General features: G+C 63.4%; 44 protein-coding genes. 19 read left to right on the plus strand and 25 right to left on the minus strand.

The features are described 5' to 3' along the window. Window positions 1-50 precede the first annotated feature (50 nt). Complete coding sequence (locus MF4836_RS31340) at window positions 51-1,889, plus strand: sigma-54-dependent Fis family transcriptional regulator (RefSeq protein ID WP_078473598.1); 1,839 nt, start codon at window positions 51-53, stop codon at window positions 1,887-1,889. 73 nt (window positions 1,890-1,962) lie between these two features. On the opposite strand, the gene cysS is transcribed toward MF4836_RS31340, so the two are convergent. Next, window positions 1,963-3,345, minus strand: coding sequence for a cysteine--tRNA ligase (gene cysS, locus MF4836_RS31345; RefSeq protein WP_078473599.1), 1,383 nt, complete (start codon window positions 3,343-3,345; stop codon window positions 1,963-1,965). An 18-nt stretch (window positions 3,346-3,363) separates the two neighbouring features. Further along, window positions 3,364-5,064, minus strand: coding sequence for a glutamine--tRNA ligase/YqeY domain fusion protein (locus tag MF4836_RS31350; RefSeq protein WP_078473600.1), 1,701 nt, complete (start codon window positions 5,062-5,064; stop codon window positions 3,364-3,366). 277 nt (window positions 5,065-5,341) lie between these two features. Here MF4836_RS31350 and MF4836_RS31355 point away from each other — a divergent pair, with 277 nt between their 5' ends. Together MF4836_RS31355 and lpxH are read left to right on the plus strand one after the other, a co-directional pair. Then, complete coding sequence (locus MF4836_RS31355; RefSeq protein WP_020296764.1) at window positions 5,342-5,845, plus strand: peptidylprolyl isomerase; 504 nt, start codon at window positions 5,342-5,344, stop codon at window positions 5,843-5,845. Next, on the plus strand, window positions 5,842-6,591 hold the full coding sequence (gene lpxH / locus MF4836_RS31360) for a UDP-2,3-diacylglucosamine diphosphatase (RefSeq protein WP_078473601.1): 750 nt from the start codon (window positions 5,842-5,844) through the stop codon (window positions 6,589-6,591). Before MF4836_RS31355 ends, lpxH begins: the two co-directional genes overlap by 4 nt. Window positions 6,592-6,636: 45 nt before the next feature. Here lpxH and MF4836_RS31365 read toward each other — a convergent pair whose 3' ends face one another. From MF4836_RS31365 to MF4836_RS31395, 7 genes are all read right to left on the minus strand, one after another. After that, window positions 6,637-8,166 (minus strand): DHA2 family efflux MFS transporter permease subunit, encoded by a 1,530-nt coding sequence (locus tag MF4836_RS31365; RefSeq protein ID WP_078473602.1) that lies wholly within the window; start codon window positions 8,164-8,166, stop codon window positions 6,637-6,639. Window positions 8,167-8,231: 65 nt separating this feature from the next. Beyond that, window positions 8,232-9,434: an HlyD family efflux transporter periplasmic adaptor subunit gene (locus tag MF4836_RS31370; RefSeq protein ID WP_078473603.1), complete on the minus strand. Its 1,203-nt coding sequence runs from the start codon at window positions 9,432-9,434 to the stop codon at window positions 8,232-8,234. 14 nt (window positions 9,435-9,448) lie between these two features. Continuing rightward, a complete protein-coding gene (locus MF4836_RS31375) occupies window positions 9,449-10,918 on the minus strand; it encodes an efflux transporter outer membrane subunit (protein WP_078473604.1) in 1,470 nt (489 codons plus the stop codon). Further along, complete coding sequence (locus tag MF4836_RS31380; RefSeq protein ID WP_020296769.1) at window positions 10,915-11,388, minus strand: MarR family winged helix-turn-helix transcriptional regulator; 474 nt, start codon at window positions 11,386-11,388, stop codon at window positions 10,915-10,917. Before MF4836_RS31380 ends, MF4836_RS31375 begins: the two co-directional genes overlap by 4 nt. A gap of 358 nt (window positions 11,389-11,746) precedes the next feature. Further along, a complete protein-coding gene (locus tag MF4836_RS31385; protein WP_078473605.1) occupies window positions 11,747-15,418 on the minus strand; it encodes a translocation/assembly module TamB domain-containing protein in 3,672 nt (1,223 codons plus the stop codon). Beyond that, window positions 15,415-17,142 (minus strand): autotransporter assembly complex protein TamA, encoded by a 1,728-nt coding sequence (locus MF4836_RS31390; protein WP_078473606.1) that lies wholly within the window; start codon window positions 17,140-17,142, stop codon window positions 15,415-15,417. Before MF4836_RS31390 ends, MF4836_RS31385 begins: the two co-directional genes overlap by 4 nt. A 65-nt stretch (window positions 17,143-17,207) precedes the next feature. Next, window positions 17,208-17,858: a GNAT family N-acetyltransferase gene (locus tag MF4836_RS31395; RefSeq protein ID WP_020296772.1), complete on the minus strand. Its 651-nt coding sequence runs from the start codon at window positions 17,856-17,858 to the stop codon at window positions 17,208-17,210. Window positions 17,859-18,032: 174 nt separating this feature from the next. Between MF4836_RS31395 and xthA the strand changes: the two genes are divergently transcribed. Beyond that, the gene (gene xthA, locus MF4836_RS31400) at window positions 18,033-18,845 is read left to right on the plus strand and encodes an exodeoxyribonuclease III (protein ID WP_020296773.1); all 813 of its coding nucleotides are present in this window, start codon (window positions 18,033-18,035) and stop codon (window positions 18,843-18,845) included. Between the two features lie 59 nt (window positions 18,846-18,904). Here xthA and MF4836_RS31405 read toward each other — a convergent pair whose 3' ends face one another. Further along, window positions 18,905-19,231 (minus strand): YegP family protein, encoded by a 327-nt coding sequence (locus MF4836_RS31405; protein ID WP_020296774.1) that lies wholly within the window; start codon window positions 19,229-19,231, stop codon window positions 18,905-18,907. Between the two features lie 253 nt (window positions 19,232-19,484). Here MF4836_RS31405 and MF4836_RS31410 point away from each other — a divergent pair, with 253 nt between their 5' ends. Beyond that, window positions 19,485-20,867: a substrate-binding domain-containing protein gene (locus tag MF4836_RS31410; RefSeq protein WP_078473607.1), complete on the plus strand. Its 1,383-nt coding sequence runs from the start codon at window positions 19,485-19,487 to the stop codon at window positions 20,865-20,867. Between the two features lie 52 nt (window positions 20,868-20,919). Here MF4836_RS31410 and MF4836_RS31415 read toward each other — a convergent pair whose 3' ends face one another. Next, complete coding sequence (locus tag MF4836_RS31415; protein ID WP_020296776.1) at window positions 20,920-22,149, minus strand: acyl-CoA dehydrogenase; 1,230 nt, start codon at window positions 22,147-22,149, stop codon at window positions 20,920-20,922. 179 nt (window positions 22,150-22,328) lie between these two features. Between MF4836_RS31415 and MF4836_RS31420 the strand changes: the two genes are divergently transcribed. From MF4836_RS31420 to MF4836_RS31430, 3 genes are all read left to right on the plus strand, one after another. Beyond that, window positions 22,329-23,264: a LysR family transcriptional regulator gene (locus tag MF4836_RS31420; RefSeq protein ID WP_020296777.1), complete on the plus strand. Its 936-nt coding sequence runs from the start codon at window positions 22,329-22,331 to the stop codon at window positions 23,262-23,264. Window positions 23,265-23,379: 115 nt separating this feature from the next. Next, entirely contained in the window at window positions 23,380-23,784 is a 405-nt protein-coding gene (locus MF4836_RS31425) for a MerR family transcriptional regulator (protein WP_020296778.1), read from the plus strand. Window positions 23,785-23,857: 73 nt separating this feature from the next. Then, window positions 23,858-24,757 carry a hydroxymethylglutaryl-CoA lyase gene (locus MF4836_RS31430; RefSeq protein ID WP_078473608.1) on the plus strand — a complete coding sequence of 300 codons (900 nt, stop codon included), beginning with the start codon at window positions 23,858-23,860 and terminating at the stop codon, window positions 24,755-24,757. 638 nt (window positions 24,758-25,395) lie between these two features. Here the strand turns inward: MF4836_RS31430 and MF4836_RS31435 are convergent. After that, on the minus strand, window positions 25,396-27,090 hold the full coding sequence (locus MF4836_RS31435; protein WP_078473609.1) for an AMP-binding protein: 1,695 nt from the start codon (window positions 27,088-27,090) through the stop codon (window positions 25,396-25,398). A 258-nt stretch (window positions 27,091-27,348) separates the two neighbouring features. On the opposite strand from MF4836_RS31435, the gene MF4836_RS31440 reads away from it, so the two are divergent. From MF4836_RS31440 to MF4836_RS31455, 4 genes are all read left to right on the plus strand, one after another. After that, complete coding sequence (locus MF4836_RS31440) at window positions 27,349-28,512, plus strand: isovaleryl-CoA dehydrogenase (protein WP_078473610.1); 1,164 nt, start codon at window positions 27,349-27,351, stop codon at window positions 28,510-28,512. A 106-nt stretch (window positions 28,513-28,618) separates the two neighbouring features. Beyond that, on the plus strand, window positions 28,619-30,223 hold the full coding sequence (locus MF4836_RS31445; RefSeq protein WP_078473611.1) for a carboxyl transferase domain-containing protein: 1,605 nt from the start codon (window positions 28,619-28,621) through the stop codon (window positions 30,221-30,223). Window positions 30,224-30,240: 17 nt separating this feature from the next. Then, window positions 30,241-31,056: a gamma-carboxygeranoyl-CoA hydratase gene (locus MF4836_RS31450; RefSeq protein ID WP_020296783.1), complete on the plus strand. Its 816-nt coding sequence runs from the start codon at window positions 30,241-30,243 to the stop codon at window positions 31,054-31,056. Continuing rightward, window positions 31,056-33,011, plus strand: coding sequence for an acetyl/propionyl/methylcrotonyl-CoA carboxylase subunit alpha (locus MF4836_RS31455; protein WP_078473612.1), 1,956 nt, complete (start codon window positions 31,056-31,058; stop codon window positions 33,009-33,011). Before MF4836_RS31450 ends, MF4836_RS31455 begins: the two co-directional genes overlap by 1 nt. 51 nt (window positions 33,012-33,062) lie before the next feature. On the opposite strand, the gene MF4836_RS31460 is transcribed toward MF4836_RS31455, so the two are convergent. After that, a complete protein-coding gene (locus MF4836_RS31460) occupies window positions 33,063-33,728 on the minus strand; it encodes a LexA family protein (RefSeq protein ID WP_078473613.1) in 666 nt (221 codons plus the stop codon). 130 nt (window positions 33,729-33,858) lie between these two features. On the opposite strand from MF4836_RS31460, the gene MF4836_RS31465 reads away from it, so the two are divergent. Then, complete coding sequence (locus tag MF4836_RS31465) at window positions 33,859-34,200, plus strand: DUF6124 family protein (protein ID WP_078473614.1); 342 nt, start codon at window positions 33,859-33,861, stop codon at window positions 34,198-34,200. A 490-nt stretch (window positions 34,201-34,690) separates the two neighbouring features. Beyond that, window positions 34,691-35,842, plus strand: a complete 1,152-nt coding sequence (locus MF4836_RS31475; protein ID WP_078473615.1) for a M14 family metallopeptidase — start codon at window positions 34,691-34,693, stop codon at window positions 35,840-35,842. Between the two features lie 42 nt (window positions 35,843-35,884). Here the strand turns inward: MF4836_RS31475 and MF4836_RS31480 are convergent, their stop codons facing one another. Further along, window positions 35,885-36,331, minus strand: a complete 447-nt coding sequence (locus tag MF4836_RS31480; RefSeq protein ID WP_078473616.1) for a winged helix-turn-helix transcriptional regulator — start codon at window positions 36,329-36,331, stop codon at window positions 35,885-35,887. A 104-nt stretch (window positions 36,332-36,435) separates the two neighbouring features. On the opposite strand from MF4836_RS31480, the gene MF4836_RS31485 reads away from it, so the two are divergent. Beyond that, complete coding sequence (locus MF4836_RS31485) at window positions 36,436-37,662, plus strand: MFS transporter (protein WP_443217482.1); 1,227 nt, start codon at window positions 36,436-36,438, stop codon at window positions 37,660-37,662. A gap of 18 nt (window positions 37,663-37,680) precedes the next feature. On the opposite strand, the gene MF4836_RS31490 is transcribed toward MF4836_RS31485, so the two are convergent. After that, window positions 37,681-38,220 (minus strand): cytochrome b, encoded by a 540-nt coding sequence (locus MF4836_RS31490; RefSeq protein WP_078473617.1) that lies wholly within the window; start codon window positions 38,218-38,220, stop codon window positions 37,681-37,683. Further along, the gene (locus MF4836_RS31495) at window positions 38,217-39,305 is read right to left on the minus strand and encodes a catalase family peroxidase (protein ID WP_078473618.1); all 1,089 of its coding nucleotides are present in this window, start codon (window positions 39,303-39,305) and stop codon (window positions 38,217-38,219) included. The genes MF4836_RS31490 and MF4836_RS31495 overlap by 4 nt, the downstream gene beginning before the upstream one ends. A 168-nt stretch (window positions 39,306-39,473) precedes the next feature. On the opposite strand from MF4836_RS31495, the gene MF4836_RS31500 reads away from it, so the two are divergent. Together MF4836_RS31500 and MF4836_RS31505 are read left to right on the plus strand one after the other, a co-directional pair. Continuing rightward, entirely contained in the window at window positions 39,474-39,980 is a 507-nt protein-coding gene (locus tag MF4836_RS31500; protein WP_078473619.1) for an RNA polymerase sigma factor, read from the plus strand. After that, a complete protein-coding gene (locus MF4836_RS31505) occupies window positions 39,977-40,729 on the plus strand; it encodes an anti-sigma factor family protein (RefSeq protein WP_078473620.1) in 753 nt (250 codons plus the stop codon). Before MF4836_RS31500 ends, MF4836_RS31505 begins: the two co-directional genes overlap by 4 nt. Window positions 40,730-40,744: 15 nt before the next feature. Here the strand turns inward: MF4836_RS31505 and MF4836_RS31510 are convergent, their stop codons facing one another. The 7 genes from MF4836_RS31510 to MF4836_RS31540 all read right to left on the minus strand — a co-directional run bounded on the left by MF4836_RS31510 (window position 40,745) and on the right by MF4836_RS31540 (window position 47,411). Beyond that, window positions 40,745-41,734, minus strand: a complete 990-nt coding sequence (locus MF4836_RS31510) for a Csu type fimbrial protein (protein ID WP_078473621.1) — start codon at window positions 41,732-41,734, stop codon at window positions 40,745-40,747. 28 nt (window positions 41,735-41,762) lie between these two features. Continuing rightward, window positions 41,763-44,120, minus strand: coding sequence for a fimbria/pilus outer membrane usher protein (locus MF4836_RS31515; RefSeq protein WP_078473622.1), 2,358 nt, complete (start codon window positions 44,118-44,120; stop codon window positions 41,763-41,765). A 196-nt stretch (window positions 44,121-44,316) separates the two neighbouring features. Continuing rightward, window positions 44,317-45,138: a fimbrial biogenesis chaperone gene (locus MF4836_RS31520; RefSeq protein ID WP_238596240.1), complete on the minus strand. Its 822-nt coding sequence runs from the start codon at window positions 45,136-45,138 to the stop codon at window positions 44,317-44,319. 43 nt (window positions 45,139-45,181) lie between these two features. Then, a complete protein-coding gene (locus tag MF4836_RS31525; protein ID WP_078473623.1) occupies window positions 45,182-45,682 on the minus strand; it encodes a Csu type fimbrial protein in 501 nt (166 codons plus the stop codon). A gap of 4 nt (window positions 45,683-45,686) precedes the next feature. Further along, the gene (locus MF4836_RS31530) at window positions 45,687-46,223 is read right to left on the minus strand and encodes a Csu type fimbrial protein (protein WP_078473624.1); all 537 of its coding nucleotides are present in this window, start codon (window positions 46,221-46,223) and stop codon (window positions 45,687-45,689) included. A gap of 20 nt (window positions 46,224-46,243) precedes the next feature. Beyond that, window positions 46,244-46,783, minus strand: a complete 540-nt coding sequence (locus tag MF4836_RS31535; protein ID WP_078473625.1) for a spore coat protein U domain-containing protein — start codon at window positions 46,781-46,783, stop codon at window positions 46,244-46,246. 100 nt (window positions 46,784-46,883) lie between these two features. Then, window positions 46,884-47,411 (minus strand): Csu type fimbrial protein, encoded by a 528-nt coding sequence (locus MF4836_RS31540; protein WP_078473626.1) that lies wholly within the window; start codon window positions 47,409-47,411, stop codon window positions 46,884-46,886. A gap of 280 nt (window positions 47,412-47,691) precedes the next feature. Here MF4836_RS31540 and zapE point away from each other — a divergent pair, with 280 nt between their 5' ends. Both zapE and MF4836_RS31550 read left to right on the plus strand, forming a co-directional pair. Beyond that, window positions 47,692-48,831 (plus strand): cell division protein ZapE, encoded by a 1,140-nt coding sequence (gene zapE, locus MF4836_RS31545; protein ID WP_078473627.1) that lies wholly within the window; start codon window positions 47,692-47,694, stop codon window positions 48,829-48,831. Window positions 48,832-48,923: 92 nt separating this feature from the next. Beyond that, window positions 48,924-50,237 (plus strand): leucine-rich repeat-containing protein kinase family protein, encoded by a 1,314-nt coding sequence (locus MF4836_RS31550; protein WP_078473628.1) that lies wholly within the window; start codon window positions 48,924-48,926, stop codon window positions 50,235-50,237. Window positions 50,238-50,288: 51 nt separating this feature from the next. On the opposite strand, the gene MF4836_RS31555 is transcribed toward MF4836_RS31550, so the two are convergent. Further along, window positions 50,289-50,993, minus strand: coding sequence for a YebC/PmpR family DNA-binding transcriptional regulator (locus MF4836_RS31555; RefSeq protein WP_020296803.1), 705 nt, complete (start codon window positions 50,991-50,993; stop codon window positions 50,289-50,291). Between the two features lie 121 nt (window positions 50,994-51,114). Continuing rightward, the gene (locus MF4836_RS31560) at window positions 51,115-51,975 is read right to left on the minus strand and encodes a LysR substrate-binding domain-containing protein (RefSeq protein ID WP_078473629.1); all 861 of its coding nucleotides are present in this window, start codon (window positions 51,973-51,975) and stop codon (window positions 51,115-51,117) included. Between the last annotated feature and the right edge of the window lie 142 nt (window positions 51,976-52,117).

Consider the following 52,117-nt stretch of genomic DNA (forward strand, 5'->3'; position numbering starts at 1 on the left):
AAGCCCGACACGCTGTCTTCAATAAGAAAAATAATAAGAGACCCACGGCCATGAGCGCTCCTGCCCCGCTGTTGCCCCATGACACCATCATCAAGGACTCCTGGCGGCGCTGCCGCGCGTTCGGCCTCGATCACCAAAGCCCCCCAGTGTTCGATCAACTGCCCGCCGAGCGCATCGCGCAACTGCTCGAAAGCCAGCATTCCCTGGTGCAGACCACGCACCAGGAAGTGCTGCCCTATTACGAGAATATCCTCAGCAACTCCAATTGCCTGATCATGCTCGCCGACAATCAGGGCCAGGTCCTCACCTCCTGGGGCACCCAGCGCTTTATCGAGCCACGCCTGGCCCACGGCTTCAATACCGGCGTCAGTTGGCGGGAAGACCGCACCGGCACCAACGCCATTGGCACTGCCCTGGCCTGCGAGCAGGCGGTGCACATCGAACACGACGAGCATTTCCTCAAGGCCAACCGCTTCATGACCGGCTCCGCCGCACCGATCTTCGACACCGAGCGCCGGGTGATCGCGGTGCTGGACGTGTCCAGTGACAGCTACCTGCCGCCCTCCCACACCTTGGGCATGGTCAAGATGATGAGCCAGACGGTGGAGAACCGGCTGATCCTCAATCTGTTCCACGGCCGGCACTTCCAGCTGACCTTCAACACCGGGCTGAACAACCTCGACAGCCAATGGGCCGGGCTGCTGATCTTCGACGACAGCGGCCAGGTACTCTCGGCCAACCGGCGCGCCGACAACCTGCTGGGGATCAGCCTGTCGCGTGTGGCCATCGACAGCCTGTTCCAGGTGTCGTTGCTGGAACTGCTCAACCAGCCCGAAGGCCAGCCCTTCGCCCTGCAAGCCGCCGGGCGCAATCGCTTCCATTGCCTGCTGAAACGGCCCCAGCACAGGCCGGTCCAGGCCCGGGTATTTGCCCAACCCAGCGCCGCCCCCACCCCTGCCCCGAGGTCGGCCCTCAGCCTCAACTCCCTGCACTTTGGCGACAGCCGGGTTGAAAAAGCCGTGCGCCAGGCCGAGCGCCTGCTGGAAAAAGACATCCCGCTGCTGATCCACGGTGAAACCGGGGTCGGCAAGGAAGTGTTTGTCAAAGCCCTGCACCAGGCCAGCTCACGCAGCAAACAGGCATTGATTGCGGTGAACTGCGCGGCGATCCCCGCCGAACTGGTGGAGTCCGAGCTGTTCGGCTATGAAAAAGGTGCGTTCACCGGGGCCAGCCTCAAAGGCAGCATCGGGCTGATTCGCAAGGCCGACAGAGGCACGCTGTTTCTCGATGAGATCGGCGATATGCCGCTGCCGACCCAGGCGCGCCTGCTGCGGGTGCTGCAGGAGCGCTGCGTGCAGCCGGTGGGCAGCAGCGAGCTGTTCGCGGTGGATATCCGGATCATCTCCGCCACCAACCGCTCCCTGCGCGAACAAGTGCAGCTCGGCCGCTTCAGGGAAGACCTGTATTACCGCATCGGCGGCCTGACCCTGGAACTGCCGCCCCTGCGCGAACGCAGCGACAAAGCGGCGCTGTTCCAGAAAATCTGGGAACAGCAGCGTGAACCCAGCCAATGGGCCGGGCTCAGCCGCGAGGTACAAGCCCTGTTCGAACGCCACCCCTGGCCCGGCAACTTGCGCCAGGTCAGCAGCGTGATGCAGGTGGCCCTGGCCATGGCCGAGGAACAACCGGTGCGCTCAGAGCATTTGCCGGATGACTTCTTTGTCGACCTGGAGATGGAAGCGGTCGAGACGCCGACGGTGGATGGGCATGACGCCGAGGACTTGAACCAGATGCTCCAGGCCGTGGGCGGTAACATCTCCCACCTGGCCCGGCGCCTGGGGGTAAGCCGCAACACCCTCTACAAGCGGCTGCGCCAGCTACAGGGCTGAGCGCGGCGATGACAAGACCGCAGGCAAACAAAAACCCGCACCAGGCGGGTTTTGTTTGTAGCCGTTACTGCAATCAGTCAGCCAGACGCCAGGTGGTCCCGCCCTTGCCGTCTTCCAGCACCACGCCCATGGCGGTGATCTGGTCGCGGATACGGTCGGATTCCGCCCAGTTCTTGTCGGCACGGGCCTGCAGGCGAGCCTGGATCAGCGCTTCGACCTCAGCCGCATCGACCCGACCTTCGGCGCCGGCCTGCAGGAAGTCATCGGCTTCCAGTTGCAGCACGCCGAGCACACTGGCCAGCTCTTGCAAACGCGCCGCCAGACCCGCCGCGGCATTGAGATCGCTCTCACGCAGACGATTGATCTCGCGCACCATCTCGAACAACACGGCGCAGGCTTCGGGGGTACCGAAGTCGTCGTTCATCACCTGGGTGAAGCGTTCGACAAAAGCTTCGCCACCGGCCGGGGCCACTTTCGGCAGGCCTTTGAGCGCGTGGTAGAAACGCTCCAGGGCACCTTTGGCGTCCTTGAGGTTGTCTTCCGAGTAGTTGATCGCGCTGCGGTAATGGCTCGACACCAGCAGGTAACGCACGACTTCCGGGTGGTACTTGGCCAGCACGTCACGAATGGTGAAGAAGTTGTTCAAGGACTTGGACATCTTCTCGCCATTGATGCGAATCATCCCGCAATGCATCCACGCGTTGGCGTAGGTCTTGCCGGTGGCCGCTTCGCTCTGGGCGATTTCGTTTTCATGGTGCGGGAACTCAAGATCGCTGCCGCCGCCATGAATGTCGAAAGTCTCGCCCAGGCAGCAGGTCGACATCACCGAGCATTCGATGTGCCAGCCCGGACGGCCGTCGCCCCACGGCGATGGCCAGCTTGGCTCGCCCGGCTTGGTGCCTTTCCACAGCACGAAGTCCAGCGGGTCCTGTTTCGACTCGTCGACTTCAATCCGCGCGCCGATGCGCAGGTCTTCGATCTTCTTGCGCGACAGCTTGCCGTAGCCCATGAACTTGGCGACGCGGTAGTACACGTCGCCATTGCCCGGAGCGTAGGCGTAGCCCTTGTCGATCAGGGTCTGGATCATGCTCAGCATGCCCGGAATGTGATCCGTGGCACGGGGCTCCAGGTCCGGCTTGAGGATATTGAGGCGCGCCTCGTCCTCGTGCATCGCGGTGATCATGCGCTCGGTCAGCGCGTCGAACGGCTCGCCGTTCTCCCGCGCGCGATTGATGATCTTGTCTTCGATGTCGGTGATGTTGCGCACATAGGTCAGGTCATAACCGCTGAAACGCAACCAGCGGGTCACCAGGTCAAAGGCAACCATGCTGCGGCCGTGGCCGATGTGGCAGTAGTCGTACACGGTCATGCCGCACACGTACATGCGCACTTTGTTGCCATCCAGCGGCTTGAAGACTTCTTTGCTCTTGGTGAGCGTGTTGTAGATCGTTAGCACTTTAATTCCTTGACTGAATCACTGGCCCCAGGAGTCGCGCAGGGTCACGGTACGGTTGAATACCGGCTGACCAGGTTTCGAGTCCTTGATATCCGCGCAGAAGTAACCTTCGCGCTCGAACTGGAAACGGTCTTCCGGCTGTGCGTTGCCCAGCGAGGGTTCGGCACGACAACCAGTGAGCACTTGCAGGGAGTCAGGGTTGATGTTGTCCAGGAAACTGGCGCTGTCCTCGGCCTTCTCCGGGTTCGGAGAACGGAACAGGCGATCGTACAGGCGCACTTCGCACTCGACGCTGGCGGCCGCCGGCACCCAGTGCACCACGCCCTTGACCTTGCGGCCTTCAGGGTTCTTGCCCAGGGTTTCAGGATCGTAGGAGCAGCGCAGTTCGACGATGTTGCCCTCGGCGTCCTTGATCGCTTCATCGGCACGGATCACGTAGCTGCCGCGCAGGCGCACTTCGCCGTTGGGCTCCAGGCGCTTGTAGCCTTTTGGCGGCTCTTCCATGAAGTCGTCACGGTCGATATAGATCTCACGCGCGAATGGCAGCTTGCGCACGCCCAGCTCTTCTTTCTGTGGGTGACGCGGCAGTTCGAGGTCTTCGACCTGGCCTTCCGGGTAGTTGGTGATCACGACTTTCAACGGACGCAGCACGCACATGGCGCGCGGGGCGTTGGCGTCGAGGTCCTGACGGATGCTGAACTCGAGCATGCCGTAATCGACCACACCGTCGGAGCGGTTGGTGCCGACCATCTCGCAGAAATTGCGAATCGACGCCGGGGTATAACCGCGGCGACGGAAGCCCGACAGGGTCGACATGCGCGGGTCGTCCCAACCATGGACGTGCTTCTCGTCCACCAGTTGCTTGAGCTTGCGCTTGCTGGTGATGGTGTAGTTCAGGTTCAGGCGGCTGAACTCGTACTGGCGCGGGTTGGCCGGCACCGGCAGGTTCTCCAGGAACCACTCGTACAGCGGACGATGGCTTTCGAACTCCAGGGTGCAGATCGAGTGGGTGATGCCTTCGATGGCGTCCGACTGACCGTGGGTGAAGTCGTAGTTGGGGTAGATGCACCACTTGTCACCGGTCTGGTGGTGATGGGCGTGGCGGATGCGGTACATGATCGGGTCGCGCAGGTTCATGTTCGGCGAGGCCATGTCGATCTTGGCCCGCAGCACCCGTGCACCGTCCGGGAACTCGCCGGCGCGCATGCGGTTGAACCAGTCGAGGTTTTCTTCGACGCTGCGCTCGCGGAACGGGCTGTTCTTGCCCGGCTCGGTCAGGCTGCCACGGTATTCCTTGGCTTGATCCGGGCTCAGGTCGTCGACATAGGCCTTGCCGGCCTTGATCAGCTCCACCGCCCAGTCGAACAACTGGTCGAAGTACTTCGAGGCATAGCGCACTTCACCGGACCATTGGAAACCCAGCCACTTGATGTCGCTTTCAATGGCGTCGATGTATTCCTGGTCTTCCTTGGCCGGGTTGGTGTCGTCGAAGCGCAGGTGAGTCACGCCGCCGAATTCCTGGGCCAGGCCGAAGTTCACACAGATCGACTTGGCGTGGCCGATGTGCAGGTAACCGTTGGGCTCAGGCGGGAAGCGGGTCACGATCTGCGTGTGCTTACCCGAGTCCAGGTCCGCCTGGATGATCGGGCGCAGGAAGTTGACCGGTACGGCCGGTCCAGTCTTGGAATTCGAGGTAGGGTCGACAGTGGGCTTGCTCATAGGATCCTTGAACGTACAAGTGCGCGGCCGGGTGCGGCCTGATCAATCAAAAACGGACACTATAGCCGATGCGGCCAAGCGCCTGACAGCGCCGCTTGGAAAACTGCGGCTATTAATGCAACTCAAATGAAAAAACAGCCTCGAATTTCGTGCGCCTCACGCTAAACTGCGCACCGTGGCTGATTTCAGCCCGTACGGTTCGGGGCCCGCAGGCCCTATCAGCGCCCCGAAACCCACGAATTCCTTGAACCACGCACTACTTGAAAGAGTACCGATCATGACCCAAGTCAAACTGACCACCAACCACGGCGACATCGTGCTGGAACTGAACGCCGAGAAAGCCCCGGTCACCGTGGCCAACTTCATCGAATACGTTAAGGCCGGCCACTACGAAAACACCGTGTTCCACCGTGTCATCGGCAACTTCATGATCCAGGGCGGCGGTTTCGAGCCAGGCATGAAAGAAAAGAAAGACAAGCGCGCCAGCATCCAGAACGAAGCCGACAACGGCCTTTCCAACGACAAGTACACCGTGGCCATGGCTCGCACCATGGAGCCGCATTCGGCCTCCGCACAGTTCTTCATCAACGTCGCCGACAACAGCTTCCTCAACCACAGCGGCAAGACCACCCAGGGCTGGGGCTACGCAGTCTTCGGCAAAGTGGTTGAAGGCAGCGACGTGGTCGACAAGATCAAGGGCGTCTCCACCACCATGAAAGGCGGCCACCAGGACGTACCAGCAGACGACGTGATCATCGAGAAAGCCGAGATCATTGAGTGATATTGCTGATTTCAGATTTGCATCTGGAACAGGAGCGCCCGGACATCACCCGGGCGTTTCTGGATTTACTCGGCGGACGTGCCCGCGAGGCACAGGCGCTGTACATCCTCGGTGACTTCTTCGAGGTGTGGGTCGGCGACGACGCCATGAGCCCCTACCAGCTTTCCATTTGCCAGGCGCTGCGGGAATTGAGCGACAGCGGTACGCAGATTTTCCTGATGCATGGCAATCGCGACTTCATGCTCGGCAAGGCCTTCTGCAAGGCGGCCGGCGCCACCCTGCTCAAGGACCCGAGCGTGGTCGACTTCTACGGTGAGCCGGTGCTGTTGATGCACGGTGACAGCCTCTGCACCCGCGACGAAGCCTACATGCGCATGCGCCGCGACCTGCGCAACCCGCTCACCCTGTGGATTCTGCGGCACTTGCCGTTGCGCACCCGGCACAAGCTGGCGCGCAAGCTGCGCAACGAAAGCCGCGCGCAAACCCGGATGAAAGCCAACGACATCGTCGATGTGACACCCGAAGAAGTACCGCGGGTGATGCAGGCGTTTGGCGTCCACACCCTGGTCCACGGCCATACCCACCGCCCTGCCATCCACAAGCTGCAACTGGGCGAGCAGGCGGCCAAGCGTATCGTGCTGGGGGATTGGGATCGTCAGGGTTGGGCCTTGCAGGTCGACGAGCAGGGTTTCCAACTGGCTGCGTTCGATTTCGTACCGACTCAGCTGGCCCTTCCCAGCCAGTAAGCCCCCTGTGGTGAAAGAGCGTGCTCCATCACCACAGGTTGCGCCTCAGTGGCCGCCTGAAGCCGGACCGGCCTTGGCCGCAAACGGCGGTTTGGCCAGCCAGACCAGCAGAATCAACCCCATGAACACCCAGCCCAACAGGGTGAAATAGTCGACGGTCGACAGCATGTAGGCCTGGCTGGTCAGCACCTGGTCCAATTGCGCATAGGCCTTGGTGCCGGCCCCGCCGAGGTTGTTCAGGGCCTCGCGGGTTGCAGGATCGAAGGTGCTGATGCTCTCGCTCATATAGGCGTGGTGCTGGTCGGCCCGGCGGATCCAGATCCAGGTGGTGAGCGACGCCGCGAAGCTGCCGCCCAGGGTCCGCAGGAAGGTCGCCAAGCCCGCGCCGTCGGCAATCTGGTGCGGTGGCAGGTCCGACATCAGGATGCTCAGGGTCGGCATGAAGAACAGCGCCACCCCAATCCCCATAAACAGCTGCACCAGGGCGATGTGCTGGAAGTCCACCTCACTGGTGAACCCGGCGCGCATGAAGCAGCTCAGGCCAATCGCCAGGAACGCCAGCCCGGCCAGCAGCCGCAGGTCGAACTTGTGGGCGTACTTGCCGACAAAAGGCGACATCAGCACCGGCAGGATACCGATCGGCGCCACCGCCAGCCCGGCCCAGGTGGCGGTGTAGCCCATCTGGGTCTGCAACCACTGCGGCAGGATCAGGTTGATGCCGAAGAACCCGGCATAACCGCCCACCAGCACAATGGTGCCGATGCGAAAGTTGCGATAGGCGAACAGCCGCAGGTTGACCACCGGGTGGCGGTCGGTCATTTCCCAGATCACGAACACCGCCAGGGCAATCACCGAAATCAGCGTGCCGATGATGATGAAGTTGGACTCGAACCAATCCAGGTCGTTGCCCTTGTCCAGCACCACCTGCAGCGCGCCGACGCCGACGATCAGGCTCAGCAGGCCGATGTAGTCCATCGGCTGGCGACTGGTAACCACCGGTCGCGCCTTCAGTTGCTGCTTGACCACCCAGGCGGCAAACAGGCCGATCGGCACGTTGATAAAGAAGATCCACGGCCAACTGTAACTGTCGGTGATCCAGCCGCCGAGGATCGGCCCGGCAATCGGCGCGACCACCGTGACCATCGCCAACAGTGCCAGGGCCATCCCCCTTTTGGCCGGCGGATAGACCGCGATCAACAGGGTCTGGGTCATCGGGTACAACGGCCCCGCCACCACCCCCTGCAACACGCGAAAGCCCACCAGCTCGGGCATCGAGGTGGAAATACCGCACAGAAACGAGGCCAGCACAAACAGAATGGTGGCCCAGATAAACAGCTTCACCTCGCCGAAACGCCGGCTCAACCAGCCGGTCAGCGGCAAGGCAATGGCGTTGCTCACGGCAAACGAGGTGATGACCCAGGTGCCCTGCTCGGAACTCACCCCCAGGTTGCCGGAAATGGTCGGCAAGGCCACGTTGGCGATGGTGGTGTCGAGCACCTGCATGAAAGTCGCCAGGGACAGGCCGATGGTGCTGAGCAGCAGGCTGGGCGGCGTGAAAGACGCGTTATTGCTCATCGCGAATCCTTTGGAACGAGGCTGGCGCCGCGACCCTCAAGGGCCGCGACTGGCGGATTGGCGGATCAGCGCTGCGCGGTCTTGCCGATGGCAGCGCTGTTGTCGTGGATCAGGCGCGCGATCATGGCGTCGGCTTCGCCCAACTGGCGGTCGTAGACGTTGGTGCTGAACGAGGCTTTTTGCGGGGGTTGCTGGGCCAGTACCGGGCCGCTCTGGTCATGCAGATTGACGTTGACCAGGGTCGACAGGCCGACCCGCAGTGGGTGCTGCGCCAGCTCTTCGGCATTGATGTGGATGCGCACAGGCACTCGCTGCACGATCTTGATCCAGTTACCGGTGGCGTTCTGCGCCGGGAGCAAGGCAAAGGCACTGCCGGTGCCGGCCCCCAGGCTGTCGATGGTGCCGCTGTATTTGACGTCGCTGCCGTAGAGGTCGGCTTCGATATCCACCGGCTGGCCAATGCGCATGTCACGCAGCTGGGTTTCCTTGAAGTTGGCGTCGATCCACAGCTGATTCAGCGGGATGACCGCCATCAACGCGGTGCCGGGCTGGACCCGCTGCCCCAGCTGCACAGTGCGCTTGGCCACATAACCGGTGACCGGTGCAATCAGCGTGCTGCGGGCGTTGGTCAGGTAGGCCTGGCGCAACTGGGCGGCGGCGGACTGCACGTCCGGGTGCGACGAAACCACGGTGTCGTCCACCAGGGCATTGGTGGTGTTGAGTTGTTGCTGGGCGTTGGCCAGGGCGTTTTGCGCCGAGGTCAGGTCATCCCGGGCGTGGGACAGCTCTTCCTGGGAAATCGCCCCGCTGGCGGCCAGGTTTTTCCGGCGATTGAAGTTGTCCTGGGCTTTTTGCACCTCGGCTTTCTGCGCCGCCACCTGGGCTTTCATGCCGTCGACATTGCTGTACAAGCCGCGCACCTGACGCACAGTGCGAGCCAGGTTGGCCTGGGCGCTTTGCAGCCCGACCTGGGCATCGTTGGGGTCGAAGTTGATCAGCACCTGGCCTTCATGCACCAGGTCGCCATCGTCGGCACCGATGCTGACCACGGTGCCGGTCACCAGCGGCGTGATTTCCACCACGTTGCCGTTGACGTAGGCGTCGTCGGTGCTTTCATTCCAGCGCCCGTACAGCTCGTGCCAGGCGAAAACGCCGATGCCGCCGAGGATCACAATCAGCGCCAGGATCAGCAGCATGATTTTGCGCTTGCGCGGATTGCTCGTGTCCGGGGTGTTTTCGGATGTTTGGTTAGTCTCGGCAGTGGCCATGACAAGTCCTCGAATTATTTAGTCTGCGTGGCGGGGGTCGGGGTGGCCGAAGCCAGGTTGCCGGCCTCGAAGCCGCCCCCCAACGCCTGCATCAATTGAATCGACAGGTCGATCTGCTCGGCATTCAGGGTCGCCAGCTGACGCTGGGCCTGCAGCAATTGCTGCTCGATGCTGAGCACGTCCAGGTAGTTACCGATGCCGGAACCGAAACGCTGGACCACGGTGTTGTAGGACTCCTGGGCAATATCGGTGGCATGCTGCTGCGCGGCGATCTGCCGGCCGATATCGCGCAACTGGGAAATGCTGTCGCTGACATCCCCCAGGGCAGTCACCAGGCTTTTGTTGTACTGGGCCACCGCCAGGTCGTAGTCGGCATCCCGCGCGTCGAGGTCGGCGCGCAAGCGGCCGCCGTCGAAAATCGGCAGCGAAATCGTCGGCGCAATGTTGAAGAAACGGCTGGCGGAACCGAACATCGCATCCCCCAGCAAGGCCTGGGTACCGGCGGCGGCACTGAGGTTGAGGTTGGGGTAGAAGCGGGTCTTGCCGGCGTCGATGCTCCTGCCTGCGGCCTCTACCCGCCAGCGGGCGGCGATCAGGTCCGGGCGACGGCCCAGCAGCTCGGCGGGCAAGGTGGAGGGCAAGGCCACGGCGCTGGCCTGCAAGACCTTGGGCCGGGCGATTTCATTGCCCCGGTCCGGGCCTTTGCCGAGCAGCACGGCCAGGGCGATCTTAGCGCTTTGCAGTTTTTTCTCGGCATCGATCAGGGTGGCCTGGGAGCTGGCCTCGAGGCTTTCGGTCTGCTGGTACTGATACTGGCTGTCGATGCCGGAGCTGAGGCGCTTCTGGCTCAGGTCGAGCATCTGTCGGGTGCGCTTGAGGTCGTCATTGGCCAGGTCGTGGACAATGTGCGCCTGGCCCAGGTCGCTGTAGGCCCGTGCCACGTCGGCGGCCAAGGTCAGTTGCGCAGCCTGGCGATCGACTTCTGCAGCGCGGGCCTGACCCAGCGCAGCTTCCCAGGTGGCACGCTGGCCACCCCAGAGGTCGAAGTTGTAATTGAAATTCAGCCCCAGGCTGCGCACCGTGCTGTAGGTCCCGCCCTGCCCGCTCGGGTCCTGGTCGCGGGCCAGGCGCGAACGGCTGACACTGCCGCTGGCATCCAGGGTCGGCATGCGCGAAGCATCGGCGGCATAGGCCGCGGCGCTGGCCTGATGGGCCCGGGCGCTGGCGATCTGCATATCCGGGCTGTCATGCAGGGCTTCCTGGATCAGGCCGTCGAGCTGTGGGTCGCCCAGGCTTTTCCACCAGTCATTCTTTGGCCAGGCCGCTGGCGACAGGGTCACGCCCGTGAGGGACTGCCCGGCCTTGAGGCTCTTGGCATCAAGGCTCACGCCTTCGGTATCGAGGCCGCTGTAGCTGGCACAGCCGGCCATGCTCATGGCCAGCAGCACCAGGCTGACGCGGTTACGCAAGGTTTTACTGCTCATTTATCACCTACCCGCAACACGGTGATCGGGTCACCGGCTGCCAGCAAAATTTTCTTGAGGATCTGTTCCAGGGTTTCCAGCTCTTGCGGGCTGATGGCGCCCGCCAGTTGATTCATGGCCTGCGCGCCGATGTGGGGCAAACGGTCCGCGAGTTTCTGGCCTTCTTCGGTGAGCACCAGTTGCACCTGGCGCCGATCGCCTTCGGAACGCCGACGGGCGAGGAAATCCTTCTGCTCCAGGCGGTCGAGCATGCGCGTCATCGATCCGCTGTCCAGGGACAGGTGGCGGCACAGCTCGGCCGGGGTGTCGACGCCGAACTGGGCCATGATGATCAGCACCTTGAACTGCGCCGCCGTGATGCCGTGGGGCTCCATATGGGTGTCGATGATCCGGTCCTTGAGCAACGCAGCGCGCCCGAGCAGAAGGCCCAGGTGGCAGTTTTGGAAGTTGTCCGGCGTGTAATGTTTCATCTGACCACCCATTAGCTGCCTAGGCAGGGAAAGTATGTCGAGATGTTACTGCCTAGGCAGCGAATGTCAAAGCAATAATTAGCATGCTTTGTATTTGGCTGGATAAACGGCATCGGGCGCGGCGTTGGCCGCGGCGAGGGGTCAGGTGTTCAGGAGATGTTCGTGAGGCCGGTAGCTGCTGCCGAGCCTGCGAGGCTGCGCTGGCCCGATCAGGCGCCGTGGGGGTGTCAGGTGTTCGGACGGTGTCCGTAAGGGACAGCGTCCGAACGCGGCCAGAGCCTGCGGCAGCGGCTACAAACCTTTACCGCGAGGCTGCGCTGGCCCCTCAGGCACCACGGAGGCAGCAGCTACCGCTGCCTCAAAAATCGCGCTTATAGAAAATATCCAGGGAACTGGCCACGCCACTGGCCGCTTCCAGGTACACCTTTTTGCTCAACTTGTAGCGCAAGGCGATGGTGTTGGCCGGTTCGAACACGCCGACGCCGTAGCGCAGGCTGAGTTTCTCCGAGATATTGCCGCTGGCGACCACCGCCGTGTTGGTGCCGCTGCCCTGAGTGTCGAGCTGGAAGTCCTGGATCCCGAGGTTTTTCGCCAGGCTGCCGGTGAAGTTGGAACTGCCCATCAACCCCAGCCCCAGCGCCGCCTGGGCCAGCATGTTGTTGTCCTCGCCGGTGGAACTCAGCGGCCGCCCCAGCACCAGGTAGGACAGCGCCTGCTCCTGGCTCATGGCCGGTTCGGAGAAGATCTGCGTCACCGGCTGTTCGGCGCTGCCGCTCAGGCGGATCCCGGCGATCACGTCGTCGGTCTGGCGGATCGCTTCAATGTCCAGGTACGGCTGATCGATGGGCCCGGCGAACAACAGCCGCGCGCGACGCACGGTCAGGCGCTGGCCATAGGCCCGGTAGCGCCCGTCGTTGAGCCACAGCTCACCACGGGTGTCCATGTTGTCACCGATATGCACATGCCCCTGCAGGTTGGCGGTCAGGCCGAAACCGGCAAAGCTGAGCTTGTCTTCGCCCACCACCACATCGACGTCCATCGCCATGGCCATCGGCGGTTTACCCTCGGCGGTCTGCTGCCCGATGATCACCGTGTCGTCCGAAACCTTGACCGTCGACGGCGGCAACTCGCGCACCTTGATCTCGCCCTTGGGCACATGGACCTTGCCGGCAATCGCCAGTTTGTCGCCCTGCATGGAGATTTTCAGGTCCGGCGCCACTTCCAGCACCGCGTAGGGCTCGACGGTTACCGGCAACTGCGAGCCCTTGAGATTCAGGTCCACCGCCAGCGCCTGACCCCAGGCGACTGTGCCAGTGAGGCTGCCCTGCCCGGCCTTGCCGCTTTTCCAGGCGCCATTGAGTTGCACGCTCTCACCGGCGATCTGCGCCTGCAGTTGCAAATCCTCAAGACTGATCGGCAGCTCGGAACCGGAAACCTCGCCACCACTGAGCGTCAGGTTGCCATTGACCTGAGGCGCCAACAGCCCGCCCGACAGGCGTCCGCTGCCATTGAGGTTGCCCGCCAGCTTCTCGACCATCGGCACAAACGGCCGCACCACCGCCAGGTCCAGGCCGCTCAAGCGGAAGTCCCCGGACAGCGCCTTGTTTTTCGCCAGGGGATTGATCTGCGCCTGCACCAGCAACTCGCCAAGCTTGCCACCGGCGAACTCGAGACGGGTGTCGATGCGCTTGGGGTTGAGCGTGGTGTTGAGTTTCAGGGCCTGGTACGGGAAGTCCAGCCACTGATCCTTTTCCTTGATGCGCAAGGTGCCACCGCTGGCGTCCACCAGTATCTGGCCTTTGGGCCCGCTGGCGGGCACGTCCAGTTGCAGGTCGGCATTGAGCTGGCCCTTCCAGGCAAAATCCTTGGGCAGCCACTGCGCGAGGCTGTCGAGGGGGAATTGCTTGAGGTGATAGCGCAGCTTGGGCTCAGGCATCAGGCGTTGATCCTCGCCGCACAGGCTGGCCGCGCCGGAAGCCCAGCAATGGGCGCCGAAGTTGAGCTTGCCGTCGGCCAGGTACTCCAGTTTCGCCGGGGCTTGCAGCTTCCAGTCCTGGCCACCGCTCTGGATCTCGCCGCTGGCCAGGCGTCCGCGCCAGTTGCCTTGATTAAGGACGCCATCCAGACCCAGGGCCAGTTTCAGCAGCGGGCCTTGCAGGTCCAGTTGCAGCTTCTGGTTTTTGATATCGCCCTGGCCGGCCAGGGCCAGGGTGCCCAGCTGGGTATCTCCGACCTGGATCCCGCTGCCCTTGAGGTCGAGGCGGGCCTTTTGCGCGCTGTCGAGATTCGCGGCAACCACCAGGTTTTGCAGGCGGTTATCGACAAACGCCAACTGCTGGCCTTGCAGGTCGAGCTTGCCCTGGGGCGCATTCAAGGTCCCGGCCAGGTCGAGGCGACCATTGGCCTGGCCGCGCAACTGCGGCCACAGCTGGCCCAGGCGCGGCAGCTTGATATCCAATTGCCCGGCAAGTTTCTGCTGCAGGCTGCCGGAGCCATTGATGCGGTTATCCCCCAGGCGGATATCGAGGGTGCTCAGGGTCCACTGCTGCCCCTGGCCATCGGCCTTGGCCTGCAACACCGCAGGTTGGCCACGCAGCTTGCCCTTGAGGTCGAGGTCGGCATTGAGCTTGAGCTGTTCGTTCTTCAATTGCCCCTGGCTGCGCAACGGACCCGCGAGCGTGCCCGGCAGCTCCGCCAGCCAGTACGCCGGGTTGATCGCCGACAACTGCAGCGCCGTGTCCCAGGCGATGCCGTCGGCAAATTGCAGTTTCAGGTGGCCCTCGGCCTTGCCCTGCCCGGCCGCCAGCTTGAATTCAGGGAGAAAGATCTGGGTCAGGTCACCACTGAACGGGCTGCCGAGGCTGAAGGCACCGGCCGGCCCATCGAGGTCGCCCTGGAAGTTGCCCAGGTAATGGCCGTCGCGGTACGACACTTCGGCATTGAAGGTGCGCACCGCCACCGCGGGCTCGTCGATCACCGGGTACAGGCGATGCCAGGGGAAATCCAGCCAGGCGACCTTGCCCTCGGCGCTGAAGCCTTCACTCCAATCCAGTGCGCCGGTCAACTTGAGGCTTTGCTTGTCGTTGGCGGTCAGGTCCAGGGCGGCGATCTGCGCACCGTTGGCGTCAACCTTGCCGGTCAGCGCCAGGGCCACCGGGCCCTGCTCGGCCGGCAGGCTGGCGCTGCCCTGCAATTGATAGCCGTGTTTCAGGTCGCCCTGGCCGGTCAGCAGCAACTGATTGAGCATCAGGGTATCCGGCAGCTCGGCGCTGGCCTTGAAAGCATCGGCAGTAATACGGACCTGGGCCGGCAGGTTCTCCACCAGCGGTTGCAGTTCGCCGCTGAGCTGGCCCTGCAAATAACCGCTGCTGTCGGCGTGCAAGGTCAGGGTCTTGAGCAGGTCGCCTTCGACCTTCAGCGCCAACGCCCAGGGCTCATTGCCCGGCGCCGGCAGGGTCAGGTTGCCGCTGGCCTGCAGGGGCCAGTTGCCGCTGGGGTGCAGCAGCCCGGCCAGGTTCAGGCTCAGGTCGTCGCGCTGCAGCTGCAGTGAGTCGATCTGCAAGCCCTGGGCGGTCCATTGCGCAGCCAGTTGCAGGCCTTTGAGTTGCTCGCTGCCGTTAAACAGCAGGTTGCCGACCCGCACCTGACCCAGCTCGATCGCCAGCGGCAATTGCAGGTCCGGCAGGCTGATGGGGCCGCTGTTGTCGTCGCTGCCCGGGGGGAATTGCAGACTGACCTGCTCCACATCCAACTGCTCGATGCACAGGGTCATGCGCAGCAGGCACGATGGCGACCAGGCAAACTTCGGCGCCACCAGCTCGACCCGGCTGCTGCCTTGCTCCCACAGCAGGTGATCGGCGCTCCACTGGCCAGCCAACTGCCCGGCAAAATTTTCCACGCTCAAGCCCGGTACCCGGCCCAGGGCCCAGCGGCTGCCGGCCTGAGTACCTACTAGCAAGGCCACACTCACCACCAGCAGCAACAGCAGCGCCACCATTGCCAGCAGCGCTATTTTCAAACCACGCTTCACAGCTCCGGCCCCATGGAAAAGTGCAATCGAATACCACCGTCATCATTCAGCGCGTGGGCCAGGTCGAGGCGAATCGGCCCCACCGGTGACACCCAGCGCACGCCAAGGCCGACCCCGGTCTTGAGGTTCGGCAGTTCGAGCTTATTGAAGGAGTTGCCCTGGTCGACGAAGGTCGCGATGCGCCACTTCTCGGCAATCGAATACTGATACTCGACACTGCCGGCCACCATGTAGCGACCACCGATACGGTCGCCGTCGGAGTTTTCCGGGGACAGGCTCTGATAGTCATAACCGCGAACACTTTGATCGCCACCGGCGAAGAAGCGCAGGGACGGCGGGATCGATTTATAACCGTTGGTGGCACTGCCACCGAACTGCACCCGCCCCAGGAAGCGGTGGTTATCCCAGACCGTGGTCAGCCCCTTGAGCAGCACCGTGCCGTACAGCAGGTTGGTGTCGGAGGCCAGGCCTTCCTTGGCCAGCTTGGTGTCGAATTGCAGGCGATAGCCGTTGTGCGGATCGATGCGGTTGTCACTGCGCAGGTAGGAATACGTCAGGCCGGGCATCAGCAGGTTGCTCAGGCCCGAGTCATCGCCCAGGCGATATTCTTCGCGCTGCCATTTCAACGACACCACGCGCTGCCAACCACTGGGCAGCTTGCTGTGCCATTCAGGGCCGATGGTCAGCAGTTTGCTGAGGGTGTCGGTGTTGGCGATTTCTTCATTCTGATAGCCACCGGCAAAACGCAGTTTGTCGGTGAGCGGTGGATCCAGCGGGATGTCGTACCACAGCCCGACGTTCTGCCGGGGCGCCGAAACCTCGGCCTCCCAGCCATAGCTGTGGCCCTGCGGATTGACCCAGTGCCGGGTCCAGTTGGCCTTGGCCCGAGGCCCGACGTCGGTGGAGAAACCCAGGCCCAGGCCCATGGTCCGGGGCTTGCGGGTTTCCAGCTGGACCGCCACCGGGATCACGTCGTTGGCCGCTGCCGTGGGCGCCGCGTCGACCCGCACGCCCTCGAAATAGCCACTCGATTGCAGCGCCTGGTTGAGTTCGGCAATCAGCTCGGAGTCATAGGGTGCACCGGCCTTGAACGGCACCATGCGCTGCAGCAGCTCTTCATCGAACGGCGCATCGCCGGCGAAGCTGACCTTGCCCAACGCATAGCGCGGGCCGCTGTCGTACACCAGTTCGATATCCGCGACCCCAGCCTGGGGATCGACCGCCAGCCGCTGCCGGGTGAAACGCCCACTGAAAAAGCCATAGCGCGAGGCCTGATTCTGAATCAGGTGCTTGGCATCTTCGTAGTGACCGTGGTTGAGCACGGCCCCGGTTTTGAGCTGGTCGCTCTTGGGCACTCGGAAAGCCTTGAGGCTGGCAGCCGGGCCTTCGATACGCACGATGACGTCGCGCAGGTGCACGGGTTCGCCGGGGTCGATATTCAATACCAGACGTGGCTTTTCGCCACCTTTGACGTCGCTGCTGATCTGCGGCTGATAGTAGCCAAGGGCCTGGGCGGCCTTGCGCGCCTGCTCCTCGGCGCCGCGACTGAAGCGCAGCAAGGCTTCTTCGTCACGGTCTCCGACACCGCCAATGTAGCCCTCCACATTGGCCTTCAACTCGTCATTGGCCGGTTTGACCCTGACATCCAGTTCGCTTTGCGCCAGCGCCGCACAGCTTGTAAACAGCAGCAACAGGCTGCTGGTGATTCTTCCAGGAAACTTCATAGGCGCGGATGCTATCACGAGCTTGGGAGCGTGATAGAACCCACAGCCCCCGGAAAAGTTCTATCTCAAGCTGTTGCGCTGTGTAACACCTGGGGATTGGCGTGAAAAAAAACGTGCTCGCGAATCGGCCCCACAGCGATTTCGCCGATCTCTTCATAACCCTGGCGCTTGTAGAATTCCAGGTAGCGTGGGTTGCCGGTATCGAGCACCACGCCCTGGGAGTTTTCGTCCACCGCGCACCAGTTGTGCACGGCGGTCAGCAGTTGCTCGCCAAAGTGCTGGCCCTGGAATTGCGGGTGAATCCCCAGCAGCGGCAACACGTGCACCGCGTCGCTGGGCAAACAGGCGCTGACTGCTGCGTGGTAGTCCAGGTAACGCCGGGTGCAGCGAAAGCCGGTGCTCAGCACCATGCGCAGGCGCCAGGCCCAGCTTTCGGTGATCCCCAGCCGGCGCTGGGGCGGTGCGATCAGGGCAATGCCGATCAAGCGGTCGTTGACCAGCAGGCCGATGGCTGGCAGATCCTGCAGAAAATGCTGTTTGACCAGTTCCCGTACCGTGGCCCGCACGCGCTGCTCATACCCCGGGCGCTCGGACTCGAACAGAAAACCGAAGGTCGGTTCATGCCGGTAGGCCTGGTACAACAGCGAACGCGCCTCCCGCGAGTAGCCGCTGTCGAGCATGTGGATATCGGCGATGGCAGTGGATGTTTCAGGCATTGCGGTTGACTCCCCTGGACCCGGCTCAAATGGCCGCGCTCTTGTTGTTACGAGCCTTTTCGTCCGGTGATCGTTCCCCGGTCCAAGGACATTAGCAGCGCATCCGGGCTGCCGCCACGCTGGTGGCGCTGCGACTTGTCGGCTAGCATCGCTGTTTTGCCAGGACCGCCGACCATGAAAATCGTCTCGTTCAACATCAACGGGCTACGTGCCCGCCCTCATCAGCTGGCGGCGCTGATCGAGAAACACCAGCCGGATGTCATTGGCCTGCAGGAAACCAAAGTCTCGGACGAGCAGTTCCCCCTGGCTGATGTCCAGGCCCTGGGTTACCACGTGCATTATCACGGGCAGAAAGGCCATTACGGTGTGGCCCTGCTCTCGCGCCAGGCGCCCCTGAGCCTGCACAAGGGGTTCGAAGGCGATGACGAAGAGGCCCAGCGGCGTTTTATCTGGGGCACCTTCGCCGACGCCGATGGCACCCCGGTGACCATCATGAACGGCTACTTCCCCCAGGGCGAAAGCCGCGACCATCCGACCAAATTCCCGGCCAAGCAGCGTTTCTACAACGACTTGCAACAGCTGCTGGAAAGCCGCTTCAGCAACGACCAGCCCTTGATCGTCATGGGCGATGTGAACATATCGCCGGAAGACTGCGACATCGGCATCGGCCCGGAGAACATGAAGCGCTGGTTGAAAACCGGCAAGTGCAGCTTCCTGCCGGAAGAGCGCGAGTGGATGGCGCGCCTGAAGAACTGGGGCCTGGTGGACAGCTTCCGCCACCTCAACCCGGAGGTCAGCGACCGCTTCAGCTGGTTCGACTACCGCAGCCGCGGCTTTGAGGATGATCCCAAGCGCGGCCTGCGCATCGACCTGATCATGGCGTCCAACGGACTGCTGCCACGGGTCAAGGATGCTGGGGTCGACTACGAACTGCGCGGCATGGAAAAACCCTCCGACCATGCGCCGATCTGGCTCGAACTGAGCTGATTCACCGGATTTCGCCCAGGCACAAAAAAGCCCATCGCAAGATGGGCTTTTTCATGAGGTCAGCGCAGCTCGATATGCGGGGTGGTGCCAGCGGCCATGATGGCTTCGATGGCGATCTCGCGGGTCGGCTCCGAATCATAGAGGTGGCTGGCGATGATCACCTCCTGGCCGGCCTTGAGCTTGAAGTACGACTTGCCGCCTTGGGAAATCTTGCGCACATAGCGCTCGGCAGATGCGCAATGACGACGAAACAACGCAATGGCTGCTTCGGCAGTGTCTCGACACGGGTAGCGGTTGCTTTGCAGCAGGGTCTTGGCTTCCTTGGACTTCAACAGGAATCTGCATTCGCCACTGTCATACTGCTTCAGCTCGAACCAGGCACTCATTTCCAACTCCTTTGAACAACGAAATAGCAGCAACATGCTGCTGGGGAGCCTGTCGGGGATGCAGGCTTCGCAGCGCTTCCAATCCCCGCCAGACAAAGTTTTCGACTCTATCCATCCCCCCAAGGAAGGTCTTTAGGACATATCTGAAAGTCCGTCGGATCCTTCCCGAAACATCAGCCGCCGGCTGTCACATCCGCGTCACCTCCCTGACTTAATCTCGCCGCAACTCCCCTCCATAGAAGGCCGGTAGCGCATGCCCCGCGTGTTGACAGTCAGTGAACGAGATATCTGGTGCCGGACCCTCAGCATGTTGCTGATCGGTTTTGCCTGCTACGCCCTGCCCTGGTCGGTGTTCGCCGCCCTGCCGCTGGGCAGCGACAACAGCAGCGTGCTGCGTATCCAGGGCTCCAACACCATTGGCGCCAAACTCGGCCCGGCCCTGGTCAAGGGCTTGCTGGAGGAACAAGGGCTGCACAAGGTGCGGATCGAAGCCACGGGCAAGGACAACGAGCAGCGGGTGGTGGGCCAGACCAGCCAGGGCCGGCCCGTGCGGGTTGACGTCGCCGCCCACGGTTCCAGTACCGGGTTTGCCGCCCTGAAAAATGCCAGCGCCGACCTCGCCGCCGCCTCGCGCGCCATCAAGGACAGCGAACTGGTGGAGCTGGAAACCCTGGGCGACTTGAAAAGCCCGGGCGCCGAACAGGTGATCGCCATCGACGGCCTGGCAATCATCCTCAACCCCCACAACCCGCTGACCCAATTGAACACCGAGCAACTGGCGCGCGTGTTCAGTGGCGAGGTCAAGACCTGGGAAGAATTGGGGGGCGTCGGCGGCGCCATTCATTTATATGCCCGCGATGATCAATCCGGGACCTACGACACCTTCAAGGAGCTGGTACTCAGCCGGCGCGGCAAGGCCCTGGGCAGCGCCGCCAAACGCTTCGAGTCCAGCGAGCAATTGTCCGATGCGGTCAGCCAGGATCCCCAGGGCATCGGCTTTATCGGCCTGCCCTACGTGCGCCAGGCCAAGGCCGTGGCCATCGTCGACGGCGAGTCGCAAGCCATGCAGCCGCTCAACAGCCTGATCGCCACCGAAGACTACCCACTGTCGCGGCGCCTGTATTTTTACCTGCCGCCCAATGGCCACAACCCCTGGGCCACGGCGCTGGTGGACTTCGCTCAAAGCGCCAGGGGCCAGGCCATCGTCGCCGCCAATGGTTTTGTCGCGCAGACGGTGCAAGCCATGAGCGTGACGGCCAGCCCGCAGATGCCCGAGGGCTACCAGGCCATCGCGCGCCAGGCGCAACGACTGACGGTCAACTTTCGCTTCGAGGAAGGCAGCGCCAGCCTGGACAACAAGGCACGCCAGGACCTGAACCGGGTGCTGGACTTTCTCAAGCAGCACGCCAAGCTCGATCGGCAGGTGACACTGGTGGGGTTTGGCGATGCCAAGAGCGATACCGCCCGCGCCGCGCTGCTGTCCAAGCTGCGGGCCATGGCAGTGCGCCGGGAACTGGTGAAAAGCGGAGTGGTACTGCGCGAGATCCAGGGATATGGCGCGCAGATGCCGGTGGCCGCCAACACGGCGGACGAGGGCCGGATCAAGAATCGCCGGGTTGAAGTCTGGGTCTACTGAGGGCGGCAACCCGGCAGCGCGAGGCCAAACCAGCCCCGCGATGCCTGAGCGGTCAGTGGCTGCTGCGCAGCATCTCCTTGGGCACGTATTTGCCGATTTCAAACTTGCCGATCGCGGCGCGGTGCACTTCGTCCGGGCCGTCGGCCAGGCGCAGAGTGCGCTGCATGGCATACATATAGGCCAGCGGGAAATCATTGGAGACCCCGGCCCCGCCGTGGATCTGGATCGCCCGGTCGATCACCTTCAACGCCACGTTCGGCGCCACCACCTTGATTTGGGCGATTTCGCTTTTCGCCACCTTGTTGCCGACGGTGTCCATCATGTACGCCGCCTTGAGGGTCAGCAGGCGCGCCATGTCGATCTCCATCCGCGAATCGGCGATCTTGTCGATATTGCCCCCCAGGCGTGCCAGGGGTTTGCCGAACGCGGTGCGGCTTACCGCACGCTTGCACATCAGTTCCAGGGCGCGCTCGGCCATACCGATCGAACGCATGCAGTGGTGGATGCGCCCCGGGCCCAGGCGACCCTGGGCGATCTCGAAGCCCCGGCCTTCACCCAGCAACACGTTCTCGTAAGGCACCCGCACATTGTCGAACAGCACTTCGGCGTGGCCGTGGGGCGCATCGTCGTAGCCGAACACCGGCAGCGGCCGCACGATCTTCACCCCCGGGGCATCCACCGGCACCAGGATCATCGAGTGCTGCTGGTGACGCGGCGCGTCCGGGTTGCTCAGGCCCATGAAGATCAGGATCTTGCAGCGCGGGTCGCAGGCACCCGAGGTCCACCACTTCTTGCCGTTGATCACCCACTCGTCGCCATCACGCACAGCACGGGCGGCCATATTGGTGGCGTCGGATGAGGCCACATCCGGCTCGGTCATGGCAAAGGCCGAACGAATCTCGCCGCGCAGCAGTGGCTCAAGCCAGCGTTGCTTCTGTTCTTCGTTGGCGTAGCGCACCAGCACTTCCATGTTGCCGGTGTCCGGCGCCGAGCAGTTGAAGGGCTCGGGGCCCAGCAGCGAGCGGCCCATGATTTCCGCCAGGGGCGCGTACTCAAGGTTGGTCAGGCCGGCGCCGAGTTCCGACTCGGGCAGAAACAGGTTCCACAAGCCCTCGGCCTTGGCCTTGCGCTTGAGCTCTTCCATGATCGCGGTCGGCTGCCAGCGGTCACCTTCGGCGACCTGGCGTTCGAACACCGCTTCAGCCGGGTAGACGTAAGCGTCCATGAACGCGGTGACGCGCTCACGCAGTTCCTGAACCTTGGGGGAGTAAGCGAAATCCATGGGCAGCTACCTTCTTGAGGGAGGTGGTTGAGGGCATGGAATCGATGCTAGAACAGCTTACGAAAATTTACCTAGCCTATTCTCGGCGTGTATTAACATTCATCACCGATATATGATCGGCTGATCGGCAAGGCCCACCGGCCCTATCAGGACGCCCCCAACAATAAGAGTGCAGCGCCATGAATCTGAGCAAGGTCGACCTCAACCTCTTTATCGTTTTCGACGCGATCTACACCGAAGCCAACCTCACCCGCGCCGGGCAAATCGTCGGCATCACCCAACCGGCGGTGTCCAACGCCCTGGCCCGCCTGCGCGAGACCTTCAACGACCCGTTGTTCGTGCGTACCGCCCAGGGCATGGTGCCGACGCCGATGGCGCAGAACATCATCGGCCCGGTGCGCAACGCCCTGTCGCTGCTGCGGGTGTCGGTCCAGGAAAGCCGCATCTTCAACCCGTTGCAGGCGGTCAAGACCTACCGCATCAGCATGACCGACCTCACCGAGGCGGTGATCCTGCCCCCGCTGTTCCAACGCCTGCGGCGCCTGGCGCCGACGGTGATCATCGAAAGCTTCCTGTCCAAGCGCCGGGAAACCACCAAGGAACTGGCCGCCGGCCGCCTGGATTTCGCGGTCGACGCCCCGCTCAACACCGACCCCCAGGTGCGCCACGTCAAGCTGATGGAAGACCGCTACGTATGCGCCATGCGCAAGGGCCACCCCATGGCCGGCAAGGAAAAACTCAGCCTCGATGACTACCTGTCACTGACCCACATTCATATTTCCAGCCGTCGCAGTGGCCTGGGTCATGTCGACCTGGCACTGGGCAAGATGGGGATCCAGCGCAAGATCGCCCTGCGCTCCCAGCATTACCTGATGGCCTCCCAGGTGCTGCAGCAGACCGACATGGTCATGACCGTGCCGGAACGCTTTGCCCGGCGCCATGAACTGCACGCCTTCAATCTGCCGGTCAATGACGTGCCACCGGTGGAAACCCACCTCTACTGGCACGAAAGCACCGACCAGGACCCGGCCAACCGCTGGATGCGCGAGCAGATGATCGAGCTGTGCCAGCAGGTCACCGCCCACGAGAAGAAGCTGGACAAGCAGGCGGTCTGAGGGACGCAGCGGCTTTTTCGGCGGCAGGCCTGGCACGCCTGCCGGCGAGAAGTCTGCTTGACGTATACGTCAACCAGGAATTAGCTTAGCGCCAAGACTTTTCTTGAGCGCCTCCATGAGCAGCCAGACCTACAGCATCTCCGACCTCGCCCGCGAGCTCGACATCACCACCCGGGCGATCCGTTTCTATGAAGAACAAGGCCTGCTGGCCCCCGAGCGTCGGGGCCAGGAACGCATCTATTCGCCCCGGGACAAAGTCAGCCTGAAGCTGATCTTGCGCGGCAAGCGCATCGGCTTTTCCCTGGCCGAATGCCGCGAGTTGATCGAACTCTACGACCCCAGCAGCGGCAATCAGAAACAACTGCACAGCATGCTGGCGAAAATCGCCGAACGCCGCGACCAGCTGGAACAGCAACTGCTGGATATCGAACAGATGAAACTGGAGCTCGATACCGCCGAGGAGCGTTGCATCCAGGCCCTGGAGCAAACCATCGAGAACCAGAAGAACGCCGTCCAGTAACAGGCCCTTCGACCTGCCCCCGTGCAACGGGCCCGCGCGGCCCTACGCCATCCCTTATAAAAGGTGCACCTGAATGTCACTCCCAAGCCATGTACGCCTGATTGAAGTCGGCCCTCGCGACGGCCTGCAAAACGAAGCCCAGCCCATCAGCGTCGCGGCCAAGGTGCAGTTGGTGGACGCCCTGACCGCCGCCGGCGTCGGCTATATAGAAGTCGGCAGTTTCGTCTCGCCCAAATGGGTGCCGCAGATGGCCGGCTCGGCCGAAGTCTTTGCCCAGATCCAGCGCAAGCCGGGCGTGATCTACGGGGCCCTGGCGCCCAACCTGCGCGGATTTGAAGACGCCCTGGCGGCGGGGGTCAAAGAGGTGGCGGTGTTCGCGGCGGCCTCTGAAGCGTTTTCCCAACGCAATATCAATTGCTCCATCAGCGAGAGCCTGGAACGCTTCGTGCCCATCATGGACGCCGCCAAACAGCACGGCGTGAGCGTGCGCGGTTACGTGTCCTGCGTGCTCGGCTGCCCTTATGAAGGCGATGTGGCACCCGAGCAAGTGGCCCTGGTGGCCCGCGAGCTGTACGCCATGGGCTGCTACGAAGTGTCCTTGGGGGACACCATCGGCACCGGTACCGCTGGGGCTACCCGCCGGATGTTCGACGTGGTTGGCGCCGATGTACCGCGCGACAAGCTCGCAGGACACTTCCACGACACCTACGGCCAGGCCATGGCCAACATCTACGCCAGCCTGCTTGAAGGCATCGCGGTGTTCGACAGCTCGATCGCCGGCCTCGGCGGCTGCCCCTACGCCAAGGGCGCCAGCGGCAACGTCGCCAGCGAAGACGTGCTGTACCTGCTCAATGGCCTGGGCATCGAGACCGGCATCGACATGGAGCGCCTGATCCTGGCGGGTGAGCAGATCTGCACCGTGCTCGGTCGCGCCAGTGGCTCCCGCGTGGCCCGGGCGCGTAACGCCGGTTGAGGGGCACGGTGTTACCGGCACCGATGGAGTGGGGCCGAAACGAGTAACACGGAAACAGTTTGTCGAATTTCCAGCGGCACAGTTCGCGCAACAAAATCTCAACCAATTGATTTTAAAGGGATTTAAAAAGTTGGCACAGCTTCTGCTATCTCTATTGCATAACAAGAATAAAAAGCAGCAAACCTAATAAAAATAAGACGTAACGACTCTGACATAACAAAAACAACACGGCAGAGACGCAGCTAACAGATTTTTTTGGAGAAGGTGTGCTTTTCAGGGTGCTCTCAGGAGTAACCCGCAACCGGGCAGAGAACAATAAAACTACCTTCAGGTAGCTCCCGAACTGGTTGGATCGCTTGGCGAGAAAGTAGATCAGCGCTCAAAAAAATACGTTTGCTCTTGACCCCGGATGGGGGTCGCCAAAAACAGCAGTACGGGTAACGGTTACCAAAAACAACAACAGACCGCCCCGCAATAATAAAAAAAGAGCACGCAACGACAAATTAAAGGGGAGCTTCGGCTCCCCTTTGTGCTTTCCGCCATTGCGCTTTTTGCACCCTTCCCCCTTGGCATACCTGACTCCCCCCCGCTGCGCGCCGGCACCCGCGATAAAACCCTGCAGATGCCGGCCCCCGCCCTCATGGCCGCTCGCGCAACTCCTCGATGCTGATTTCACGCATGCGAAACTTCTGGATCTTGCCGGTCACGGTCATGGGGAACTCTTCGACGAACTTGAAGTAACGCGGCGTCTTGAAGTGCGCAATGCGCTCCTTGCACCAGGTTTGCAACTCCAGCTCATTGGCAGTATGGCCAGGGTGGAATTTGATCCAGGCCACAATCTCTTCGCCGTATCTGTCGCACGGAATGCCGATCACCTGCACATCGGCCACCGCCGGGTGGGTGAAGAAGAACTCTTCCAGCTCCCGCGGGTAAATATTCTCGCCGCCGCGAATGATCATGTCCTTGTTGCGCCCGGCAATGCACACATAACCCTGCTCGCTCATGGTCGCCAGGTCGCCGGTGTGCATCCAGCCTGCCGGGTCGATGGCTTCCGCGGTGCCCTGGGGGTTGTTCCAGTAGCCGAGCATCACGCTGTAGCCACGGGTGCACAGTTCGCCGATGGTGCCACGAGGCACGAGGTTCCCGGCCTCGTCGATGATTTTGCTTTCCAGTTGCGGCTGGGTGCGCCCGACCGTGGTCACCCGCAGTTCCAGCTCATCGGCCGGGCCGGTCTGCAACGACACCGGGCTGGTTTCGGTCATGCCATAGGCGATCTGCACCTCACTCATGTGCATTTCACTGATCACCCGGCGCATCACTTCAATCGGACAAGTGGCCCCGGCCATGATCCCGGTACGCAGGCTCGACAGGTCGAATTCGGCGCGGCGCGGCTGATCGAGCATGGCGATAAACATGGTCGGCACTCCATACAACCCGGTGGCGCGCTCTTCGGCCACGGTGGCCAGGGTCAGCAACGGGTCGAAGGCATCGTTGGGATAGATCATGGTGGTGCCATGGGTGATGCAACCGAGGTTGCCCATGACCATGCCGAAGCAGTGGTACAGCGGCACCGGGATGACCAGGCGATCCTCATGGGTCAGCCCCAGGCTTTCACCGACCATGTAACCGTTATTGAGGATGTTGTAGTGGCTCAGGGTCGCCCCCTTGGGGAAACCGGTGGTGCCGGAGGTGTACTGGATGTTCACCGCCTGGTCGAAATCCAGGCTGCGTTGCCGCTCCTGCAATTGCTCGGTACTCACGCCCGCGCCCAGCGCCTCCAGTTGCGACCAGGGCAGAAAGCCCGAAGGCGGCTGCGCATCGAGGCTGATGACCCCACGCAGGTCCGGCAGCCGCTCACTCTGCAGGCGGCCGATGGACTGCTCGGCCAACTCCGGCACCAGCCCCTGAAGCATGGCGTGGTAGTCGGAGCTTTTGAACGCCCCCGCGCACACCAGCCACTGGCAGCCGGATTGCTTGAGCACGTACTCCAGTTCGGAACTGCGGTAGGCCGGGTTGATGTTGACCAGGATCGCACCGATCTTGGCGCTGGCGAATTGGCTGATGCACCACTGCGCGCAGTTGGGGGCCCAGATGCCGAGGCGGTCCCCGGTCTTCAGGCCCAGCGCCAGCAACGCCCGAGCATGCAGGTCGACGGCAGTGGCCAGTTGTTGCCAGGTGTAGCGCAGTTGCTGATGTCGCACGACCAACGCTTCTCCCTGGGGATAGCGCGCTACGGTGTTATCGAACGCCTGACCGATGGTCAGCGCCAGCAAGGCCTTGTCTTGCGATCCACGGCTGTAGCTATGGCTCGGTTGGGAACCTGGTTGATCCATGATGACCCCTATTGTCTTTATTAGTGGGTATACCGGAGCGAAACATCGGTGTGAGAACCTGCCCACGATTTGCGGGTGAACAGGTTCTCAAGGAGGCTGGCTCCAATTGAAAACGCTGCTACTCTGGCTCAAGTTGACGTTTACGTAAAGGGTGATTGACAGCCACTGATCGCAAGTTTACGTTAACGTAAAGGTGAGAGCACATCCGCCCCGCTCTCTCACGCCCATCCTCAATAAAAACAAGCTTGAAGGTGCCCCATGAGCTATCCGACCCTGAACTTTGCCCTTGGCGAAACCATCGACATGCTTCGCCACCAGGTCCAGGCCTTCGTCAAGGCCGAGCTGGCGCCACGAGCGGCACAGATCGACGTCGATAACCTGTTCCCTGCCGACATGTGGCGCAAATTCGGCGACATGGGCCTGCTGGGTATCACCGTCGCCGAAGAATACGGTGGCGCCGGCCTGGGGTACCTGGCCCACGTGGTGGCCATGGAAGAAATCAGCCGGGGATCGGCCTCCGTGGCCCTGTCCTACGGCGCCCACTCCAACCTCTGCGTGAACCAGATCAATCGCAACGGCAACCACGAACAGAAAACCAAGTACCTGCCCAAACTGATCAGCGGCGAACACGTCGGCGCCCTGGCCATGAGCGAGCCCAACGCCGGGTCCGACGTGGTCTCGATGAAGCTGCGCGCCGACAAGCGCGGCGACCGCTACGTGCTCAACGGCAGCAAGACCTGGATCACCAATGGTCCCGACGCCAACACCTATGTGATCTACGCCAAGACCGACCTGGAAAAGGGTGCCCACGGCATCACCGCATTCATTGTCGAGCGTGACTGGAAAGGCTTCAGCCGCAGCAACAAGTTCGACAAGCTCGGCATGCGCGGGTCCAACACCTGCGAACTGTTTTTCGATGATGTCGAAGTGCCGGAAGAAAACATCCTCGGCGCCCTCAACGGTGGCGTCAAAGTGCTGATGAGCGGCCTGGACTACGAGCGCGTGGTGCTCTCCGGCGGCCCGACCGGGATCATGCAGGCCTGCATGGACCTGGTGGTGCCCTACATCCACGACCGCAAGCAATTCGGCAAAAGCATCGGCGAGTTCCAGCTGATCCAGGGCAAGGTCGCCGACATGTACACCCAACTCAACGCCAGCCGTGCCTACCTGTACGCGGTTGCCCAGGCCTGCGAGCGCGGCGAAACCACGCGCAAGGATGCCGCCGGGGTGATTCTCTACAGCGCCGAGCGCGCGACCCAGATGGCCCTCGACGCGATCCAGATCCTGGGCGGCAACGGCTACATCAACGAATTCCCGGCGGGCCGTCTGCTGCGTGACGCCAAGCTCTATGAAATCGGCGCCGGCACCAGCGAAATCCGTCGCATGCTGATCGGCCGCGAGCTGTTCAACGAAACGAAGTAGGAGCAGCGGCGAGCGACACGCCTCAAGCGGCAAGCGAGAGCTGCCTTAACATCGACTTACTCATGCAGCTTGAAGCCTGTCGCTTGAAGCTGCCGTAGGCCCTCCTATGATTCTGAAGTCTCAGCTCCACCCAAAATCCCCCGAGTTCGCGCAGAACGCCGCCAGCATGCTGGCCCAGGTCGACGCGCTGCACACCCTGCTCGCCCAGGTCCAGCAAGGCGGCGGCGCCAAGGCCCAGGAACGTCACACCTCACGCGGCAAGTTGCTGCCCCGCGAGCGGATCAACCGCCTGCTCGACCCCGGCTCGCCATTTCTGGAAATCAGCCCGCTGGCGGCCTACGAGGTGTACGGCGAAGACGTGCCGGCTGCCGGAGTCATCGCCGGCATCGGGCGGGTGGAAGGAGTCGAATGCATGATCGTGGCCAACGATGCCACGGTAAAAGGCGGCTCCTACTACCCCCTGACCGTGAAAAAGCACTTGCGGGCGCAGACCATCGCCCAGCAGAACCGCCTGCCCTGCATCTACCTGGTGGACTCCGGCGGCGCCAACCTGCCACGTCAGGACGAGGTGTTTCCGGACCGCGAGCACTTCGGGCGGATCTTCTTCAACCAGGCCAACATGAGTGCCCAGGGCATCGCCCAGATCGCCGTGGTCATGGGTTCCTGCACCGCCGGCGGGGCCTACGTGCCGGCCATGGCGGACGAAGCCATCATGGTCCGCGAACAGGCGACCATCTTCCTCGCCGGCCCACCCCTGGTCAAAGCCGCTACCGGAGAAGTGGTGAGTGCCGAGGACCTGGGCGGGGCCGATGTGCACTGCAAGATCTCCGGGGTCGCCGACCATTACGCCGACAGCGATGAACACGCCCTGGCCCTGGCCCGACGCAGCGTGGCCAACCTCAACTGGCGCAAACTGGGCGAGGTGCAGCAACGTACCCCCATCGCCCCGCTGTTTGCCAGCGACGAGCTGTACGGGGTAATCCCGGCGGACGCCAAGCAACCCTTCGATGTGCGCGAAGTGATCGCGCGCCTGGTGGACGGCTCGGTGTTCGATGAGTTCAAGGCGCTGTTTGGCACCACCCTGGTCTGCGGTTTCGCGCACCTGCATGGCTACCCGATCGCGATCCTGGCCAATAACGGGATCCTGTTCGCCGAAGCCGCGCAAAAAGGCGCGCACTTTATCGAACTGGCCTGCCAGCGCGGCATTCCCCTGCTGTTTCTGCAGAACATCACCGGTTTCATGGTCGGCCAGAAGTACGAAGCCGGCGGCATTGCCAAACACGGCGCCAAGCTGGTGACCGCCGTGGCGTGCGCCAAGGTGCCGAAGTTCACGGTGATCATCGGCGGCAGTTTCGGCGCGGGTAACTACGGCATGTGCGGCCGCGCCTACGACCCGCGCTTTTTGTGGATGTGGCCCAACGCCCGCATCGGCGTAATGGGCGCCGAGCAGGCAGCCGGGGTCCTGGTGCAGGTCAAGCGCGAGCAGGCCGAACGCAGCGGCCAGGCGTTCAGCTCCGCCCAGGAAGCCGAGATCAAGCAACCGATCCTCGATCAGTACGAGCACCAGGGCCACCCCTACTACTCCAGCGCACGGCTGTGGGACGACGGCGTCATCGACCCGGCGCAGACCCGCGACGTGCTGGCCCTGGCGCTGTCCGCCTCCCTCAACGCCCCCATCGAACAGAGCCGCTTCGGCGTGTTCCGCATGTGACCCGGAGCGAGACCAAAATGACCGACTTCAACACCCTGGAACTGCTGACCGACCCGCGTGGCTTTGCCACCCTGTGGCTCAGCCGTGAACAGAAGAACAACGCCTTCAACGCAGAAATGATCCGCGAGTTGATCATCGCCCTCGACCAGGTGCAGAGCGATGCCAGCCTGCGCTTTCTGCTGCTGCGCGGACGGGGCAAACACTTCAGCGCCGGGGCTGACCTGGCCTGGATGCAGCAATCGGCGGAACTGGACTACCACACCAACCTCGACGACGCCCGGGAACTGGCGGAGTTGATGTACAACCTGGCCAAACTGAAGATCCCGACCCTGGCCGTGGTCCAGGGTGCGGCCTTTGGCGGAGCCTTGGGCCTGATCAGTTGCTGCGACATGGCGATCGGCACCGACGAGGCGCAGTTCTGCCTCTCGGAAGTGCGCATCGGCCTGGCGCCGGCCGTGATCAGCCCATTTGTGGTCCAGGCCATCGGTGAACGCGCTGCGCGCCGCTACGCCCTGACCGCCGAGCGCTTTGGCGGCCAGCGGGCCCGTGAAATAGGCCTGCTGGCGGAAAGCTACCCGGCCACCGAACTGGCGCAACAGGTCGAACTGTGGATCGACAACCTGCTGCTCAACAGCCCGGCCGCGATGCGTGCCAGCAAGGACCTGCTGCGTGAAGTGGGCAACGGCGCCCTGACCCCGGCCCTGCGTCGCTACTGTGAAAACGCCATTGCCCGGATTCGGGTCAGCGCCGAAGGCCAGGAAGGCCTGCGCGCCTTCCTGCAAAAACGCCCGCCCAGCTGGCAGGCCGAGACGACCACCAAGGAGCCACGTTGATGAGCGCCCCTGTTCTTACCACCCTGCTGGTGGCCAACCGCGGTGAAATCGCCTGCCGCGTGATGCGGACCGCCAAAGCCCTGGGCCTCACCACCGTGGCCGTGCACAGCGCCACTGACCGCGATGCCCGGCACAGCCGCGAAGCGGATATCCGCGTCGACCTGGGCGGCAGCAAGGCCGCTGACAGTTACCTGCAAATCGACAAGCTGATCGCCGCGGCCAAGGCCAGCGGCGCCCAGGCGATCCACCCTGGCTATGGCTTTCTCTCGGAAAACGCCGGCTTTGCCCGGGCCATTGAAGCCGCCGGCCTGATTTTCCTCGGCCCGCCCGCCTCGGCCATCGACGCCATGGGCAGCAAATCGGCAGCCAAGGCCCTGATGGAAGTCGCCGGTGTGCCTCTGGTGCCCGGCTACCACGGCGAAGCCCAGGACCTGGAAACCTTCCGCAACGCCGCCGAACGCATTGGCTACCCGGTGCTGCTCAAGGCCACGGCGGGCGGTGGCGGCAAAGGCATGAAGGTGGTGGAAGAGGTCAGCCAACTGGCCGAGGCCCTGGCGTCGGCCCAGCGTGAAGCGCAGTCGTCGTTCGGCGACTCGCGGATGCTGGTGGAAAAATACGTGCTCAAGCCGCGCCACGTGGAGATCCAGGTGTTTGCCGATCAACACGGTAATTGCCTGTACCTCAACGAACGCGACTGCTCGATCCAGCGTCGCCACCAGAAAGTCGTCGAAGAAGCCCCGGCCCCGGGCCTGAGCGCTGAGCAACGCCAGGCCATGGGTGAAGCCGCGGTCCGCGCTGCTCAAGCCATTGGCTATGTTGGCGCGGGCACGGTGGAGTTCCTGCTGGATTCGCGCGGCGAGTTTTTCTTCATGGAGATGAACACCCGCCTGCAGGTCGAGCACCCGGTGACCGAAGCCATTACCGGCCTCGACCTGGTGGCCTGGCAGATCCGTGTCGCCCAGGGCGAGCCTCTGCCCATGACCCAGGACCAGGTACCGCTGCGGGGGCACGCGATCGAAGTGCGGCTGTACGCCGAAGACCCGGGCAACGACTTCCTGCCGGCCACCGGGCGCCTGGCCTTGTACCGTGAATCGGCGGCCGGACCGGGGCGCCGGGTCGACAGTGGGGTCGAGGAAGGCGACAGCGTGTCGCCCTTCTACGACCCGATGCTGGGCAAGCTGATTGCCTGGGGCGAGGACCGCGAACAAGCGCGCCTGCGCCTGCTGGCGATGCTCGATGAGTTCGCCATCGGCGGCCTGAAGACCAACCTCGCCTTCCTGCGGCGCATCATTGGCCACCCGGCGTTCGCCGCCGCCGAACTCGACACCGGTTTTATCCCGCGCTACCAGGATCAACTGCTGCCGGCACCGACTGCCCTGGATGACGAGTTCTGGCAAGCGGCGGCCCAAGCCTACATCCAGAGCCAGCCCGACCGGGTCCGTGACGATGACCGACACTCGCCGTGGACTAGTGCCAGTGGCTTTCGCAGCGGCCTGCCGGCTCAAACCACGTTGCACCTGAGCTGCGATGGCCAGGACCAGGCGATCCAGCTGGGCGCGCCAAGCCCGGCGCTGGAGCTCAAGGACCAGACACTCAGCGTCGAGCATCAGGGCCTGCGGCGCCAACACCGGGCGATTCGCCAGGGCGACGCGCTGTACCTGCAGTGGCAGGGGGAAATGCGCAGCATCACCTTGTACGACCCGATCGCCGCAGTGGACGCCAGCCATGGCCAACAAGGCGGCCTGACGGCTCCGATGAACGGCAGTATCGTGCGCGTGCTCGTTCAGCCCGGGCAAAGCGTCGAGGCCGGAGCGCAACTGGTGGTGCTGGAAGCCATGAAGATGGAGCACAGCATCCGCGCCCCGCACGCCGGAGTGATCAAGGCGCTGTATTGCCAGGAAGGCGAGATGGTCAGTGAAGGCAGCGCTCTGGTGGAACTGGAATCTGCCGAGTAGAAAGCCAAGAACCGTTCCCACTGCAGTGTGGGAACGGTCCTTATTTGCTGGTTAGAATTTCGCGGTAGCCTGCATCACCACACCAATGATCCGACACTCATCGCTGTAGAGCATCTTCGGATAGGTGGGGTTGAGCGGCACCAGGAACCGCTGCCCGCCCTCCTCCACCAGCTTGCGGAAGATCGCTTCGTCGTTGCCCGGGCATTGCACGATCACCAGCTTGCCGGGGACGGCCTCCACCGCCGTGTCCACCAGCACCAACATGTCCTGGCCGATACTGACGCCACTGGGCGCGATCATCGCGTCGCCTACCACCACTAACCAGAACGCCGCGCCCTGAGCCTGGTAGTCCGACAGCTCGTAGCGTTCGGCCGCATAGAGCACCTGCCCGTCTTCACGAACCTCACCGACGTCGCGCCAGTCACTGACCGGGTAGCGAAAGTACGGGTTGTACTTTTCGATCAGCGACGGTTCGTCGGTCAGCGGCAGGCCTTCGTCGTCCACCAGGGGCTTCTCGCGAATCACCAGAGCGACCTCGAGAAAGCCCATGCCGATTTCATCGAGCACGCGGTTCATGTCCTCGATCTTGGGCTGGCGGCGTTTGCTCAGCCAATGGCCGATGCCGCCCTGAGACATGCCCAGGCGCTCTGCGAGTCGTTCTTGTGTGACCTTGCGGCCTTTCATGTTGGCTTTAACCAACTCGATCCATTTGTCCATGGCCGGAACAATACGTTGTGTATTTCCGCCCTCAACACACAACTTGTAGTATTTGAAATCTCGTCACAAATACAATAAGTATTAGTCTTGTCTGGACCTCTTTCCTCTTTTCAACAGGGCAGATCGATCCATGAATACAACTCGCAAGGACGTGCCGGAAACCGACTCCGAGAGCCACCTGAGCTCACTGCAAGGCAGCCACGCAGCTCGACGGGCGATGGACTATTACTTGAAACCGATTATTTCCGAATCCGTGGAGCCAGAGCGGCTGTTCGAGGTCAGGCGGTCGATCAGCAGCGAGGAAGCCATGATTCACGCTTCCGACCTGCTGCGCTGTGCTGCCGCCACCGCGTACGAGGCGGCCAACCACTTACGCGGGACGCACCGCGACCTGACGTTTTCCGTGGTGCACATGATCGACCTGGCCAAGGCGCTGGTGGACCGGTGCGTGGAAGGCAGCAAGGAAGAATGATGGGGAACGGGACATGGGCACCGCGCCGGTCGCGAAATGGCCGGACAGCGGGCAAAGGGGAAAATATTTTCTATCGGGAAGGGAAAAACATTTGACTTGCAAATGATAATGATTATTATTGCATGCAGCTGGTCGCGAGATCAGTCGATAAACCAAGGGACCTTAGGTCGGACTCTTGGAATATCTCCTCATCAGGCTAATCACGGTTTTTGACCCGGCTTTTTGCCGGGTCTTTTTTTTTGCCAGTTATTCTGGCTAGGCTTCAGGCTAATGAAGTCGGGTACATCTGAATTCGATGGCGGCGATGATATCAAAAGAATATTTCATTGCAACACAACGCCCGTCGTAAAAGGCCCAACTATCGTAAAACAGCGCTTGAGAATCAATCGCATAGCCTCTAAGCTGCTTTCGCGTCAAGGACGACGCCCCCTACTTTATTCGCGCCCAGTGTGTAAAGTACGGCCATAAAAATCATATTCAGGAATCGATTATGACCGTGGCCAAAAGCTCTTTTCAGATCTCTGCCGACTTCGACAGCGGCAACATCGATGTACTCGATATCAGCAATCCCCTCCAGGCTTCCCTGGCCATCAGGCCCGATACCCGCAGCCCGCACTTCCAGTGGTTCCACTTCAAGGCCAGCGGCCTGCACATCGGCCAGGAACACTGGTTTCGCCTGACCAACGCCAGCAAATCCTCATACAGCAGGGCCTGGACCGGCTATCAAGCCGTGGCCTCCTACGACCATGTGAACTGGTTTCGCATCCCGACCATTTTCGAAGGCGACGCCCTGCGCTTCAATCTTGAAGCCACCCAGACCCACGCCTGGTTCGCCTACTTCGAACCCTACAGCCGCGGCCGTCATGACTGGCTGATCGAACAGGCGCTGGGCAAGGCCGGCACCGAACTGCTGGCCACGGGTAAAAGCGTCGAGGGCCGGGACATCCAGCTGTTGCGCAAAGGCAGTGGCGCCGAAGGCCAGCGCAAGATCTGGATCATCGCCCAGCAGCACCCCGGCGAACACATGGCCGAGTGGTTCATGGAAGGTGTGCTCGAGCGCCTGCAGCGCCATGACGATGCCGAGCTCAATACCCTGCTGGCCGGGGCCGATCTGTACCTGGTGCCGAACATGAACCCCGACGGCGCCTTCCATGGTCATCTGCGCACCAACGCCATGGGCCAGGACCTGAACCGCGCCTGGCAGAACGCCAGCCAGGAATTGAGCCCGGAAGTGTTGTTCGTCCAGCAGCAAATGCAGAAATACGGCGTCGACCTATTCCTCGACGTGCATGGCGACGAAGAGATTCCCCATGTGTTCGCCGCCGGCTGCGAAGGCAACCCAGGCTACACCCCGCGCCTGGAACAGCTTGAAGAGCAGTTCCGCAGCCACCTCAAGCACCAGACCCGGGACTTCCAGACCACCCACGGCTACCCGCGCTCGCAGCCGGGCCACGCCAATATGACCCTGGCCTGCAACAGCGTCGGTGAGCAATACGATTGCCTGTCGCTGACCCTGGAAATGCCCTTCAAGGACCACGACGACAATCCCAACCCCTACACCGGTTGGTCCGGCAAGCGCTCGATGCAGCTGGGCAAGGACGTGCTGAGTACCTTCGCCAGCCTGGTCAACAACCTGCGCTAACCCCGCGGTGCGGCTGCATGAGGCAACTCACGCAGCCGCGCTTCACTGCGCCGGCAGGCGCAGGCAATCATCCGGCCCCAGCAGGCGTCCATCCGCCGCACGCAGCTCCAGCGCCTGCACCGGCTGCCCGTTCTCGCGGTCGACCACCCGTGAATGCGCCTCCCCCGCCTCGAAGAAAAACGCCTCTCCCCACTGGCGCAAGCCGATGATCAGGGGGAACAGGCCCTTGCCCTTTTCCGTCAGCACGTACTCCTGGTAGGCACTGCCATCGGAAGCCGGCACCACCTGGAAAATCCCGTGGTTCACCAGGGTGCGCAGGCGAGCGGCGAGGATGTTTTTGGCCATGCCCAGGTTGCGCTGGAACTCGCCAAAGCGGCGGATGCCATCAAAGGCGTCCCGGACGATCAGCAACGACCACCAATCACCGATGGCATCCAGTGAGCGGGCGACCGGGCATTCGGCGCCTTCCAGACGTGTGCGTTTGACCATGGGTGGGGTTCACTCCGGGCTTCCAGAAAAGTGGTTGCAATATAAAACCAGCCTCACTAGGGTACAAGTAGTTTCATAACGCAACCACTTACAGCGAGCCCAGCATGCCACACCCAACTTTGCCCTCATCTGAACCTCCACTGTCCGCCCCCGGCATCCGCGCCTCGGTGGTGCTGCTGTTCGCCGTCGCCTGTGGCCTGGCAGTGGGCAATGTGTATTACGCCCAGCCGTTGCTGGACGCCATGGGCCAGGCCTTTGGCATGCCGGCGGCCAGCGTCGGCGGCGTGGTCAGCTTGACTCAGGTGGGGTATGGGCTGGGCCTGTTGCTATTGGTGCCCCTGGGAGACCTGCTCAACCGCCGGCGCCTGATCGTCGGCCAGACATTGCTCTCGGTCGTGGCGCTGCTGGTGGTGGCGCTGGCCCCGAGCAGTACCTGGCTGCTGCTGGGCATGGCCGGCTGCGGCCTGCTGGCGGTGGTGACCCAAGTGCTGGTGGCCTACGCCGCCAACCTCGCCGCGCCCCATGAGCGGGGCCGGGTGGTGGGCATGGTCACCAGCGGTATCGTGATCGGCATCCTGCTAGCCCGCACCGTGTCCGGCAGCATGGCCGACCTCGCGGGCTGGCGCTCGGTGTACCTGCTGTCGGCCGGGCTGACCCTGCTGATGGCTGTGCTGCTGTGGCGAGTGCTGCCGAAAACCGAACAAAAGCCGGCCGCCAGCCACTATGGCCAGTTGATTCGCTCGATGTTCAGCCTGTTCCGCGAAGAAAAGGTCCTGCGCGACCGGGCGCTGCTGGCGATGTTGATCTTCGCCGCCGGCACCGTGCTCTGGACCCCGCTGGTGCTGCCCCTGAGTGCCCCGCCGCTGTCGCTGTCCCACACCGAGATCGGCCTGTTCGGCCTGGCCGGCGCCGCCGGAGCCCTGGGCGCTGCCCGGGCCGGGGCCTGGGCTGATCGCGGTTGGGCGCAGTGGACCAGCGGCCTGGCCCTGGCCCTGATGCTGGCCTCCTGGCTGCCCATCGCATTTACCCAGTCCTCGCTGTGGGCGCTGCTGGTGGGTGTGATCACCTTCGACCTGGGCTTGCAGGCGGTGCATGTCACCAGCCAGAGCCTGATCTACAGCTTGCGCCCTGAAGCCCAGAGCCGCCTGGCCGCCGGTTACATGGTGTTTTACTCGATCGGCAGTGCCGGCGGCTCGATCGCCTCGACCACCGTGTATGCCTGGGCCGGCTGGACCGGGGTCTGCCTGCTGGGCGCGGCGATCAATGGCCTGGCGCTGCTGTATTGGCTGTGGAGCCTGGCGCCGCAAAAGCAGGCACTTTGTGCTTCCTGAATCGACGCCCGCGCGCCCTCAGCCCTTGCCACGCAACATGCTTTGCAGCACCCCGTCACGCCGGACCCAGCCGTGAAACAGGGCCGCCGCCAAATGCAGCAGCACCGTCAGAAACAACAAGTAGGCGAGCAGACCATGGGCCTTGCGCAACACTGCGAAGACCTGGGCATTGGCCGGCAGGATCGCCGGCAGTTGCCACGCACTGCCGAGCATCACCGGGTCTCCCGCCGCCGAGATCATCGCCCAGCCCAGCAACGGCAGAATCAGCATCAGTGCATACAGCAGCAGATGCGAGGCCTTGGCTGCCAGCACCTGCCAGCCCGGCAGGTCGGCAGGCAGCGGCGGCTGCCGGGTGGAAAAGCGTACAAACAGACGCACGATCACCAGCAGCAAAATCGCAATGCCCAGGGGCTTGTGCAGGTGGATCAGCCATTCATGGCGCTCAGACACCGAGGCCACCATGCCGGCGCCGATAAACAGCATGGCGATGACCATCAGCGCCATCAGCCAGTGCAGCAGCCGCGCCAAGGGCGCGAAGTGGTTCGGGTGGGCGCTCATGGGCGGGCCTCCTGGGACGGCAATTGGCTGACTTCACTGGTGCGGCGCAGGTAGGAACTGGCGTACGCGGCCGAACGCGCGGCCAGCAGCGGGTCGTCGGAGCCTTCAATCCCGGCGGGCAGAACCAGCGGGTCGTAGTTGATGTCGCGGCATTCGCCATTGTTTTGCGCCTGGGTGCTTTGCAGCACCAGGGTCCCGGCATTCAGCACCTTGCGGTCGGCGGGCCAGGCCTTGCTCGCATCGACCGTGGGGTCGCCGGGGTTGGCCAGGGTGATCATCAACTGCCATTTCAACGGCCCGGCCGCGAGGCGCTTGACCAGGTCCTGCTGCAGAAAGTCAGCCCCCTGGGGAGCATTGACGTCGGCAGCGTCCCGGGCCTCCGGCACCACGCCCCAACGTACCGCCTGGCGCTGACCGCTGGCGTTCACCAGGTAAAACGCATTGATGCCGTTGTAGGTCTCGGTGGCGTAGCTGGCCGAGGGTTTGGCGCCCTTGACCCATTGCAGGAACGGCGCCGTCTCCGGATGGCCGGCAAAGAATGCCGGCATGCTGGCCGGGTTGGGCTTGCCAGTGGCCGGGTCGGGCGAACTGGCCTGCTGCATTTGATAGAAGGCTTCGGGCGTTCCCACCGGGAACAGCGGCATGCTGTTCATCCCCGTACGCCACTGCTGGCCGTTGGCCTGGGTGAAACGCAAGGCCAGGCTGCGGATCGGCACGCTGCTGTCGGGCGCATAGGGGTTGCCGCTGGGCAAGGCGAACCGCCCGACCACCGGGGTCCTGGCTGCGCTGAAGACCTGGGCGCTGGAATAGACGCGGGCCTCGGGGCTGCTCTCGAAGTAGCCGATCACGCACACGCCCTTGGCATGGTTGCGACGAAATCCGGGATGCACCCCGTTGTTTTTCTCCAGCACGTCCACCAGGGCCTTGGGCGTCAGCCGCTGTGGGTCCAGGGTGCCGCGCACGTAGGCGAAGGCGCCGGCCACGGCGACCACCACCAGGGCGATCCCGGCCAGGCGCAGGACCAGGCTGCCGGTGCCCAGGGGCGGCGGAGTGGGCGGCGAAGGCGGTGTCGGGTGATCAACCATGAAAAACTCCAGGGCCGTGGGCCGCAGGTGGCAAGGATCAGACAGACGCAGGGCAACGGGCTTTATTCCATGGCGCGGTGTTTATTTTTCCGGCCGGGGAATAACCTCAGGCGTCGGGCGTCTTCCTAGGCTCAAGCGTAGTGACTGGCCAAAAACCTGCAGGAACCCATGAACGAACTCGATCAACAGTTGCGCCTGCTGATTCCCCGGCTGCGGCGCTTTGCCGTGTCGCTGACGCGCAATCCCAGCAGCGCCGACGACCTGGTGCAGGCGTGCCTGGAGCGGGCGCTGACGAGTTGGACCGACAAACGGCCCGACGGTGACTTGCGTGCCTGGCTGTTCGCGATCCTCTACCGACAGTTTCTCGATGCCCATCGCCGTTCCCGGCGTTACGCGCGAATGCTGGCGTTCTTTACCGGCCGCGACGACAGCCAACCCTCAACGGAGCGCACAGTCCTGGCCCAATCGGCCCTGGCCGCCTTCGACCGCCTGAGCACCGAGCAGCGCGCCCTGCTGCTGTGGGTTTCGGTCGAGGGGTTGAGCTACAAGGAGGTCGCCGAGATTCTCGACGTCCCCACCGGCACCGTGATGTCGCGCCTGTCCCGCGCTCGCCAGGCCCTGCGCCAGCTCACCGACGGCGAAATCCACAGCCCTTCTTTGCGGATACTCAAATGATCAGCCTGCCCCCCAGCGAACACGACCTGCACGCCTACGTCGACCATCGGCTCAGTGACAGCGACCGGCGCCTGCTGGAGACCTACCTCGGTTCCCACCCGGAATTGGCCGCGCAGGTGCAGGCCTGGCAGCAGGACGCCCAGCACCTGCGCGCGGCCCTGGGCGGCGCCTTGCAGCAAGCGCCAAACCCGCAGTTGGACCCGGTGCAGATTCGCCAGCGTCTCAAGCACCAGGTGCGGCGCCAGTTGGCCAGCGCGGCGTTGCTGCTGATTGCCGTCGGCCTCGGCGGTTTCAGCGGCTGGCAGGCGCGGGAGATGACCCTGGCCAACGGCACGCCACCGATGACCGACGCCCTGCAGGCCTACCGCCTGTTCGCCCAGGAGCAGATCCTGCCGGCTGATTTCAAGGTGGATGACAGCCGCGCGATGCAAACCTGGCTCGACCGCTACTTCACCCAGGCCACTCGCCTGCCGGACCTGCAAAGCGCCGGGTTCAAGGCGGTCAGCGCACGCCTGCTGAGCACCGAGCAAGGACCGGCGGCGATGGTGCTGTACCAGGATCCCGACGGGCGCAAGCTGAGTTTCTACATTCGCCCGCCGGGCCCGCAGAACAAACTGCTGCCCCGAGGCAGTCGCCGCGATGGCGAGTTGCAGGCGGTGTACTGGTCCGACAGCGGCTACAACTACGCCATGGTCAGCCCGACGGATTCGCCAGCGGCGCAAATGCTGCAACAGACCCAACGCTTTTAAGCCCTGGCCGGCGCGTCAAAAGCCCACATCCAGCACCACGTTGTCGAGGTAGGTGCCAGCCGGTGGCGTGGCCTGGTCGGTGTAGATTTTGGCGTTGTAGTTGAAGATCTGGCTGCCCGTGCCCAGGCCGTTGCCGGGGAAGACCTCGGCATCGGTACTGGCGCGCCGGGCCGCGCCGACACTGCCCCAGCGGGTGCTGCCGGCGCTTTTGAAGATGTCGTAGGCCAGGTAGTTGCTACCGGAAATCATCCGCCGCCGACCGCCCGCGCTGAGCGGTTGCTGGCCATCGCTCAAGCCCACCGTGTAGGCGCTGCCCTTGGTGCACATGAGGTTGATGGTCTGCCCGGTGACGGTGGCGAAAGCGCTGATCACCGGGGCGCTGCCGAAACTGATATTGGGCGCGGTAATCACGCAATCGTTGGACACGGTCATGGTGACGGTCAGGGACTTGGTCCCGCTGCCGATGTCCCGCCCCAGGCATCCGCCCAACACGGCAATCCCGGAGCAGTAGTTCCAGTTCCAGAAGATGCTCAGGTTTTCGGTATAGACCCCCGCCGCCACGTTGCTCCCGGTGATGCTGCCCAGGTAGATCGGCACCTGCTTGGCCACGGTCGGGCTGCCCAGCAGCCCCAGCAGATCGATAATCGAATTGCGTCCGAAATCGAATGGCGTGCCCCGGGTAATCGGGTAGCTGGTGCTGTTGTTGCCATACAGGGTGTAGCCGATGACGTCGCCCGTCGGCCCCACCAGGCCGCTCTGGGTCGAGGTGATGGTGGCGTAGAAATGGTCATTGCTGGCCAGCACGGACAACAGCGAGCCGGTGCAGCTCAAGCCGGCGTTGAGGCTGGAACTGGGCTGGCTGGTGGTGCGCACGGCAATCGAGCTGATGGTGCCAAACGCCGCCGGGCTGGTGGTGACCGTGGTGCACAAGGCCAGTGCCGGATACGGCAGCAGCAGTGCCAGGCCGCCCAGCACCCCTGTCCAGCGGTGGGTTTGCCCTTGCATGTCGAACCTCCTTTTTGCGTGTCCGGCCTCATTGGCACAGCAAGGGCCCGATGAGCGGCACCTGTTGCTGTTGCATATCCACGGGAAATTGCGCGCTGCAGGTCTGGCCGTCGGCCAGGGTCACGTGCAAGGTGTTCTGCGGCGCGAGGTTCTCCAGGTACACCAGGCCGTCCCAGCCGACCACCGCCCAGGTCCCGCTCTGCTCATGCTGGACGCTGCTGCCCAGGGGCAATTCCTGCTGCCGGGCATCCACCAGCACCACGCTGGCGGCGATGATCCGGCTCAATGGAAACTCCAGCAGGTAGCCGCTGCCGCGCCGCACGGCGATCCGTTGCTCGACATTCGGGCTCTGCACGTTGGCCGGCAGGTTCAACGGGTCGATTTCGTACTTGCCGCGGTAGTAGGCACTGCTCCAGGGCACCAGCAGGTGGCCGTTCTTGTCGGTCTGGCCCACCAACTGGTTCTCGTAGCGCACCGGGATATCCCGGTAACCGTCGGTACTGACCACCACAAAGGCATCGTCGATGCGGTTGGCGGCGAACACCTGGCGGTCCATCCACACCAGCGAACCGCTGGCATCGGCCCAACGGCTCTGGGCTTCGCTGCTGCCATAGACCCCGGCCTGCAACTGCACCGATTGCAGGCGCCAGGTCAGGTCGGCCTGACGGTAGGCCGGGCCGTCGCCATGGGCATAACCGAGGTTGAAACCGACCCCGCCCTCGCTGGGCACCGAGCGGCTGTAGTTGACCCGCTGGCGATTCTCCCCGGCCTTGCTGCGCTCGTTGCCGATGCTTAGGCTGCCGCGCAGGTCGAAGGGGATCACCAGTTGCGCCTGCATCGCCCAGTCGCTGTCACCGATCTCGCGGTTGGCCGACAGGTAGAAACTGCTGTTGCCCCACAGTGACTTGCTCCAGGTCAGGTTGAGCAGCCGGGTGCGCGAATCATCGGCGGCGCGCACATCGAAATAGCCCGCACCGAGGCTGCCGTAACGCTCGAGGTTGAGGCTCAGGGTGACTTGCTCGCTGCGCTGGCTGAGGCTGGCATAGGGGCTGTCGACCACGGTCAGGTCGGCATAGCGGTCATGGCGCTGCATGCGTTGGTACGCCAGGCTGTAGCGCTGGCTGCTGTATTGATAGCCGAAGCTGAGTTGCTGGCCGCCATCGCCGTCGAACCGGCTTTGGCTGAGGGCGGTGTTGAGCACACCGAAGTTGCCCAGGCGCAGGTTGCCCCCCACCCCACCGAGGGTCAGGGAGTCCGAGGCTTCGGCATGGCTTTCCAGGGTCAGGCTGTCGCTCAGGCCGTAACGCAGGCTGCCCGAGGTCACGCCGGGGCCATAACCGAAATCGCGCACGGTGTAGTCTCGGCGCAGGGTCCCGGCGGCCACCGAGAAATCCGTCAGGCCTTTTTGCAACAGGGTGCTGGTGACGTAGAACGGCACCGTGGTCGACACCTGCCGCCCCAGGGCATCGGTGGTCACCACCACCGCCTCTCCCGCTCCGTTGATAAACGGAATGTTGGTCAGGGTATAGGGTCCGGGTTGCAGGTCGGCGCTGCTGGACTTGTAGCCATTGATAAACAGATCGACCGAGGACGGCACTGCCGCTTCCCCGGCGAACTGCGGCAAGGGGTAGGTCACCAGGTCCGGGCGCACGCCAAAGTCCCGGGACAGTTGCACCCCGCCCAGGCGCACCGAGTTGCTCCAGGGCAATGCGCCGCTGACCAGGTCCCCGGCCTCGTACGTCAGCATCCGCACATCGTCGGAGTAACGCCACGTGGTGTCATAGCGCCGGTAGCCGTTATTCAGGGTACCGTTGCCAGCGCCGGACAGCGTGCGCCGGTACTGCCCGGTATTGGACAGCGTGCCCCAGCTGTCGAACAGCCGCACCTCGTTCCAGGCCGCGAGGTAGGTGCCGGCATCATCGGTGTCATTGAGGTACAGATCGTAATTGAGCAAACCACCGAAGCTGGTGCGGGCCTCGGTCTGCGGATAGGCCTGGCGACTGCCGACCCACTGCTCGGGCAACCAGTTCACCGGCACATTCAACAGCAGGCGCTGGCCCTGGCTGTCGTACTCGCTGTGCAGCCCGGGCAGGCTGTCCAGATCGATCTCGTCAGGCAAGGTCTCGGGCAGTTTCATGCCGCTGGCCCGCAGCACGCTGACCGGCACCAGGAAATGCCCTGCCCGCTGCTGCACCGGCACCACCTGCCCGGTATTGAGCTGATTGACCACCAGTTCCAGATACAGCTGCGCATCGGTTACGGCCTCCAGGCTCGTGGGCGGCGGCGGCAGGTCGCCCGCCTGGCTCTCAGGCGCCAGCAGCAACCCGCACAGGCCGCTGGCCAACCAGGTTGAACGCCAGAAACAGCGAGCCGACCCCTGGCTCATGTTGAGTGTGCGTCCATCTATGGACATCTCCATCCCGAGACGAGCGGCCCGCCTTGTCCCTGTTCACTGGCGAGCACTCCGGCTCCGGCCAGCTGTGTGACTTGGTCCTTATCCGGGGCGCACGCACCCACAACCGCGCGACCACCGACAGCGCGCGAGCCGGCTTCAGGACCACCTGGTGAATCAGCTCAGCGGGTTAGCGGGTCGGCGCCAGACTCTGCACCTGTGGCGCGCCATTGACCCGCCATTGCAGGGTCGAGTCGCCGGCCAGTGCCTCGGGGGCCGGCCAACGCATCACCGCCCCCGGCAGCACATACCCGAGCAGGCCCTCGACCAGGGGCTTGGCCTGCCCCGCCTGCTTGAACGCCACATCGGTCAGCCGCGCATGCACCGCGCCCTGGTTGCGCACCTCGACATAGGAGCGCCCGTCCGCCGCCACTTTGCGCCAGCTCAGGTCCGGCACTCCGGCCCCCTTGGGGTCGCGCTTGCGGGTGGTGTCTTCCTTGCTCCAGAGCCCGGGGCCGTAGGCGAACAGCGGCACCGAATAGCGCATCTGGAAACGAATCGCGGCGGCGGTCTTGTTGTCACCAGTGGCCTCGACCGGCGCGGCCGAAGGGATCTCATCGATGATGATGCGGTAGGCCAGCTCCTGGCCCGGCGGCACTTCGCGGGTTCGGGTCAGGCGCACCAGCTGCTTTTGCCCGGGCTCGATCTTGGCCACCGGCGGGCTGCCGATGACGTCGCGCTGGTTCTGGTACTGGTCGGCGAAACCGCTCTGGTTCCAGGCAAAGACCCGGATCTGCAGGTTCGCGGTCTCGGTGCCGCGGTTTTCCAGCCACAGGGCGCTGGCTTGCTGGTCCGCTTCGAGGACCGGGTCAATCGGCCAGATCAGCACCGAACTGGCGGCCTGCACCTGGCTCGCCCCCAGCAGCACCAGCCCCAACAGCCCCAACAGCCCCAACAGCCCCAACAGCGCGCAGCGCGCGCGCCGCACCTGCGCAAGTAAAGGTGAAGACATACTGCAACTCCTTATGCCCTAAGGCCTTGATCGCTCAGCTCCATCACCACGACAGCTGCACCTGCAGCACATCGCTGTATGTCCCCCCAGGCTGATTGCCCGGCAATTGCACCTGCCCATAGATCGGCAGGCTGATGTTATTGGCATCGCTGTAGGCCACCGCCACGCTCTGGCCGATACCCAGGCTCTGGCTGTAGGCCGCATCGCGAAACAACTGATACGCCACCCGCGCACTGCCGCTATTGAGCTGCATGTGCCGCCCGCTGCTGTTGTACTGCCCGCCGTCGACAGTCATGTTCAGGGTCACCCCCGGCGTGCATTGCAGCTGTACCCCGCCGCTCAGCGCGACCCTCACGGTGCTGGTGGACAGCGCCGACAGGCTGCCGAAACCCAGGTTGCCGTAGTTCGAGACCCCGCCCACCACCAGGCAGCCGGCGGTCACGGTGGCGCTGACCTGGAAGCTCTGGCTGGTCACCGCCGCCAGTGGCGGCGGGACACTGCAGGCACAGAGCACTGCCAGGGCCGCACAACGGTGGCGGGCCATGGCATCAGAACGTCAGTTCGACGGCGATGGTGTCGCTGTAGTTGCCCGCCGGCAGCCCGGCCTTGCCCACTGCCTTGCCGTACAGGTTGACGGTCTGCGCCACCCCGGTGCTGCCGGCGAGGGTGATCACTCCGTCGATGGCCAGCAATTGCGAGTGCCCGGTATCGGTGTACAGGTCGTAGGGCACAAAGTTGCCATTGCCATCGGCCAGGGCCCGCGAGCCGCCGCTGGACTGGCCGTCATGAGACCCGGCACGGACCTTGATCGCCGGGGTGGTGCCGGACGAGCAGAGAATCGACAGCGCCCCACCGCCACCGCCGAGCACCTGGCCATCGGCCTCGGTGAACAGACTGTTGGCGGTGCCGAAGCTCAAGGTACCGAAGTTCAACGACGAACTGCCGCCGACGCCATTGACCTGGCAACTGCTGATCAAGGTCAGGGTCGAGTTGATCTGGCCAGTGACGGTGGTGGCGGCCTGAGCCGTTGAAACCATGGCCAGGCCCAGCAATGACCAGCCGATTCGAGATACAAGCGCGTGCATGATGTCCTTCCTCATTTGAGTTACCAATCCAGGGTGATCGTCAGGATGTCGGTGTAGATCCCCGCCGGAACCGCACGGGTGTTTGCGACCACCGAGCCGAACACCGGTATGGGCACCTGGGTTCCGTTGGTCACCGCAAAATTGCGTTGCTGGCCGATGCTGTAACTGTCGGTTCCGGAAGCATCGACGAACAAACGATAGGGAATGGTCTGCCGGCCGTTGCTCAAGCGCCGGGTGGTGCCGTCGCCGTTGAGGCCGCCATTGATGGTCACGGTGAAACCGGTGACCGAGGAATTGCACGCGACGTGCAACTGGTCGTCGGCGCTGTCACTGAGGCTGGCGTTGATCGGGCGAGTCCAGGTCGGGCCCTGCTGGCCGAAATCCAGCATCCCCGGATCACTGACCGGGCTCCCCGGGACATCGCCGGTGCCACTGCTGACCTGGCAACTGGCGGTGATCACCAGGCGCGCGTCGATCTGCCCGGTGATCGCCGCGTATGCGTCGTCAGCCAGCAGCAACAGCGCGCCCAGCGCCACCGTGGTCCAGGTTCTGCGTGTCATCGCTCCCATCCTAATTCCATCAGGACTCCTGCATTGCCGCTCACCGCGAGCGACTTCCCTGCCTGTCCGGATCCACCGGAACAGCGCTATCCACCTGGGGTTACCAGGTGACCGTGACCTTCACCACATCGGAATAAAGACTGGCCCGGGGGACGCCGGCCAGCGGTTCGATACGCCCATACAAAGGCAGGTCCACACTCCCCAAGTCGGGCACCCGGCCACTCACCGACACATTCACCGGCAGGGCAATACGGCGGGCGGCGTCCTGATACAGGCGGTAGGGAATGGGTGGGGTCGAGGGCTCATTGCTCGCCAGGTAACGCACGTCGCCCACGCCGCCATGCAGGCCACCGTCGACGCGCAGTTGATAAGGGGTGTCCGGGTTGCATTCCAGGCGTGGCAAACGGCCGTTGATCAGGGCCGCGCCCAAAGATCCGGCGGGGTCGTCCAGGCGCGCAGCGCTGCCAAAGTCGAGGACACCGAGCTGCTCGATGCCGGCCTCGCGCGGCTGACCGATCAACTGGCAGCCGCGCTGCACATCGACCCGGACCTGCACCTGCAGGTCTGCGGCCGATGCGTTGCTGGCGAGCAGAGCGCTTATGGCTGCCAAAACCGAAAATCCATTCAAACCCCAGTCCTTTTGAGGAACCCGTTCTGGGCTGAAGGTTAGCCAGCGAACGATAAACGTCCAGTCGCCCCGGACGATTGGATCCATTGAAAATGGACTTACCTGAGGTTGAAAAGGGTTTTAGCCCAGGTTTTACGGGACATAAAACCTATACAGGCGGTAACTTTCTGTCTCATTTATTTTCGGGTTTTGCATGAGACTGGATGCACCGTTTTGTATTGGTTAAATTAGCGCGCCAGTTCCAGGGGGAGCGGCTCTGCAACACATCGGGGTGAATTCATTGGCCGCCTTACCGCCAAACCGCTCGCAACGCACATCCAAATGGCCACGCCTGCGCTCGCTGCTGGGCAAGGCGTTCGCCCGGCCGGCGGCTAACAGCGCCAGCACCCGATTGATTCACGACTACTTCCGGCACAAGGCCCAGGAGCAGGGCTATACCCTGAGCCACAGCCAGCAGCGGGTGATCGATTGCATGGCGCAACTGGCCAACGCCCTGCTCCGGGGCCATGACCAGCAGGTGCGCAGCCTGTACCTGCACGGTGCGGTGGGCCGGGGCAAGAGCTGGCTGCTGGATGGGTTCTTCCGCGCCATCCCCCTGGAGCAGAAACAGCGCCTGCACTTCCACGACTTCTTCGCCCAGCTGCATCAGGGCATGTTCCGCCATCGGCAGCAGCCAGATGCCCTGGAAACCACCCTCGACGAGTTGCTGGAGCACTGCCAGGTGCTGTGCTTCGACGAGTTCCATGTGCATGACATCGGCGATGCAATGCTCATCACCCGCCTGTTCAAGGCCCTGTTCAAGCGCGGCATCGTGCTGCTGGTGACCTCCAACTACCCGCCCGAGGGGCTGCTGCCCAACCCGCTGTACCACGCACGCTTCAAGCCGGTGATCGACCTGATCAACGCGCGCATGCAGGTGATGGAAGTCGGCGGCCCCCACGACTATCGCAGTCAGGCCCGCACCCACACCCAACAAGTGTTCACCCAGGGCCACTACATCTGGCCCGGCACGGCACAGCAGCGCCAGGCCTTGCAGTTGCCGGACCGCAACACCGCCGCCTTTGCCCTGACGGTGGGCGCGAGGGTGTTGCAGGCGCGGCTGTGCGACCAGCACAGTGTCCGTTTCGAATTCAGCGACCTGTGCGACCAGCCGACCGCGGTCATGGATTACCTGGAACTGAGCCGGCGCTTTGATACCTGGATCATCGATGAGCTGCCGGACCTGGGCGAATGTTCGATTGCCGCCCAGCAGCGCTTTATCAACCTGATCGACGTGCTCTACGACCAGGACAAGCGCCTGCTGCTGATCGGCGAACTGCCCCTGCGCGAAAGCCTGGGCGGCAACGCCATTGATCTGGCGCGAACCCGCAGCCGCCTGGGGCAACTGCTGGAAATCGGTCCCGAGACCCCGCTCGGCTGAGGGAGTGATCGCCGCCCCCAGCGCCAGCCGCTATCATGGCGCCCTTTTGCGCGGCTCCAGGGTCGCCTTCCTGCCGAGTGTCGGAGCTGTTCATGAATACCCTTGCTCAACTGCAAGCCGGCCAATTGGCGGGCATCAAGCGCCTGGACCTGAGCGCCGGGCTGACCGAGTTCCCCCGGGAAATCTTCGACCTGGCAGACTCCCTGGAGATCCTCAACCTCAGTGGCAACGCCCTGAGCAGCCTGCCCGACGACCTGCATCGACTGCCGCACCTGCGGGTGCTGTTCTGTTCCGACAACCTGTTCAGCGAACTGCCGGCCTGCCTCGGCCAGTGCGCCCAGCTGAGCATGATCGGCTTCAAGGCCAACCGTATCGAACAGGTGCCGGCCGCTGCCCTGCCACCGCAGCTGCGCTGGCTGATCCTGACCGACAACCGCATCAGCGAGCTGCCTGACGAACTGGGCCAGCGCCCGCTGCTGCAAAAGCTGATGCTGGCGGGCAACCGTCTGACCCAGCTGCCGCCGAGCCTGAGCCAGTGCCACAACCTGGAGCTGCTACGGATCGCCGCCAACCAGTTACGGGAATTGCCGCCGTTCCTCCTCGCCCTGCCGCGCCTGACCTGGCTGGCCTACGCCGGCAACCCGCTGGAGTCCGAGGCCGATGCCGCGGCGCTGGAGGCCACGCCGAACATTCCCTGGAGCGAACTGCAGTTGCAGCAGCGCCTGGGCGAAGGCGCCTCGGGGGTGATTTATCAAGCCCAATGGCAACCTGCCGGGCACGCTGCGCGGGCAGTGGCGGTCAAGCTGTACAAGGGCGAGATGACCAGCGACGGCTCGCCACTGCATGAAATGAATGCCTGCATCACCGCCGGCCGGCACCCGAACCTGATCCGCGTCGAAGGCCGCGTGGTCGGGCACCCCGAGGCGCAAAATGGCCTGGTGATGCAACTGATCGACCCCAGCTACCGCAACCTGGCGGGACTGCCGAGCCTGGCCTCCTGCTCGCGGGATATCTACGCCGACACCGAGCGTTTCGATGGCCCGGTAACCTTGCGTATCGCCAGCGGTATCGCTGCGGTCGGCGCCCACCTGCACGCCCAGGGCATCACCCACGGCGACCTGTACGGGCACAACACCTTGTTGAATCAGCAGGGCGATTGCCTGCTCGGGGATTTTGGCGCGGCCTCGTTCCACGTCACCCAGGACACGGCTCAAACCCGAGCCTTGCAACGGATCGAAGTGCGGGCCTTCGGCATTCTGCTGGAGGAGTTGCTGCACCGCACCGACAGCGGCCTGCGCGGCCAACAACGAGAGGCTCTGGAGCAACTGGTCAGCCGCTGTTGTCAGCCAGAGGTGCTGGCGCGGCCGGGCTTTGAAGAGGTTCTGGAGGTATTGCGCGAGGTTTGACTCGGGCGACGCTGGCGGCCGCTGAACTGAACGGCCGCCAGGGTCTGCGTCTTAGCCGGCCAGACCGACGAACATGTCTTGCACGTCGTCATGGTTGTCCAGGCCTTCGAGGAAGGCTTCGACTTCGGCCATCTGCTCGTCGGTGAGGCCACTGACCGGGTTTTTCGGCTGGTAGCCGAGCTTGGCCGAGAGCACGGTGAACCCTTGCTCAGGCAGGGCTTTCTGCACGGCATCCAGGTCCGCAGGCTCGGTCAGGAACAGGGTCGCGCCGTCTTCACCTGGCTCGAAATCCTGGGCCCCGGCTTCGATGGCGGCCAGCTCAGGGTCGGCGTCCGGGCTGTCAGGCGATGCTTCGATCATGCCGACGTGGTTGAAGTCCCAGGCCACCGAGCCGGAAGCGCCCAGTTGGCCCTTGCGGAAGGCCACGCGGATTTCAGCGACGGTACGGTTGATGTTGTCGGTGACGCATTCAACGATCAGCGGCACCTGATGCGGGGCGAAGCCCTCGTAAGTCACGCGATGGTATTGCACGGTTTCGCCCAGTTGGCCGGAACCTTTCTTGATGGCACGCTCCAGGGTCTCACGGGGCATCGAGGCCTTTTTCGCCTGCTCGACCACCAGCCGCAGGTGCGCGTTGGTCGAGGTGTCTGCGCCGTTGCGTGCGGCGATGGTGATCTCTTTCACCAGCTTGCCGAAGATCTTGCCCTTGGCGTTGGCTGCTGCTTCTTTGTGTTTAACCTTCCACTGTGCGCCCATTACTCACTCTCTTGATCGATGGCGTCGAGTTGGATTTGGCCGACGCGATGGGCAAGTTTACCCGTCCTCAAGGCGCCAATCGACCAAAAAGTCAGATCAGCGATGGCGCCAGGGCGGGCCCTTACTCCGCTGCCAGTTCGAAGAACGCCTGGATCAGGCGCAACTCTCGGCGTCGCTCCATGCACCCCAGCCAATGCCGGTTGAGCAGGCCCTCGCCAATGATCGGCAGCGCCCGCACCCGTGGGTCGGGGCTGACCTCCACCGACGACACCACGCCCACCCCCAATTGGGCCGCGACCGCCTCGGTCACGGCCTCGCGGCTGTCCAGCTCCAGCAACACCCGAGGGTTGACCTGGGCCAGGGCGCAGGCCTGGTCAAACGTGCGGCGAGTGGTCGAGTTCGGCTCACGCAAGACCATGATCACCTGATCCAACTGTTCCAGAAGCACCCCTTCGGGCCGGGCCAGCCATGGATGATCGGCCGGCACCAGGGCGCAGATCCGGGACTCGCCCAAGCCGTGCAAATGCAGGCCCTTGCGCGGCTCGACTTCGGTCAGTACCGCGACATCGGCATGTTCGGACAGCAGCGCCGCCAGGGTTTCCTGGGCATTGCCCAGGCGCAGGTTGACGGTGATGCCCGGATACCGCGCGCGCAGGCGGGCCAGCAGCGGCATCACCAGGTGCGGCCCGTCCGCCGCCACCTCCAGGCGCCCGCTCAGCAACTGGCGGTTGGCTTCCAGCAGCGCCTGGGCCTCTTCCGACAAACTGAACATGGCCCGGGTGATGGCCGCCAGCTTGACCCCCTCCTCCGTCAGTTCGACCCGGCGTGCGGTCCGCCGCAACAGGGTGATCTGGTAGTGCTCCTCCAGCGCCTTGATGTGCCCGGTGACCGCCGGCTGGCTGATAAACAGCCGCGCCGCGGCCCGGGTAAAGCTGCCTTCACGGGCCACGGCATCGAATGCGCGGAGTTGGAATAAATTCATATCTATCAGCCTCACTTATCGCTGGCATCACAACAAACAATTTGATTGATGACAAGCCAAACTGCAATTTAGGCCCCGTAGATTTCACCCCACAGCGCACCTGCGAGGACCCCGCATGACCACCGCCGCCCCCCTCCTGCTC

The organism is Pseudomonas sp. MF4836, from assembly GCF_002018875.1.
Taxonomy (GTDB): Bacteria; Pseudomonadota; Gammaproteobacteria; order Pseudomonadales; family Pseudomonadaceae; genus Aquipseudomonas.

Coding starts and splice junctions, on each gene's coding strand:
- MF4836_RS31340 (WP_078473598.1), top strand. CDS start 51: ATGAGCGCTCCTGCCCCGCTGTTGCCCCATGACACCATCATCAAGGAC.
- MF4836_RS31350 (WP_078473600.1), bottom strand. CDS start 5,064: ATGAGCAAGCCCACTGTCGACCCTACCTCGAATTCCAAGACTGGACCG.
- MF4836_RS31355 (WP_020296764.1), top strand. CDS start 5,342: ATGACCCAAGTCAAACTGACCACCAACCACGGCGACATCGTGCTGGAA.
- MF4836_RS31365 (WP_078473602.1), bottom strand. CDS start 8,166: ATGAGCAATAACGCGTCTTTCACGCCGCCCAGCCTGCTGCTCAGCACC.
- MF4836_RS31370 (WP_078473603.1), bottom strand. CDS start 9,434: ATGGCCACTGCCGAGACTAACCAAACATCCGAAAACACCCCGGACACG.
- MF4836_RS31375 (WP_078473604.1), bottom strand. CDS start 10,918: ATGAGCAGTAAAACCTTGCGTAACCGCGTCAGCCTGGTGCTGCTGGCC.
- MF4836_RS31380 (WP_020296769.1), bottom strand. CDS start 11,388: ATGAAACATTACACGCCGGACAACTTCCAAAACTGCCACCTGGGCCTT.
- MF4836_RS31390 (WP_078473606.1), bottom strand. CDS start 17,142: ATGAAGTTTCCTGGAAGAATCACCAGCAGCCTGTTGCTGCTGTTTACA.
- MF4836_RS31395 (WP_020296772.1), bottom strand. CDS start 17,858: ATGCCTGAAACATCCACTGCCATCGCCGATATCCACATGCTCGACAGC.
- xthA (WP_020296773.1), top strand. CDS start 18,033: ATGAAAATCGTCTCGTTCAACATCAACGGGCTACGTGCCCGCCCTCAT.
- MF4836_RS31405 (WP_020296774.1), bottom strand. CDS start 19,231: ATGAGTGCCTGGTTCGAGCTGAAGCAGTATGACAGTGGCGAATGCAGA.
- MF4836_RS31410 (WP_078473607.1), top strand. CDS start 19,485: ATGCCCCGCGTGTTGACAGTCAGTGAACGAGATATCTGGTGCCGGACC.
- MF4836_RS31415 (WP_020296776.1), bottom strand. CDS start 22,149: ATGGATTTCGCTTACTCCCCCAAGGTTCAGGAACTGCGTGAGCGCGTC.
- MF4836_RS31420 (WP_020296777.1), top strand. CDS start 22,329: ATGAATCTGAGCAAGGTCGACCTCAACCTCTTTATCGTTTTCGACGCG.
- MF4836_RS31425 (WP_020296778.1), top strand. CDS start 23,380: ATGAGCAGCCAGACCTACAGCATCTCCGACCTCGCCCGCGAGCTCGAC.
- MF4836_RS31430 (WP_078473608.1), top strand. CDS start 23,858: ATGTCACTCCCAAGCCATGTACGCCTGATTGAAGTCGGCCCTCGCGAC.
- MF4836_RS31435 (WP_078473609.1), bottom strand. CDS start 27,090: ATGGATCAACCAGGTTCCCAACCGAGCCATAGCTACAGCCGTGGATCG.
- MF4836_RS31440 (WP_078473610.1), top strand. CDS start 27,349: ATGAGCTATCCGACCCTGAACTTTGCCCTTGGCGAAACCATCGACATG.
- MF4836_RS31445 (WP_078473611.1), top strand. CDS start 28,619: ATGATTCTGAAGTCTCAGCTCCACCCAAAATCCCCCGAGTTCGCGCAG.
- MF4836_RS31450 (WP_020296783.1), top strand. CDS start 30,241: ATGACCGACTTCAACACCCTGGAACTGCTGACCGACCCGCGTGGCTTT.
- MF4836_RS31455 (WP_078473612.1), top strand. CDS start 31,056: ATGAGCGCCCCTGTTCTTACCACCCTGCTGGTGGCCAACCGCGGTGAA.
- MF4836_RS31460 (WP_078473613.1), bottom strand. CDS start 33,728: ATGGACAAATGGATCGAGTTGGTTAAAGCCAACATGAAAGGCCGCAAG.
- MF4836_RS31465 (WP_078473614.1), top strand. CDS start 33,859: ATGAATACAACTCGCAAGGACGTGCCGGAAACCGACTCCGAGAGCCAC.
- MF4836_RS31475 (WP_078473615.1), top strand. CDS start 34,691: ATGACCGTGGCCAAAAGCTCTTTTCAGATCTCTGCCGACTTCGACAGC.
- MF4836_RS31480 (WP_078473616.1), bottom strand. CDS start 36,331: ATGGTCAAACGCACACGTCTGGAAGGCGCCGAATGCCCGGTCGCCCGC.
- MF4836_RS31485 (WP_443217482.1), top strand. CDS start 36,436: ATGCCACACCCAACTTTGCCCTCATCTGAACCTCCACTGTCCGCCCCC.
- MF4836_RS31490 (WP_078473617.1), bottom strand. CDS start 38,220: ATGAGCGCCCACCCGAACCACTTCGCGCCCTTGGCGCGGCTGCTGCAC.
- MF4836_RS31495 (WP_078473618.1), bottom strand. CDS start 39,305: ATGGTTGATCACCCGACACCGCCTTCGCCGCCCACTCCGCCGCCCCTG.
- MF4836_RS31500 (WP_078473619.1), top strand. CDS start 39,474: ATGAACGAACTCGATCAACAGTTGCGCCTGCTGATTCCCCGGCTGCGG.
- MF4836_RS31505 (WP_078473620.1), top strand. CDS start 39,977: ATGATCAGCCTGCCCCCCAGCGAACACGACCTGCACGCCTACGTCGAC.
- MF4836_RS31510 (WP_078473621.1), bottom strand. CDS start 41,734: ATGCAAGGGCAAACCCACCGCTGGACAGGGGTGCTGGGCGGCCTGGCA.
- MF4836_RS31515 (WP_078473622.1), bottom strand. CDS start 44,120: ATGAGCCAGGGGTCGGCTCGCTGTTTCTGGCGTTCAACCTGGTTGGCC.
- MF4836_RS31520 (WP_238596240.1), bottom strand. CDS start 45,138: ATGTCTTCACCTTTACTTGCGCAGGTGCGGCGCGCGCGCTGCGCGCTG.
- MF4836_RS31525 (WP_078473623.1), bottom strand. CDS start 45,682: ATGGCCCGCCACCGTTGTGCGGCCCTGGCAGTGCTCTGTGCCTGCAGT.
- MF4836_RS31530 (WP_078473624.1), bottom strand. CDS start 46,223: ATGCACGCGCTTGTATCTCGAATCGGCTGGTCATTGCTGGGCCTGGCC.
- MF4836_RS31535 (WP_078473625.1), bottom strand. CDS start 46,783: ATGACACGCAGAACCTGGACCACGGTGGCGCTGGGCGCGCTGTTGCTG.
- MF4836_RS31550 (WP_078473628.1), top strand. CDS start 48,924: ATGAATACCCTTGCTCAACTGCAAGCCGGCCAATTGGCGGGCATCAAG.
- MF4836_RS31555 (WP_020296803.1), bottom strand. CDS start 50,993: ATGGGCGCACAGTGGAAGGTTAAACACAAAGAAGCAGCAGCCAACGCC.
- MF4836_RS31560 (WP_078473629.1), bottom strand. CDS start 51,975: ATGAATTTATTCCAACTCCGCGCATTCGATGCCGTGGCCCGTGAAGGC.